49 protein-coding genes, 2 tRNA genes and 2 pseudogenes (1 of these 53 running past the window's edge) are annotated in these 57185 nt (G+C 61.2%); 37 read left to right on the top strand and 16 right to left on the bottom strand.

The features are described from left to right. Nucleotides 1-103 precede the first annotated feature (103 nt). The 3 genes from G7Y31_RS09130 to G7Y31_RS09120 are packed head-to-tail and all read left to right on the top strand — an operon-like array spanning nucleotide 104 to nucleotide 2136. Nucleotides 104-520 (top strand): hypothetical protein, encoded by a 417-nt coding sequence (locus G7Y31_RS09130; RefSeq protein WP_165009738.1) that lies wholly within the window; start codon nucleotides 104-106, stop codon nucleotides 518-520. A gap of 24 nt (nucleotides 521-544) precedes the next feature. Next, on the top strand, nucleotides 545-1051 hold the full coding sequence (locus G7Y31_RS09125) for an RNA polymerase sigma factor (RefSeq protein ID WP_165009736.1): 507 nt from the start codon (nucleotides 545-547) through the stop codon (nucleotides 1049-1051). Further along, a complete protein-coding gene (locus G7Y31_RS09120) occupies nucleotides 1048-2136 on the top strand; it encodes a hypothetical protein (protein WP_165009734.1) in 1089 nt (362 codons plus the stop codon). Before G7Y31_RS09125 ends, G7Y31_RS09120 begins: the two co-directional genes overlap by 4 nt. Nucleotides 2137-2168: 32 nt before the next feature. Here the strand turns inward: G7Y31_RS09120 and G7Y31_RS09115 are convergent, their stop codons facing one another. After that, a complete protein-coding gene (locus G7Y31_RS09115; protein ID WP_165009731.1) occupies nucleotides 2169-3233 on the bottom strand; it encodes a ribonuclease HI in 1065 nt (354 codons plus the stop codon). Between the two features lie 194 nt (nucleotides 3234-3427). Here G7Y31_RS09115 and G7Y31_RS09110 point away from each other — a divergent pair, with 194 nt between their 5' ends. Together G7Y31_RS09110 and G7Y31_RS09105 are read left to right on the top strand one after the other, a co-directional pair. After that, complete coding sequence (locus G7Y31_RS09110; protein ID WP_165009839.1) at nucleotides 3428-4591, top strand: NRAMP family divalent metal transporter; 1164 nt, start codon at nucleotides 3428-3430, stop codon at nucleotides 4589-4591. A 9-nt stretch (nucleotides 4592-4600) separates the two neighbouring features. Beyond that, on the top strand, nucleotides 4601-5383 hold the full coding sequence (locus G7Y31_RS09105; protein WP_165009729.1) for a putative hydro-lyase: 783 nt from the start codon (nucleotides 4601-4603) through the stop codon (nucleotides 5381-5383). Between the two features lie 53 nt (nucleotides 5384-5436). Here G7Y31_RS09105 and G7Y31_RS09100 read toward each other — a convergent pair whose 3' ends face one another. From G7Y31_RS09100 to G7Y31_RS09080, 5 genes are all read right to left on the bottom strand, one after another. Continuing rightward, nucleotides 5437-6057 carry a GntR family transcriptional regulator gene (locus G7Y31_RS09100; RefSeq protein ID WP_165009727.1) on the bottom strand — a complete coding sequence of 207 codons (621 nt, stop codon included), beginning with the start codon at nucleotides 6055-6057 and terminating at the stop codon, nucleotides 5437-5439. A gap of 21 nt (nucleotides 6058-6078) precedes the next feature. After that, on the bottom strand, nucleotides 6079-7818 hold the full coding sequence (locus tag G7Y31_RS09095; RefSeq protein ID WP_165009725.1) for an acetyl/propionyl/methylcrotonyl-CoA carboxylase subunit alpha: 1740 nt from the start codon (nucleotides 7816-7818) through the stop codon (nucleotides 6079-6081). Continuing rightward, nucleotides 7808-9370, bottom strand: a complete 1563-nt coding sequence (locus G7Y31_RS09090; RefSeq protein WP_165009723.1) for a 5-oxoprolinase subunit B/C family protein — start codon at nucleotides 9368-9370, stop codon at nucleotides 7808-7810. Before G7Y31_RS09090 ends, G7Y31_RS09095 begins: the two co-directional genes overlap by 11 nt. Beyond that, on the bottom strand, nucleotides 9370-10131 hold the full coding sequence (locus tag G7Y31_RS09085; protein ID WP_165009836.1) for a LamB/YcsF family protein: 762 nt from the start codon (nucleotides 10129-10131) through the stop codon (nucleotides 9370-9372). Before G7Y31_RS09085 ends, G7Y31_RS09090 begins: the two co-directional genes overlap by 1 nt. A 195-nt stretch (nucleotides 10132-10326) precedes the next feature. Next, nucleotides 10327-12273, bottom strand: a complete 1947-nt coding sequence (locus G7Y31_RS09080) for an FAD/NAD(P)-binding protein (RefSeq protein WP_165009721.1) — start codon at nucleotides 12271-12273, stop codon at nucleotides 10327-10329. A 188-nt stretch (nucleotides 12274-12461) separates the two neighbouring features. Between G7Y31_RS09080 and G7Y31_RS09075 the strand changes: the two genes are divergently transcribed. The 7 genes from G7Y31_RS09075 to G7Y31_RS09045 all read left to right on the top strand — a co-directional run bounded on the left by G7Y31_RS09075 (nucleotide 12462) and on the right by G7Y31_RS09045 (nucleotide 20560). Further along, nucleotides 12462-14102, top strand: coding sequence for a TIGR04028 family ABC transporter substrate-binding protein (locus G7Y31_RS09075; RefSeq protein WP_165009719.1), 1641 nt, complete (start codon nucleotides 12462-12464; stop codon nucleotides 14100-14102). Then, a complete protein-coding gene (locus G7Y31_RS09070) occupies nucleotides 14102-15145 on the top strand; it encodes an ABC transporter permease (RefSeq protein WP_165009717.1) in 1044 nt (347 codons plus the stop codon). The genes G7Y31_RS09075 and G7Y31_RS09070 overlap by 1 nt, the downstream gene beginning before the upstream one ends. Continuing rightward, nucleotides 15145-15957, top strand: a complete 813-nt coding sequence (locus G7Y31_RS09065) for an ABC transporter permease (protein ID WP_165009715.1) — start codon at nucleotides 15145-15147, stop codon at nucleotides 15955-15957. The genes G7Y31_RS09070 and G7Y31_RS09065 overlap by 1 nt, the downstream gene beginning before the upstream one ends. A gap of 4 nt (nucleotides 15958-15961) precedes the next feature. Then, nucleotides 15962-17599 (top strand): dipeptide ABC transporter ATP-binding protein, encoded by a 1638-nt coding sequence (locus tag G7Y31_RS09060; RefSeq protein WP_165009713.1) that lies wholly within the window; start codon nucleotides 15962-15964, stop codon nucleotides 17597-17599. A 109-nt stretch (nucleotides 17600-17708) separates the two neighbouring features. Then, nucleotides 17709-18947, top strand: coding sequence for an alkylhydroperoxidase domain protein (locus G7Y31_RS09055; protein ID WP_165009711.1), 1239 nt, complete (start codon nucleotides 17709-17711; stop codon nucleotides 18945-18947). 11 nt (nucleotides 18948-18958) lie between these two features. Further along, nucleotides 18959-19699: an SDR family oxidoreductase gene (locus G7Y31_RS09050; RefSeq protein ID WP_165009709.1), complete on the top strand. Its 741-nt coding sequence runs from the start codon at nucleotides 18959-18961 to the stop codon at nucleotides 19697-19699. Between the two features lie 129 nt (nucleotides 19700-19828). Beyond that, nucleotides 19829-20560, top strand: coding sequence for a GntR family transcriptional regulator (locus G7Y31_RS09045; RefSeq protein WP_165009707.1), 732 nt, complete (start codon nucleotides 19829-19831; stop codon nucleotides 20558-20560). 24 nt (nucleotides 20561-20584) lie between these two features. On the opposite strand, the gene pepN is transcribed toward G7Y31_RS09045, so the two are convergent. Next, nucleotides 20585-23089, bottom strand: coding sequence for an aminopeptidase N (pepN, locus tag G7Y31_RS09040; protein ID WP_165009705.1), 2505 nt, complete (start codon nucleotides 23087-23089; stop codon nucleotides 20585-20587). A 174-nt stretch (nucleotides 23090-23263) separates the two neighbouring features. Between pepN and G7Y31_RS09035 the strand changes: the two genes are divergently transcribed. Further along, entirely contained in the window at nucleotides 23264-23902 is a 639-nt protein-coding gene (locus tag G7Y31_RS09035; protein WP_165009703.1) for a mycothiol-dependent nitroreductase Rv2466c family protein, read from the top strand. A gap of 325 nt (nucleotides 23903-24227) precedes the next feature. Here the strand turns inward: G7Y31_RS09035 and G7Y31_RS12135 are convergent. From G7Y31_RS12135 to G7Y31_RS09025, 3 genes and pseudogenes are all read right to left on the bottom strand, one after another. Further along, nucleotides 24228-24455 (bottom strand): annotated as a pseudogene (locus tag G7Y31_RS12135) (ATP-binding protein); the annotation flags it as partial. Then, nucleotides 24456-24792, bottom strand: a pseudogene (locus tag G7Y31_RS11945) (IS3 family transposase); the annotation flags it as partial. A 233-nt stretch (nucleotides 24793-25025) separates the two neighbouring features. Continuing rightward, nucleotides 25026-25802, bottom strand: a complete 777-nt coding sequence (locus tag G7Y31_RS09025) for a DUF3800 domain-containing protein (protein WP_165009532.1) — start codon at nucleotides 25800-25802, stop codon at nucleotides 25026-25028. Between the two features lie 247 nt (nucleotides 25803-26049). Here G7Y31_RS09025 and G7Y31_RS09020 point away from each other — a divergent pair, with 247 nt between their 5' ends. After that, nucleotides 26050-26532, top strand: a complete 483-nt coding sequence (locus tag G7Y31_RS09020; protein ID WP_165009530.1) for a ribose-5-phosphate isomerase — start codon at nucleotides 26050-26052, stop codon at nucleotides 26530-26532. 10 nt (nucleotides 26533-26542) lie between these two features. Here G7Y31_RS09020 and G7Y31_RS09015 read toward each other — a convergent pair whose 3' ends face one another. From G7Y31_RS09015 to G7Y31_RS09005, 3 genes are all read right to left on the bottom strand, one after another. Continuing rightward, nucleotides 26543-27772, bottom strand: coding sequence for an MFS transporter (locus G7Y31_RS09015; RefSeq protein WP_165009528.1), 1230 nt, complete (start codon nucleotides 27770-27772; stop codon nucleotides 26543-26545). Between the two features lie 380 nt (nucleotides 27773-28152). Beyond that, nucleotides 28153-28644 (bottom strand): MarR family winged helix-turn-helix transcriptional regulator, encoded by a 492-nt coding sequence (locus G7Y31_RS09010; RefSeq protein WP_165009526.1) that lies wholly within the window; start codon nucleotides 28642-28644, stop codon nucleotides 28153-28155. Beyond that, complete coding sequence (locus G7Y31_RS09005; RefSeq protein ID WP_165009524.1) at nucleotides 28641-29051, bottom strand: SRPBCC family protein; 411 nt, start codon at nucleotides 29049-29051, stop codon at nucleotides 28641-28643. The genes G7Y31_RS09010 and G7Y31_RS09005 overlap by 4 nt, the downstream gene beginning before the upstream one ends. A gap of 321 nt (nucleotides 29052-29372) precedes the next feature. Here G7Y31_RS09005 and G7Y31_RS09000 point away from each other — a divergent pair, with 321 nt between their 5' ends. From G7Y31_RS09000 to G7Y31_RS08990, 3 genes are read left to right on the top strand one after another with little or no spacing between them, the layout of a single operon-like run. Continuing rightward, nucleotides 29373-30011 (top strand): N-6 DNA methylase, encoded by a 639-nt coding sequence (locus tag G7Y31_RS09000; RefSeq protein WP_196823558.1) that lies wholly within the window; start codon nucleotides 29373-29375, stop codon nucleotides 30009-30011. Continuing rightward, nucleotides 30008-31651 (top strand): Eco57I restriction-modification methylase domain-containing protein, encoded by a 1644-nt coding sequence (locus G7Y31_RS08995; RefSeq protein WP_165009520.1) that lies wholly within the window; start codon nucleotides 30008-30010, stop codon nucleotides 31649-31651. The genes G7Y31_RS09000 and G7Y31_RS08995 overlap by 4 nt, the downstream gene beginning before the upstream one ends. Beyond that, nucleotides 31651-34230: a DEAD/DEAH box helicase family protein gene (locus G7Y31_RS08990; RefSeq protein ID WP_165009518.1), complete on the top strand. Its 2580-nt coding sequence runs from the start codon at nucleotides 31651-31653 to the stop codon at nucleotides 34228-34230. The genes G7Y31_RS08995 and G7Y31_RS08990 overlap by 1 nt, the downstream gene beginning before the upstream one ends. Before the next feature lie 125 nt (nucleotides 34231-34355). On the opposite strand, the gene G7Y31_RS08985 is transcribed toward G7Y31_RS08990, so the two are convergent. After that, nucleotides 34356-34430 (bottom strand) — tRNA-Gly (locus tag G7Y31_RS08985). A gap of 241 nt (nucleotides 34431-34671) precedes the next feature. On the opposite strand from G7Y31_RS08985, the gene G7Y31_RS08980 reads away from it, so the two are divergent. From G7Y31_RS08980 to clpX, 9 genes are all read left to right on the top strand, one after another. After that, a complete protein-coding gene (locus G7Y31_RS08980) occupies nucleotides 34672-35493 on the top strand; it encodes a DUF1542 domain-containing protein (protein ID WP_165009516.1) in 822 nt (273 codons plus the stop codon). A gap of 47 nt (nucleotides 35494-35540) precedes the next feature. Continuing rightward, a complete protein-coding gene (locus tag G7Y31_RS08975; protein ID WP_165009514.1) occupies nucleotides 35541-36368 on the top strand; it encodes an aldo/keto reductase in 828 nt (275 codons plus the stop codon). A 59-nt stretch (nucleotides 36369-36427) separates the two neighbouring features. Next, nucleotides 36428-36501: transfer RNA gene (locus tag G7Y31_RS08970), tRNA-Pro, on the top strand. Between the two features lie 97 nt (nucleotides 36502-36598). Next, nucleotides 36599-37951 (top strand): trigger factor, encoded by a 1353-nt coding sequence (gene tig / locus G7Y31_RS08965; protein WP_165009512.1) that lies wholly within the window; start codon nucleotides 36599-36601, stop codon nucleotides 37949-37951. 276 nt (nucleotides 37952-38227) lie between these two features. Further along, on the top strand, nucleotides 38228-38824 hold the full coding sequence (locus tag G7Y31_RS08960) for an ATP-dependent Clp protease proteolytic subunit (protein ID WP_165009510.1): 597 nt from the start codon (nucleotides 38228-38230) through the stop codon (nucleotides 38822-38824). Between the two features lie 26 nt (nucleotides 38825-38850). Beyond that, nucleotides 38851-39477 (top strand): ATP-dependent Clp protease proteolytic subunit, encoded by a 627-nt coding sequence (locus tag G7Y31_RS08955; RefSeq protein ID WP_165009508.1) that lies wholly within the window; start codon nucleotides 38851-38853, stop codon nucleotides 39475-39477. Nucleotides 39478-39603: 126 nt separating this feature from the next. Further along, nucleotides 39604-40023 carry a hypothetical protein gene (locus G7Y31_RS08950; protein WP_165009506.1) on the top strand — a complete coding sequence of 140 codons (420 nt, stop codon included), beginning with the start codon at nucleotides 39604-39606 and terminating at the stop codon, nucleotides 40021-40023. Nucleotides 40024-40082: 59 nt separating this feature from the next. Next, a complete protein-coding gene (locus G7Y31_RS08945; RefSeq protein ID WP_165009504.1) occupies nucleotides 40083-40250 on the top strand; it encodes a hypothetical protein in 168 nt (55 codons plus the stop codon). Nucleotides 40251-40378: 128 nt separating this feature from the next. Beyond that, nucleotides 40379-41677, top strand: coding sequence for an ATP-dependent Clp protease ATP-binding subunit ClpX (gene clpX / locus G7Y31_RS08940; RefSeq protein WP_165009502.1), 1299 nt, complete (start codon nucleotides 40379-40381; stop codon nucleotides 41675-41677). A gap of 12 nt (nucleotides 41678-41689) precedes the next feature. Here clpX and G7Y31_RS08935 read toward each other — a convergent pair whose 3' ends face one another. After that, nucleotides 41690-42448: a TetR/AcrR family transcriptional regulator gene (locus G7Y31_RS08935; protein ID WP_165009500.1), complete on the bottom strand. Its 759-nt coding sequence runs from the start codon at nucleotides 42446-42448 to the stop codon at nucleotides 41690-41692. Between the two features lie 220 nt (nucleotides 42449-42668). On the opposite strand from G7Y31_RS08935, the gene G7Y31_RS08930 reads away from it, so the two are divergent. The 6 genes from G7Y31_RS08930 (at nucleotide 42669) to ndk (ending at nucleotide 49803) form a co-directional block, all read left to right on the top strand. After that, nucleotides 42669-43646, top strand: a complete 978-nt coding sequence (locus G7Y31_RS08930) for a malate dehydrogenase (protein WP_165009498.1) — start codon at nucleotides 42669-42671, stop codon at nucleotides 43644-43646. A 29-nt stretch (nucleotides 43647-43675) separates the two neighbouring features. Next, nucleotides 43676-46420 carry a valine--tRNA ligase gene (locus tag G7Y31_RS08925; protein WP_196823557.1) on the top strand — a complete coding sequence of 915 codons (2745 nt, stop codon included), beginning with the start codon at nucleotides 43676-43678 and terminating at the stop codon, nucleotides 46418-46420. Further along, nucleotides 46420-47955, top strand: a complete 1536-nt coding sequence (locus G7Y31_RS08920; RefSeq protein WP_165009497.1) for a bifunctional folylpolyglutamate synthase/dihydrofolate synthase — start codon at nucleotides 46420-46422, stop codon at nucleotides 47953-47955. The genes G7Y31_RS08925 and G7Y31_RS08920 overlap by 1 nt, the downstream gene beginning before the upstream one ends. A gap of 4 nt (nucleotides 47956-47959) precedes the next feature. Next, complete coding sequence (locus tag G7Y31_RS08915) at nucleotides 47960-48832, top strand: ATP-grasp domain-containing protein (protein WP_165009495.1); 873 nt, start codon at nucleotides 47960-47962, stop codon at nucleotides 48830-48832. 82 nt (nucleotides 48833-48914) lie between these two features. Then, nucleotides 48915-49367 (top strand): DUF4233 domain-containing protein, encoded by a 453-nt coding sequence (locus tag G7Y31_RS08910; RefSeq protein ID WP_235922976.1) that lies wholly within the window; start codon nucleotides 48915-48917, stop codon nucleotides 49365-49367. Nucleotides 49368-49392: 25 nt separating this feature from the next. Next, nucleotides 49393-49803: a nucleoside-diphosphate kinase gene (gene ndk / locus G7Y31_RS08905; protein ID WP_165009493.1), complete on the top strand. Its 411-nt coding sequence runs from the start codon at nucleotides 49393-49395 to the stop codon at nucleotides 49801-49803. A gap of 26 nt (nucleotides 49804-49829) precedes the next feature. Here ndk and G7Y31_RS08900 read toward each other — a convergent pair whose 3' ends face one another. Next, nucleotides 49830-50573 (bottom strand): hypothetical protein, encoded by a 744-nt coding sequence (locus G7Y31_RS08900; RefSeq protein ID WP_165009491.1) that lies wholly within the window; start codon nucleotides 50571-50573, stop codon nucleotides 49830-49832. Nucleotides 50574-50778: 205 nt separating this feature from the next. Between G7Y31_RS08900 and G7Y31_RS08895 the strand changes: the two genes are divergently transcribed. The 5 genes from G7Y31_RS08895 to G7Y31_RS08875 all read left to right on the top strand — a co-directional run. Then, on the top strand, nucleotides 50779-53310 hold the full coding sequence (locus G7Y31_RS08895) for a translation initiation factor IF-2 N-terminal domain-containing protein (protein WP_244977368.1): 2532 nt from the start codon (nucleotides 50779-50781) through the stop codon (nucleotides 53308-53310). Between the two features lie 164 nt (nucleotides 53311-53474). Then, the gene (gene rplU, locus G7Y31_RS08890) at nucleotides 53475-53780 is read left to right on the top strand and encodes a 50S ribosomal protein L21 (protein WP_165009487.1); all 306 of its coding nucleotides are present in this window, start codon (nucleotides 53475-53477) and stop codon (nucleotides 53778-53780) included. A gap of 40 nt (nucleotides 53781-53820) precedes the next feature. Next, nucleotides 53821-54099: a 50S ribosomal protein L27 gene (gene rpmA / locus G7Y31_RS08885; protein WP_165009485.1), complete on the top strand. Its 279-nt coding sequence runs from the start codon at nucleotides 53821-53823 to the stop codon at nucleotides 54097-54099. Between the two features lie 310 nt (nucleotides 54100-54409). Beyond that, complete coding sequence (locus tag G7Y31_RS08880; protein WP_165009483.1) at nucleotides 54410-55900, top strand: SpaH/EbpB family LPXTG-anchored major pilin; 1491 nt, start codon at nucleotides 54410-54412, stop codon at nucleotides 55898-55900. 67 nt (nucleotides 55901-55967) lie between these two features. Further along, on the top strand, nucleotides 55968-57185 hold the 5' portion of the coding sequence (locus G7Y31_RS08875; RefSeq protein WP_165009481.1) for a class C sortase. It continues 573 nt past the right edge of the window; 1218 of the gene's 1791 nt are visible here — the first part of the coding sequence; it begins with the start codon at nucleotides 55968-55970; its stop codon lies off the right edge, out of view.

The raw sequence follows: 57185 nt of genomic DNA, 5'->3' as shown, positions 1-57185 counted from the left end.
AATTGCCCAGAGTGTGAAAAAATCTGAGGCAGCTGTGTAACGATTGCCCCGCTGCCGTCACAAACTAAGTGACATCAACCTCAACCGTGAAGGAGTTGCCATCATGAAGGCATCACAGTCGAAGTCCACCCGCGCAGGCATCATCGCAGCTTCGGTGGCTGTCACCGCCATCGCTATCGGCGGCGGGGTGGCGATTGCCACCGGCGCTCACCTGGACAAGCTCACCGCAGAAAACCACGACTTGTTCAAGCCGGGCGCGGAGATGATGTTTACCGCCAATTGCCCGGACGGCAGCGACCGCGCGGACCTGAGCACCTCCTTCGGTGAGCAGACCGTCATGTCCCCAGCGGCAGACGCGGGTTCGCTGATTGGCTACATTAACGCCCCGGAGAGCATTGGCCCCGGCCCGGACGATGGCTACCATACCTTCACGGTGACCTGCGGTGATGGCCAGTCCCTGACGCAGCGTTTCGCTGATGACGGCAACGGCACCAACGCTGAAGCTGAGGGCGAGAAGTAGCCCACCGGGAATTACAGTAGAAACGTGTCCTTATCCTTTCTGCCCAACGCCCGCCGGAAAGAGTTCGCGGCTATCTTCCGCGCGCACTACCCGGCGGTGTTGGCGTACTTTCGCCGCCGCAGCCCTGGCGATGTAAGCGAGGAGCTGTGCGCCGAGGTCTTCGAACGGGCGTGGACCGGCTTCGACAACCTGCAGGGTGCGCCGCTGCCGTGGCTGTATGGCATTGCCCGCAATGTGTTGCTGGAGTCCTACCGCTGCAGGCAGCGCCAGGCTGACAGTGCAGACCCGGCAGAGCTTGCCGATGCCCCCGCCCCTTCCGCCTCCTTTGCCGAGCATGTGGACTTAAGCCTGGATGTCAACCGCGCCCTGGTGGCTTTGCGCCCGGCTGAGCGCGAGATTTTGTTACTGAGCGCGTGGGAGGGCTTGAGCCCCACTGAGGTGGCGGAGGTCCTTGACATTACCCCCGCGAATGCGCGTGTGCGCTTGCACAGGGCGCGCGCGGCACTGACTGAACTTCTGGAGCAATCATGACTGATGACATCATGGCCCGTGTGGCCGCTGCGAATCCGGTTCCTGAGCTGGAGTTGACGGCGGAAGAATCGGCGCGGGCGCAGCGTAGTTTGGAACGCATCACGGGTACTGAGCGCAAGCCTGGGCGTTGGTTGGCTGCCGCGGCGGCTGCGGTGCTTGCGGTGGCGGTGGTGGTGCCGGTGATAGGCCACCAGGCCCCCGTGGCCACGGCGGTGGATGTGCTGCAGGCGGCAGGGGAGGCATCGGCAAACCAGCCTAATGCGACGGATACGGGCGTGACCAACCAGGAGTATCTCAAGCGGGTGGATACCGACGGCACGGCCACGGTGACCACGGAATATGAGGTCGCTGGTGGGCAACTGCGTCAGGATACTGCCAGCACTGGCACGTTGAGCCCGCAGTTGGCTGCGCTTGCCGATGGCCCCGCTATCGCCCTGGAGTCCCTGGCTGCGGCGACTACTGCCGATGCCCTGGCACGCCTGGCCACCGGCACGTACGGTTCGCTGGGCGTGGGGTCCCTGCACTTGTTGCTGCACCCGGGGCTGAGCTCCCAGCAGCAGCGTTTGGTCTACGAGAATCTGGCTGGTGCTGGCGGCAATGAGCTAGCGCACGCGGACCGCACGGGCGCCCCGGATGAGGCGGTGACGGTGATTCGCGATGAGGATCAGCTCAGCTTCACGGTGTTGCCTAGTACGGGCCAGCTGATTCACGCCCACGGGCTGGTGGGCCCGGGCGTGACCACCACGGTGGAGGCTACGGCCATTTTGGGTTGCGTGGCAGTGACCGGGCTAGAGGGGCCAGAGGATATTTCCCTGGCGTGTGCGGACAATAATTACCTGGTCACGGACCTGAAGTGGTCCAGGTGGGGTGCGGAGACGGCCACGGCGACGGGTAAGGCGTTTATCAATGACTGCGATCCCTTCTGCGCGCAGGGCACCATGGAGGAGTTTCCGGTGACGGTCACTGTGCGGGATTTGCGCACCTGTGGCTACAATGCCCGGCTGTATTCTGCGGTGGACGTGGCCTTCGCGGACCCGGCGCGCAATGAGACCTTTGAGGTTGGCTGCGCCCCGGAGGTGAGCTAGCGGGCCCTGGACTAGCCGCTTGGGCCGTCAGGCTAGCGGCTGAGCCTGCCGGGCAGTTGGGCGATGATTTTATCAATCTCGCGCCAGGCCGTTGGCTGGGATTGCGCCTGGGGTAGGTTGGAGGCTCGCAAGCCTAGGTAGGCTATGCGGTCCGCCGCCTGATTGAGGGGGTCGCCTGCGTGTCCCAGCACGCGGCCGATGGTGGCCTTGCCAAAGGTGTGGTAGTCCTTCCACGCGGTGCGGAAGCGGGAGCGGGCGGTGGGGGAGACCCCGCGCCAGCGCTTGTGGTCCTGGCCGCCGCCAAGGATGTGGTCCACGGCTTCGAGGGCGGCGACGGAGTCGGACTCGATGATCACGCGTGGGAAGCGATTGCGATGGGCGTATTTTAGGGCCATGGTGATGGTCTCGAGTTCGAGTTCATCGGTGCCGGCGGTGGTCATGCGGGTGCGTAGCTGGTAGTCGCCGTTGGAGGCCACGAAGCACATGCAGCCTTTGGTGAGGGTGTCTGAGGAGGCATCGGTGGCAATGCGCACCTCCTGGCCGCGGCGGCGCATGCTGGAGCGGTTGGGCAGCCAGTGGGTGGGTGGGGCTTCGACGGCAGCGGTGGCTTTTTCGGGGGCCTCGCCGGCTTTACGGGAGCGTTTAAGGGCCTGGGCTTCGTGTTGCTTGCGCAGGTTGCGGGCGCGGTCCCCGGCGCGGTTTTCTTCGGCGAAGGAGCCGGTGACGGCGAAGCCTTCTTTGCGCAGAAGTCCCGCCAGGCCAGTTTGGCGGCGTCCGACCACTATCCAGCGCCGCTGCGGGGTGTGGCGCAGGGCCTTGTGGACTTCTGCTAGGACTCGCGGGTTGGGGTCAGCGTCCATGGTTTTGCCGGTGCGCACGAAGCGGCGGGCGGGGCGTTTGGCGTGGGCGGCGACGTCGACGGAGATGACCCAGCCGTGGAGTTTGCCGTGCGGGGCAGATTTGTAGGGGATGTCCCACAAGGCGATGGCCACGTGGGTGCGGGAGTTCACCATATCCGTGGTCACCTTGCGTGTTGAGTAGGTCCGGGAGGCCTTGCCAATGAGCGTGGTGAGGTCGACGGGGGTGGGTTTGGACATGCCTCTAACCTAGTGCACCGGGTGTAGCGAGTGCCCCCGTGGGCACGCTCATTTTCCAGATTGTTGAACAACCTTTTAGAATCTGTGCATCGCAACCGTGCGACTTACATCACGAAAGGCTAATTACCGTGAGTGCAGAAACAACGACGGTCCAAAATCCGTCCGCGCAGAATCCACCCAAGGGCATCGGCGCCATGGTCGGCGCCATGTTCCTCATGGCAACCTCCGCCATCGGTCCGGGCTTTTTGACCCAGACCTCCGTCTTTACCGTCCAGATGGGCGCGGCTTTTGCCTTCGCCATCTTCTTGTCCATCATCGTGGACATCGCTATTCAGCTCAACGTGTGGCGCGTGCTGGCCGTGTCCGGCATGCGGGCCAATACCCTGGGCAACACCGTGTTGCCGGGCCTGGGTTGGGTCATCGCCGTCTTTGTGTTTATCGGCGGCCTGGTCTTTAACATCGGCAACATTGCAGGCGCGGGCCTGGGCATTAATGCCATGCTGGGCCTGGATGCACGCTGGGGCGGCGTTATCGCCTCGGCTATCGCTATCTTTATCTTCGTCTCCCGCAAGGCCGGCATTGCTCTTGACCGCCTGGTGGCGGCGCTGGGCGCGATCATGATTTTGCTCATGCTCTACGTGGCTATTGTTTCCCAGCCGCCGGTGGGCCAGGCCCTGAAGAACGCCGTGCTGCCGGAGGAAGTGGACTTCTTCGTCATTACCACGTTGATCGGCGGCACGGTGGGCGGCTACATCACCTTCGCCGGTGCACACCGTCTGATTGATAATGGCCTCACCGGCCCGGAGCACGTCAAGTCCATTACCCAAACTTCCGTGTGGGGCATTCTGATTACCGGCATTATGCGCGTGCTGCTCTTCCTGGCCATCCTAGGTGTGGTGGCCGGCGGTGTAGTGCTGTCGAAGGACAATACCGCCGCGGACGCCTTCTACCACGCTGCTGGGGAAATTGGCCTGCGTGCCTTCGGTATGGTGCTCTTTGCTGCTGGTTTGTCTTCGGTGATTGGTGCTTCCTATACCTCGATTTCCTTCGTCACCTCCCAGGACACCCCGCAGCGCACTCGTAACCTGGCCACCATCGTCTTCATCGTGGTGTGCACCGTGGCCTTTGTTATCCTGCGCACCGCCCCGCAGAAGCTCCTGATTTTCGCCGGCGCATTCAACGGTCTTATCCTGCCGCTGGGCTTTGCTGTGGTGATGTGGGTGGCGTGGCGCCGCCAGGACCTCCTGGGCGGCTACAAGTACCCCAAGTGGCTGCTGATTCTGGGCGCTGTGGCCTGGCTGTTGACCATCTTCATTGGTGTGCGTGCCTTCTCTGGCATCACTGCCTTGTGGGCATAGGAATCACTCATGCTTGGTGCTTCCTCTACCCCGGCGCAGGTGCGCGCCTATGTGCGCGAGCACCCGGTGCGCTCTACGGCGGGTCTGGCCCGCGGCTTCATGCAGGCTAATTTGTTGGCGGTGCCGCAGCGCCACGCCTTCGATTTTCTGCTTTTTGCCCAGCGCAACCCCAAGCCGTGCCCGATTGTGGGTGTGCTGGAGGCCGGGCAGTATTCCTCCCCGCTGCTGCCAGGGGGCGACATCCGTACCGATGTCCCCGGCTACCGCGTCTTTGCTGAAGGCCAGTTGGTAGCAGAGCCTGCCGATGCCCTGGCCCACTGGCGCGAGGACCTGGTGGGGTTCCTGATCGGGTGTTCCTTTACTTTTGAGACCGCCTTGGCAGATAACGGCATCGCGTTGGCCCATATCGAGCAAGGGCGCAATGTGCCCATGTACCGCACCAACATTGCCACTGAACGCGCAGGAATCTTTGGCGGGCCGATGGTGGTCTCCATGCGCCCCATTCCCGCCGCTCAGGTGGCGGATGCCGTGCGGGTGACCTCCCGTTACCCCCAAGTTCACGGTGCCCCGGTTCACGTGGGCAATCCGGAGGAGATTGGTATTGGGGATGTGTCCCAGCCGGATTTTGGGGAGGCCGTGGACATTCCTGCCGGACACATTCCGGTGTTTTGGGCCTGCGGGGTTACCCCACAGGCGGTGGTTATGGACTCGTGTCCGGAGCTGGCCATTACGCACCAGCCGGGCAAGATGCTAGTCACCGATGCCCGGGATGTGGACTACCAGGTGCCCTAGGGGCTGCTGAGCCCGGCTCTGGGCTGACCAAGATTGGACTCAGGGTAGTGCGCTTAGCCTTCTAGCAGGCCGGTGATTTTTTCCAAGGTCTGCAGGAGGCAGGCGCGGCAGTAATCGGCGGCATCGGCACGCTTGTCCTGCGCAATCAGCTGTGCCAAGCGCACGTTGGACTCAATGTGATCGGTGTGGATGTCGGGGTAGCGGGGGATGAGCAACAAAAAGGTCAGCCGCATGCGCGCTAACAGGTGGGACATTTCGCGGTCCAGGGACGCAGAACCGGCCGCGGCCACCAACGCGCGATGGAAGCGCTGATTGATATTTGAGACCTGCTGCGGTTGCCCGGCAGCAGCAAAGGCGCGCGCGGATTGGGCCAGTTCCACTAGCGCCTGGGGGTTAGCAAACGTCCCCCACGCCACCCCGGCGGGCTCTAGCGCGGCGCGGGCCAGGTAGAGGTCGCGGACATAGGCGGCATCGGGAGTGGCAATAAAGACCCCGCGGTAGGGCTCGCGGTGGATCAGCTGCTGGGCGCTAAGCATGGCAAAGGACTCCCGCAGGGTATTGCGGGAGCAGGAAAAACGCTGCGCAGCCCGGACCTCGCTGAGCTGCTGGCCGGGCTGGAATTCGCCGTCGGATATGGCTTCCCGGATGGCGGAAGCAACGGTGTCTGCTAGCACGCAGTACACCTTAACCGACGGCTAGTTGATGGTTGCCATCACCGTGGTCGGGGTCAGGCGATCGCCCTCCTTGGCTGCTAAGGAAATGGTGCCGGACTTCGGGGCCTTAATGGTAGATTCCATCTTCATGGCTTCCACGGTGGCAATGGCATCGCCAGCTTCTACTGTGTCGCCATCAGCGACTTCCCAAGCCACCAGGTTGGCCTCGAAGGGGGCGGTAACAGCACCCTCGTCGCCAGCTTGCGCGCCACCGGCGGCCGGGGCAGCAGAGCCCGCTGCCGGGTTAGCGGAGGCCTGGAAGAGCTCCACCGGCAAGCCTACGGACACCAGCTTGCCGTCAATTTCCACCGCCACATTGCGGCGCTGGGTGTAGATGGCCTCCACCTTATCTACCTGCAGCGCGGCAGAAGGCCGGTAGTTGTTATCCACCCAGTCGGTGTACACGCCGCTGCCTTCGGCCAGGGAGTGCAGGGCCGGCTCGTCTACCATGTCACGGTGGAAGGGCACCACAGTGCGCACGCCCGCCACGGTGAATTCGCGCAGCGCCGCCCGCGCGCGGGCCAAGGCCGTATCGCGGTCCGGGCCCCAGACGATCAGCTTGGCAATGAGCGAGTCATAGTAGGGCGGGACAATTGAGCCGGAGCGCACGGCGGCATCGACACGAATGCCCGGGCCCGTCGGCGGCTCGAAGTGGGTAATGGTGCCAGGGCAGGGGGCGAAACCATTGAGGATGTCCTCGGCATTGATACGGAACTCAAAGGCATGGCCGTGCGACTGCGGGTCCTCGCTAAAGGACAGGGGCTCCCCGGCGGCAATGCGGAACTGCTCGGCGATAATGTCCACGCCAGTCACTGCCTCCGTAACCGGGTGTTCCACCTGCACGCGGGTGTTGACCTCCAGGAAGGAGATGGTGCCATCGGCGGAGACGATGTATTCCACCGTGCCAGCGCCGGTGTAGCCAACCTTGGAGCAAATGGCGCGAGCACCTTCGATGATGCCCTCGCGCTGGGCATCGGTCAGCCCGGGGGCGGGGGCTTCCTCAATGAGCTTCTGGAAGCGACGCTGCGTAGAGCAATCCCGGGTGCCCAGCACGCGGACGTTGCCGTGGGCATCGGCAAGCACTTGGGCCTCCACGTGGCGGGGCTGGGTGAGGAACTTCTCCACGTAGCACTCCGCGCGGCCAAAAGCCTCCATGGCCTCGCGGCCGGCGGAGTTGAAGGCGCCCTCGATGTCCTCTATGGAATCAACCACCTTCAGCCCGCGCCCGCCACCGCCATAGGCAGCCTTGATGGCAATGGGCAGCCCGTGCTCTTCAGCAAAAGCGCGCGCCTCCTGCCAGTCATCAATGGGATCAGAAGTACCCGGAGCCAGTGGTGCACCAACTTCTTCTGCCACCCGGCGGGCGGCAATCTTATCCCCCAGCAAGTCAATGGCATCCGGGTCTGGGCCGATCCATAGCAACCCGGCTTCGCGCACCGTGCGGGCAAACTCGGAGTTCTCAGACAAAAAGCCATAGCCGGGGTGGATGGCGTCTGCACCCGCGCGCACCGCGATGTCTAGTAGCGCGGGGACATTCATGTACGTATCTGCCGCGGTGTTGCCGGGGAGGGCATAGGCCTCATCGGCGACCTGGGTGTGCAGGGCCCCGGCGTCGGCCTCGGAGTAAATGGCCACGGACTTGATGCCCAAGTCGCGGGCAACGCGGGCAACGCGCACGGCGATTTCGCCGCGGTTAGCAATCAGGACGGTCTTAATCTTCACGGTTTTCTCCCACTAAATCGAAGTGCACGCGGGCTCCCGGGGGGAGCTGAGCGGCGATGTCTATGTCTTCTTCCAAAACGGTGGCAATAACGGGGTAGCCGCCGGTCACTGCGTGGTCCCGCAGGAAGATCACCGGCTGGCCAGACGGGGGAATCTGGATGCTGCCCGCCACCATGCCCTCACTGGGCAACTCCCCGGTGCGGGTGCGCTCGATGGTCATCTGCCCGTCGGGGCCCAGCAGGCGCACGCCCACCCGGTTACTGTCTGGGCTTACCGTCCACTCCGTGGAGGTGAACGCGGCTAGGGACTGCTGGCTAAACCAGTCATCCCGCGGCCCCAGTACGCAGCGCAGCCGGCCCACGGTGGTACCACCCTGGACAGTCACCCGCAGGGGGTTGGTCAGCTGCGCATCCGTCATGGCCGCTGAGCGCGGCAGCACCCCAATGATGTCCCCGGCCTGCACCGGAGCCGGCCCCAGCCCGGAGAGTACGTCCGTGGCGGAAGAACCCAGCTCGCTATCAGCCACAATTCCACCGCGGATAGCCAAGTAAGAACGCATGCCCACGGTGGGCGGTTCAATGGTGATCGTGTGCCCGGCGGTAACCAGCACTGGCCGGGCCAGGTGCACGGGCATATCTCCCAGCCGCACGCGGGCCTGCGCCCCGGTAACCGCAATCACGGTGTCCGTTAGCGCCTTGAGGCAGAGTCCACCAATGTTTTCGAGCACCGTGGCCCCGCGCGGATTGCCCACGGCAATGTTGGCAGTGGCTGCCGATGCCCTATCGCCCGCACCTGAAGGCGTGACCCCCAGGTCCCCGCGTCCCGGGCGCCCCAAGTCTTGGTATACGGTCAACAGTCCGGCGTCGAGGACTTCCATGCGCGGCAGGCGTGCCGGGGCGCGCTTAGCGGTGGTGTCATCCGCAATGAACTCCGGCAGGGAGTTCACGGCGCGGTAACGCACCCGGTCGCCTGGTTGGACCAGGGCTGGGGGTTGGGCGTGGGATTGCCACATGGGGGTGGTGGTGCGCCCGAGTAGCTGCCAGCCGCCGGGGGAGACGCGCGGGTAGACCGCAGAGAATTCGCCCGCGATGGCCACCGCGCCAGCCGGGACGGCCTTGCGGGGGGTATCGCGGCGGGGGATGCTTAGCGCGCGCTCTGGGTTGGCGGGGGTGCAATAGCTAAAGCCGGGGGCAAAACCGCCAAAGGCCGCGGACCACTCGGTGGAGGTGTGCCAGTCGATCAGGGCCTCGGTGGACATGCCGGCGTGGGCGGCGGCTTCCTCAAGGTCTTCGCCGTCATAGAGGACGTCGATGTCTACGGTGCGCGGCTCTGCTGCGCGCTGGGCCTGGGGGCGAAACTCCGGTAGTGCCTCTGCGGCGGCGCGGGCGCTATTGGGGGTCTCGAAGGTTAGCAGCAGGGTGGTGGCTGCGGCAATGCAGTCCACTTGGTCCTTGAGCGGTTGGGCGCTGAGTGCTGCGTGCCAATCCATGACTGCGGTCAGGCCGGGCAGGTCAATGAGCAGGGCGCGGGTGCCCACGGGATGAATTTGCATTAGGCAAAACTCCGGACGTCGATGCCGCGCTGGGCCAGCTGCGCTACCACGCCGCGTAGCATCTCTACCGCACCCGCGGAGTCCCCGTGGGTGCACACGGACTGCGCGTCCACGCTCAAGCGGGTGCCGTCATAGGCGGTAATGGAGCCGGACTCGGCAACTTGGAGGACCCGGGCCACTACGTCGGCGGGGTCGTGGAGCACCGCGTGGTCTTGGGTGCGTGAGACCAGGGTGCCGTCGGCGTTGTAGTTACGGTCCGCGAAGGCCTCGCGGATGACGGTCAGCCCGGCCTTTTCAGCCATGTCCACGGCCACACCGCCAGGGAGCAGCAAAAGGGGCAGGTCACCGAAGGCTTTGACACCGTCGATGACGGCTTGGGCCTGGTCCCGGTGGTGGACGATGGCGTTGTAGAGCGCCCCGTGGGGTTTGACGTAGCGTACTGCAGTGCCGTTGGCCCGTGCCAGGGCGTCGAGGGCGCCGATCTGATAGGTGACTTCATCGGCCAGCTCGGCGGGGGAGTAGTCGATGAAGCGACGGCCAAATGCGGCCTTGTCATTGTAGGCAGGGTGCGCGCCCACGGTGACGCCGTGGGCGGCGCAGTCGCGCAGGGTGGCGGCGATGGAGTGGGGCTCGCCGGCGTGGAAGCCGCAGGCCACGTTGGCGGAAGACACCATCTCCAGCATGGCGGCGTCATCGGCAACCGGATTGCCGGCGGTGGTTTCTCCCAGGTCGGCGTTGAGGTCTATGTGCAGGCTGGCCAAGGCTGACACGTCCTTCCCATGAGTTGCTCACGCCCACAGCGGGCGTGATTGTTGAACAATATGGGGTTTAGTGTAGCCCGCGTCACCCGCCGGTGGGGAATGCTACCCCCGCAACCCGGCCTGCCAGCCCAAACGCCGGGCCCTGCTGCCCCGGGGAGCAAGCTCGCGCGTAAGCGATGGAGTTGGCCCCAAGTGCTAATCCGCAGCTGTCGGGATGCCCGCGCAGCGCAACAGCGATGCCGCCGTGCGGTCCGTCTCTTGTAGCATGAGCGGATCCGTGCCCGGCATGGGGGAGATGGTGGTATCCGGCCACTGCGCGTAGGTGGGAATACCCACAATGTGCAGCCGCGTATCCACGCTGCCATCCGGGTGGACGACCAGGCGCTCCCAGGTGGTTTCCGGGGAGCCGGTGGGGTGGCCGTGGTCCACGAACGGGCGCACGCGCTGGGCCAGAGAAACCGCGAGAGGATCAGCGGGCTGACGCACATCCGGCGAGTGCATCCAGGCATCGATCAGCCACGGGCTGCGCACTTCTCCGACCGCGCTGTGCATAGCAAACTCGCCGTCTTCCGGGTGTGCCCGCAGCTGCGGGTGTGCCCCTAGGAAGCTGACCAGCCCGGCGTCAACCAAGGCCAGCAACTGGCGGGTGCGAAACAGTGGGGGCCCGGAGCCCACCATCTGGCCGAAGGCCATAAACTCCCGGTAGGCGCCGTTACGCGACTCCCAGGTCATCCGCCCTTCGGACCCGGCAATAGAGACCGGCTTGCGGGCCGCCGAGATCTCCCACAACGCGGCCTTGAGTGCAGAGTCCGCCGCCGCTACCGCAGCGTCAATGTCACGGGCCAAGCCTTGGGCAATAAACTCCGTGAGCTGCGCAGCGCTGCCCCCGGCAAAAGTGGCCAGCGGATCCATCCACGCGCCCAAATCCAAGGGCTCGGCGCTTACTCCATCGAGTGCATCCCGCAGCTGCTCACCCAGGCCAGCAAAGGAGGAATGGTGCAGCTGTGCGGCGTCAATACGCCGTTCAATCTCCTCCAGATCCACGCGCAGCATCTCCCCAGCAACCCGTGCCTGGGTGCGGTAGTACTGCGCATAGGCATCCCGCACCAACGCAGGGGCAAGGTCGGCGCTAAAGTCCACCTCTCCGCCAGCAGGCAGCGCGGCTATGGCCGCGCGCAGACGTGAGAGGTTCGCCGCCGGTGGCAATGCGTGGTACTCCGACTTAGGGATGTAGGGGTAGCCGCGCCCGGAGGCCACCACTAAGTGTGGCTCGCGCCCGGATGGCTCGTAGCGCAACCCAGAGCGCGCTTGCGGGTCCGGGTGGAAGCTCCCACCGCGGTCACTACTTAGCAGGGCCATGACGTCGAAGAAGCCCATGCCCAAACCGCGCACCAGTACCTTCTGTCCGGCCGGGACTGCGCAGAGTGGTTGTTCTACAGGATTGTCCGGGCGCACCCAGTGCAGCGGGGTTTGCGCCGTTGCGGACTGCTCCACTGCCTGCGCCAGGACCTGCTCGGAGTCCGTGAGGCCCGGGACCTGCCACCCTGCGGCAAGGACGGTGGCGTGGGCGGTGACCGAGGAGGAATCGGCAAGCTCAATGCAATCGGAGTCCTTACCGGGGTGGATGGCCACGGCGCGGCAGTGGTGGGAGGTCACGCGCACGCTGGCAGGCAGCTGCGCCACGGACACCGCAAAAGCCCACTCCAGGTAGGCGCCGTAGAGCGCGCGGGAGGGGTTGGACTCCGGGACGGTGGCAGCAATTTCTGCGGCGAAGTTCTGGGTGATCTCTGGGGCTACCGGGTGGGAATCGAACAGCGCCACCTTGGCTGGGGCAATGCCCGCGCGCTCACCACGCAGCAACTGGATCCACTCGAACTGGGTGGGGCCTTCCAGCACGGGCGCGCTCATGGTGGATCCGGGCTCGGTAAACAGGGTGACGGCCCCGGCCAGAGTGTTCATGCACAGGGTGTGGGTCTGGGTGGTCTCCCAGATGCGCCCGGCGCCATGCTGGGCGTCGTCGATGAGGTGCAGGTTAATAGCGGGGGCATCGGCCGGAATGGCGCGCAGGTGGGCGGCCAGGCGCTCGATGAGGGAGATGCCGCGCGGGCCCATGCCGATGATGGCGATGGAGGCAGTGGTCATTTTATTCATCCTTCGTGCGGGCGTGGTGCGGGCGTAGTGCGGGCCTATCAGCTCGCGGAATACGAAATTAATTAGACTGTGCGGTCTACTCGAATAATACAACTAAGTCTAGACTGTGTTAAATTCACACCTTAAAAATCAACACTCTTCGCACACGCAAGGGAAAGACATCAGGGAAAGACACCACAGTGAAACCATTACGGAAATCTCTCCGCCTCGCCGCGGGGCTGCTCGCTGCTGGCCTGACCGCGGGGCTACTCACCGGCTGCACGCCCGCGTCGGAGTCAGACGACCAGCAGATTCTGACCTACCTGGAGCCGCAATTCTTCCGCACGCTCTACCCGCCAGCAGCCGGGTTCTACCCCAACGGTGGGGTGGTCAATCAGCTCACCGATCGCCTGCTCTACCAGGATCCGGAGACTCTGGAGCTCTCGCCCTGGATCGCCACGGAGATGCCCAAGGTTAACGCGGACGCCACCGAGTACACCTTCACCATCCGCACGGATGTGACCTACTCCGACGGCTCCAAGCTCACCGCCCAGAACGTGGTAGACAACTTCGACCTCTACGCCCTGGGGGATAAGTCGCGCACCCTGACCACCTCCGAGCAGATTGCCAACTATGAGCGCGGCGAGGTCCTGGCGCCAAACAAGGTGAAGTTCTACTTCTCCAAGCCCTCCCCGGGCTTTTTGCAGGCGACTTCCTCCTATAATGCTGGCCTGCTCTCAGACGCCACCCTAGCGCTGGACAACGAGGGCTTTGGCCCCGGCAACGCCGTCAACATCATTGGCTCCGGGCCCTTTGTGGTCGACAGCGAAGAGATTGGCACGGACCTAGTACTCAAGGCCCGCGAGGACTACGACTGGGCGCCCCCAGCCGTGGCCCACCAGGGCCGCGCCCAGATTGATGGCATCCACTATGTGCTCGCGGCGGAGGAGTCCGTGCGCACCGGCGCGATCGTCTCCGGCCAAGCAGACATCGCGCGCCAGATTTCCGCCCCTCAGGAGCCGCTGCTTAAGGACAAGGGCATTGACATCATCTCCCGCGGCACGAACTCCATGAATAACCAGCTGACCTTCCGCTTCAACCACCCTATTTTGCAGGATAAGCGGGTGCGCGAAGCTCTGATTCATGGCATTAACCGCGAGGAGATCCTGCGCGTGCTCTTCTCTGAGTCCTACCCGCTGGCCACGTCCTCGGTGGCCAAGACCGGCCTGGGGTATAAGGACCAGTCCGCGGCCTATACCTATGACCCGGAAGAGTCCAAGCGCTTGCTTGATGCAGCAGGCTGGACCCCGGGCGCCGATGGTATCCGGGTGAAGGATGGCCAGCGTTTGGTGCTGCGCTCTAACACGGCGCTGCCCCAGCCGCGCTCGAAGGAAGTGATGACTATGGTCCAAGACCAGCTGCGCAGGCTGGGCATTGAACTGCAGATTAATGCCGGGGACCAGGCCACACAGAACGCGGACGCCAAGGACATCAACAAGGTGCAGATTTATCACACCATGGTGGGGCGCGCGGACTATGACGTGATTACCTCGCACTATGGCATTGCTAGCCGCGACAGCTTCCTTAATCAAGATGCAGATGGCAACCCCATTGACGCCCATTTGCAGGAGCTTCTTGATGCCGTCACCTCCACCCCCGATGAACCCGGCCGCCGGGCAGCCGTGGAGGTCGTGCAGGATTACGTCACCCAACAGGCCTACACCTTGCCGTTGTTTGAAGAGCCGGTGGTCTATGCCGTCAGCAGCCGGGTGAAGGGCTTTAGCCCGGAATCCGTGGCCCGCCCGTGGTTCTACCAGGTCACGCTGGAGGAGGAGAACTAATGACTCGCAATCAAATTCTGGCCCGCATTGGCCAGGCGGTGCTGGTGTTGTTTATCACCTACACCGTTGCCTTCTTCCTGCTGTCTGCCTTGCCTTCCGATGCCGTCCAGTCCCGCTTCGGCGACCCCGCCCTGGGCTTATCCCAGGCTGAAATTGACGCCATCCGGGAGGAAATGGGCGTAGACAAGCCGCTGCTGGTGCAGTACTTTACCTCTTTGCTGGGGTTCTTGACCGGCCAGTTTGGTAACTCCACCCAGACCGGCGCCCCCGTGGCCACGCTTATTGCTGATGCCTTCCCGCACACGCTCGCCCTAGCAGCCAGCGCCATTGGGCTAGCCGCCGTGGTGGCGCTAGTGGTGGCCTTCCTGGCCACCTTGCCGGGCTTGGGCGCGCTGTCCACCTTCTTCCGTGGTTTGCCCTCCTTCATGGTCTCCCTGCCCGGCTTTTGGATCGGCATCCTGCTTATCCAGCTGTTTTCTTTCCAGCTGGGTTGGGCGCCGGTGATTAACGCCGATGGCTGGCGCGGTTTGGTGCTGCCCACGCTGACTCTGGCGGTGCCCATGGCGGCGCCGCTAATCCAGGTGCTCATTCGCTCCATTGAGGAAACCCAAGGCAGGCCGTTTGTGCAGGCGGTGCGCGCGCGAGGGGCATCGGAAAGCTGGATCTTCTGGCGCAATATCCTGCGCAATTCGCTGTTGCCTGCCTTGACCATGGTGGGCCTGCTCTTTGGTGAGCTCGTGGGCGGCGCTGTGGTCACGGAGACTGTTTTTGGTCGCACCGGTTTGGGGCAGATGACCGCCCAGGCCGTGGCCAACCGGGATACCCCAGTGCTGCTGGCCGTTGTCCTCATTGCCGCGACTGCCTATGTGGTGATCAACTTGGTGGTTGACCTCATCTACCCCGTGGTTGACGTGCGTCTGCGCACCCCGCGCGCGGGCGCTAGCTCTGTCACGTCTGTCACGTCTGCCGATGCCCCCGCCGCTGTAGCTGCCCACAGCGCGACACCCCAGGCCGCAACCGATCAGGAAGGAGTGGTGCGCTGATGAACACCACGCACAAGCGCAACCCGTGGTTGGCCCCGGGTTCTGTCATCTCACTCATCATCCTGGCCGTGGCGTTTACGGCGGCACTGTTCCCAGGACTGTTTACCCCGGCGGACCCCTACGCCGGAACCGACGTCGCGTTGTTGCCGCCAGGGGAGGGCCACCTGCTGGGCACCGACGCCGTGGGCCGCGATTTGTATGCCCGCATTGTCTATGGCGCCCGCCAATCGCTGCTCGGCGCACTCATCGCCGTGGCAGTCGGCCTGGTGCTGGGCACCCTCATTGGCCTGGTGGCCGGCGCTACCCGCGGGTGGGTAGACGCGGTGCTCATGCGCATTGTTGATGTGGCCTTGTCTATCCCGGGCATTTTGCTCTCACTGTCCATCATCATTGTGCTGGGCTTTGGCTCCATCCAGGCTGCAGTGGCCGTGGGTGCGACCTCTGTGGCTACCTTCGCCCGCCTGGCCCGCTCCCAGGTGATGTCGGTGGTGCAGGCTGATTTTGTCGAGGCCGCCTATGGGGCCGGCGCCACCCGGTCCCAGGTGCTCTTTGGACACATTCTGCCCAACTCACTCACCCCGGTTATTGCTCTGGCCACCCTGCAGTTCGGTACGGCGATTTTGCAGCTATCCATCTTGGGCTTCCTGGGATATGGTGCGCCGCCACCCACCCCGGAGTGGGGCCTTATCATCGCTGAGGGCCGCGACTTCATGGCCACCGCCTGGTGGCTCATCATCTTGCCCGGCCTGGCCATCGTGGCCGTGGTGATGTCCGCCAACCGCTTGTCCCAGAACTTCTCCGTGGAGGACTAGAAATATGACTACTTCACAGCAGCCCCTGCTGTCCATCCGCGATCTCAATGTCAGCTACCGCACCAAGGCTGGGACTACCCCGGCGGTCCAGGGGGTGAACCTGGACGTGTACCCGGGGCAGATGACTGCGATTGTGGGAGAGTCCGGTTCCGGCAAGACTACCTCCGCCATGGCGGCTATTGGCCTGTTGCCGTCCAACGCCCATGTTGATGCCGGAAGCATTCACTTCTGCGGCACCGAGCTTGCGGGTCTGCGCCCGAAGCAATGGCGTAGCCTGCGCGGCAAGCGCATTGGGCTGATTCCGCAGGATCCCAATAACTCGCTCAACCCCTTAAAAACCATCGGGGCTTCCGTGGAGGAGGGCCTGGCCATTCACGGCGAGGGCACCGCGCAGTCCCGCCGCCAGCGCGCGTTGGAGTTGCTGGAGCGCGTAGGCATTGATGATCCGCAGCGCCGTTATGCCCAGTACCCGCATGAGCTCTCCGGCGGTATGAAGCAGCGCGTGCTTATCGCTGCGGCGGTGGCCTTGCGCCCGGAGCTCATCATCGCAGATGAGCCCACCTCCGCGCTGGATGTCACCGTGCAAAAGGTCATCTTGGACTTGTTGGATGAGTTGCGCGCGGAGACCGGCACGGGCATCTTGTTCATTACCCATGATCTGGCGGTGGCTGGTGACCGCGCGGACCGCATTGTGGTCATGGAGTCCGGCCACGTCCGCGAGGAGGGGTGGGCGGCCACGGTGCTCACCGAGCCTGCCCACGCTTATACGCGCCGTTTGCTTGCCGATGCCCCCTCCCTCAACCTCGCCACCGTCCCCACCGTTGGTGCTTCCGCGAAGCAGCGTACGGCGCGCACGGGGCAGCCGCTGGTGGAAGTCAGTGGCCTGACCCAGCGCTTTGGGGACTTTACTGCGGTAGACGATGTCTCCTTTATGGTGGGTAAGGGCACCACGCACGCGCTGGTGGGGGAGTCTGGCTCCGGAAAGACCACCACCGGTAGGGCCATAGCCATGTTCAATCAGCCGACATCGGGAAGCATCCGCGTGGGTGGGGTAGAGGTTACTGCCCTGCGCGGTGCAGAGCAGCGCGAGGCCCGCAAGCGTATCCAGCTGGTCTACCAGAACCCCTTTGGTTCTTTGGATCCCCGCCAGTCGATTGGGCAGACGATCGCCGCGCCCCTGCGTAACCTGACGGGGGCATCTAAGGCTAAAGCCACCGAGCGGGCGCGGGAGTTTATGCGGCTCGTGGCGTTGAACCCGGATTTCTTTGACCGCCGCCCGAAGGAGCTTTCCGGGGGCCAGCGCCAGCGCGTGGCTATTGCACGCGCCATGATTGTCGAACCCGAGCTGGTTATCTTGGATGAGGCCGTCTCTGCCTTGGACGTGACGGTTCAAGCGCAGATCCTTGACCTGCTGGAGCAGCTGCAGCAGGAACTTGACCTGACCTACATATTCATCTCCCACGATCTGGCAGTGGTTAATCACATTTCCGATACGGTCTCTGTGTTTAGCCATGGCAAGCAGGTAGAGACCGGTCGCACCGGCGAGGTCTTTGCCCAACCGCAGGCTGCGGTAACTCGCAAGCTCATCGAGGCTATTCCAGGCTCGCGCTATCGTGCGGGAGACCTCAACATGGGGCTGTAGGGCTTAGTGTGGGGTGTTATAGCCCCCCCCCAATGTCGCACAGCGTCCACCAGTACTGACTAGCAGAACTGACCAGCAGAACCGACTAACAGAAAGGCACGGCGCAACCATGGCGCACACTGAACAACCGGACATCATCGACCAACTCTCCGGAGCATCTGCGCAGGTCGCCGCCCTCCGGCGGCGCCGCCCGGACGCGGTGGACAACGCGCAGGAGTCCTTCCGCGCGCTGCTAGAACCGGAGCAGCCGGGTGATTTCACCTACGCGCAGCGCTACGCAGTCGCAGCCTTTGTGGCTGGCATTTACCAGGCGGTCAATGCCCGCACCTTCTACGCGGACTTGCTCGCCGATGAAGCCGAGCCCAGCCTGGTGGAGGCTGTCGATACCGCCATTGCGCGCGGGCAGGCCCACGGCCCGCACATCGGCGGTGGGTACACCACCTTCGCGGACCTGGCTGATGAATCTGCCCTGGGGCCCCGCCTGGCCGCCGCCTTCGACTTCGCCCACCTACTGGCCTTCCACCCCAAAGACGCCACCCCGGCAGCCATTGGCCACCTGCAACAAGCCGGCTGGAGCGATGATGACCTGGTCAGCCTGGCCCAGCTGATTTCCTTCCTCTCCTTCCAGCTGCGGGTCATCCACGGCCTGGCTGTGCTGGGCGGCCAGGACCCGCAGTCCGCCCACCAGCAGGCTCCCGCGCCGGACGAGCCGCAGCCGCAGTGGCAACCCGGCCCACGCACCTTGGAGCCAGACGTCGTGGCACCACAGGGCTTTGTCAACCACTCCTTGGGGTGGCGTCCCTGGGTGGCGCCGCTGCCCAAGGAGGAATTTACCCCGGCGCACACGGCGGCGCTTATTCGCCCGGAGCGTATTGGCTCCGAGTATTTCCGCCTCCTGGCACGCGACCCTAACGCCCTGGCGGCACGCACCCGCACTGACCTGGACATCTTCTATAACACCGACGGTGGCTTGGGCCGGGCGGAGCGCGAACTAGCCGCTACGGTAGTCTCCAGGCTCAACGGCTGTGAGTTCTGCGCCTCGGTGCACCAGGCACGCTCAAAGGAAGAAGGCGGGGATGCTGCGGCAATCGATCGCCTGTTAGATCAGGGAGTGGATGCCGATCTGGGTTCGCCGCTGTGGGGCGTGCTGCGTGACGCCTCCCGGGAGCTGACCAAGTCCCCCTTTGCCTTCAATTCCGGCTGCGTGGCCAAGCTGCGCGCGGTGGGGTGCGAGGACTTGGACATAATTGATCTGATCAACTCTGCCGCCTTCTTCAACTGGGCTAATCGGCTGATGCTCACCCTCGGCGCGCCAGATGTCCCCAAGCGTTTCCGTGAATCCCGGTAGTCTGGGTGCCCATGACTGATTCGACTGCACCACAGGTTTCCAGTGCCCCTACGTCTTACTCGACCGCCAAGGTCGCCGTTGTCACCGGCGCCACGGGCGGGATGGGGCGCCATATTATCGCAGACCTAGCCCGCGATCACCTGGTTTACGCCGTGGGCCGGCGGGACGTGGCCCAGCTGCCCAATGTGGTGGGCGTCCACCTGGACTTGGTGGAGGCCCTGGACGCTCTCGCCGCAGGTGAGGATCTACCTGCGGGCTGGCGTCAACTGGCCAGCTTGGAGCGGGTGGATGTGCTCGTTCATGCTGCCGCGCGTGCGGAGAAGTTGTCTGTGGCGCAGGCCAGTGTTGGCCAGTGGCGCGAGCAGATGGATCTCAATGTACATGCCCCCGCAATGCTCACTCAGGCCCTATTGCCGGGCTTACGCAAGGCGGAGGGGACTGTGATCTTTATCAATTCCGGGGCCGGGCGGCACTCTTATGCTGACAATACGGTCTATGCCGCGACCAAGCATGCTCTGTATGCGGTGGCGGACGGGCTGCGGCTGGCGGAGTTAGGAATTCGGGTGGCCACGGTAGCCCCCGGGCCCACGGATACTCCGATGCTTGCTGGTTTGCAAGACTACGATTCTGCGCACGTCATCGCCCCAATTGAGGTGGCTCGAGCGGTGCGCGCGGTGGTTGATGCCGGTCCCACCGTCCAGCTAACCGAGGTGCAGGTGCGCCCGCGGGTGGAGCTGCACTTGCGTTCTTAGGGCGGCGCTAGGGTGGGGTTGGCGGCTAAAATGTTTGCTTAGCCGCACTCACCGTTTGGGGCAACCTTAAGGGACGCTAAGGCGAATCTAGGAAGAATTTCTATTAGTTATTCGCTATTATTGTACCTCGTGACTGGAAACTTTCGCCGTAAGCCCACCTACTTGGTTATCTCGGATAACTTGCGATCCAAGATAGAGAGCAAGGAGCTGCGCCCCGGGGACCGATTTCCCACCGAACGTGAATTGGTCGACGAGTATGGCGTAGCTCGCATGACGGTTCGTCATGCCCTGGAAATCTTGCAACTCGAAGGCCTCATTGACCGCCGTCGGGGACGCACCGGCGGCACTTTCGTTCGCGCCATCCCGCCGGTGGTTGAGCTCACCGACTTGGAGGGCATCTACGCCCAGCTCGCGGCCAAGGGTGCGCCCATCCAGGCCCGCGTACTTTCCTTGGAAAAGCGCGCCGCCCCGCGCCACATTGCGGCGTCTATGGAGCTAGAAGAAGGCGAGCAAATCTGGGAGCTGCAGCGCATCCGCCTCAATGATCAGACCCCCATTAGTGTGTCCACCCACTACATGCCGGTGGACATCTTCCCGGATCTGGACTCGTGGACGCTGAACAGCGTGATGAGCAGCAACGGCGTCTACAAGCGGGAGGTTATTAGCCCCCAGTTGCCCACGGACGCGGAGCAGACCCACCTACTGGTGGGAAGGCTGACCCCGCTGCTGCGCTTGCAGCGCACGGTGTGGGATACGAGTGGCCGCGTCACGGAATACTCCCTGGAGACCCTGCGGCCCGATGCCGTGACCCTTACCGCCGTAGTCGGCGAGCCGGTGGCCCTCCCGCCGACCATTGACTAGGGCGCACCGGCTGGCAGGCGGCGATTAGGCCGCATCAACCTTCCGGTTGCGCAGCGCGCGGGCCACGCGGTCACGCTGTTCGAGGATAATGCGTCGCAGACCTCCAGCCAGTTCGCGGCCCAAGAACTCATCGGCGCGGGCGATGCCCTCTTCGCTAATGTCGCGGTAGGGGAAGAGCCCGCCCACCGCCATCTGGGCGATCTCTGAAGACTGCAACTTCCACATTCCTTCTGCGACCTCGAAGAACTCTGCAGTAGGCACCAGATCCTCGCTGCCACGGGCAGTAAGCCCCGCCAGCTTGGACTCAAGCTCGCGGTTGCCCAGGCTGCCCGCAACAATCTCCTCCCACACGGCCCGCTTATTCTCCGCAGTAGGAATGGCGGCCAGCGCGCGCAGTGAACCCTGGTAGCCGGTGGCGGTATTATCACGCTTCAGCTCGGCAGCAATGGCTTGCTCCGGGTTGTCCACAGCCTCTGCAGCGCACAACGCGGCCAGTGCCTTCCACCGCAGCGCAGCGTTATCGGAAGTCTCCAACACGGACTCCAGGAACTCCCGCGTCGCGCCGGTGGCCTGCAAGCGAGTGAGCGCCTGGGCATAGATCAGGGCACGCTGCGGTGAGGGGTCCTGGGTGCCGGCCAAGAGGGCATCGGCAAGCTGTGTGTCCTGGGCAGCCCACTGGGGATCGGCGTAAGAATCCTGCGCCGCGATAGCCTGGGAAATAATGCGCTCCAGCACTGCTGTCTCGGTTTCAGCGCCCGCACCGCGCGCCACCAGCGCCACGAAGTCGCGGGCGCGCATCTGGCCAGCCCGCGTCATCTCCCACGCCGCGGACCAACACAGCGTGCGTGCCATCGGATCTGCAAACTTATCAATGTTGCCCAGCGCAAATGCCAGCGAGTCCGCGTCGAACTCAATTAGTGCATACGTCAGGTCATCATCATTAACCAGCACAAAATCCGCTGCCGGGGTGCCGATGAGCTGGGCAACCTCCGTGGCCGCACCATCGACATCCAGCTCCACCCGGTGTACGCGCTGGACCTGGCCATCCACCAGGTTGTACAGGCCCACGGCCAAGCGGTGGGTGCGCAGTACCTCGCCGTCTTGTTCCACGCGGAAGGCCGTGTAGGCGCCATCGTGGACCTCAAAGACCGGGCGCAGGGTGTTGACCCCAGAGGTTTTGAGCCATTGCTGCGCCCAGAAGCTCAAGTCGCGGCCAGATGCCTGCTCCAAATGGCCTAGCAGATCATCGAAGGTGGCGTTGCCCCAGGCATGGGTGGTGAAGTGGCGGCGAACCCCCGCCAGGAACTCCTCGCGGCCCACATAAGCCTGCAGCTGCTTCAACGTAGAGGCGCCCTTTGCGTAGGTGATGCCGTCAAAATTCTGCTCCACCGTCTCTATATCGGAGGCATCCGTGGAAATCGGGTGCGTGGTAGGCAGCTGATCCTGCTCATAAGCCCAGGCTTTTTCCACATTGGCAAAAGTCACCCACGCGGTGTCATACTCGGTCTCTTCTGCTTGCGAAATTGCCGCCGACCAGGTGGCAAAGGACTCATTGAGCCACAGATCATCCCACCACTGCATGGTGACCAAGTCTCCGAACCACATATGCGCCAGCTCGTGGAGGACTGTATCTGCGCGGCGCTCGTACATGTACGGGGTGGCCTCGGAGGTAAAGACGTACTCGTCGCGCAGCGTCACACAGCCGGCGTTTTCCATTGCGCCCGCGTTGAACTCTGGAACAAAAATCTGGTCATACTTGCCAAAGGGGTAGGCAAAGCCAAAGTTGCGGTGGTACCAGTCAAAGCCCTGTTTGGTCTCGGTAAATAGGCGCTGGGCATCCAGGGCGTGCAGCATGGACTTGCGGCAGTAGATTCCTAGCGGGACTTCCAGCTCTTGGGCGGGCTTGCCTTCTGGGTGGGCTTGGAGCTGGCCCGTCCAGGTGTCATGGACGCCCACATACGGCCCGGCGCACAGCGCCACCAGGTAGGTCGACAGCGGGTAGTCCACGTGGGAGGTCCAGGTGTTGTCCTGGCGAGTAGTGTCCGCGTTGGTGATCACGGTCCAGTGCTGCGGGGTGATAAAGCTCAGCTGGTAGGTGGCCTTGAGGTCTGGCTGATCAAAGCAGGCGAAGACGCGCTTGGCGTCTGCGGTCTCAAATTGCGTGTACAGATAGGCCTCGCCGTCGGCGGGATCTGTGAAGCGGTGCAGGCCCTCACCGGTGCGTGAGTACTCAATGTCTGCCTCGACCTCTAGCTGGTGGCGGCCAACGTGCAGGCCGGAGAGCGCAATGCCGTATTCCGGGTTATAGGAATCCACCGGCAGCGGCGCGCCATTGAAGCGCACCGAATTAAGCCGGGTGGCGCGCAAATCGATAAAGGTACTGCCGGGTGTGGTTACTTCGAAGTCCACCACGGTGCGGGAGACAAACTCTTCTTCTCCCCGCAGATCCAGGGTGACGTCGTAGTGGTGCACACGCAGCATGCCAGAGCGGGCGGCCGCCTCTGCGCGGGTGAGATTAATTGAGGTCAAAGGTCAAACTCCTTGTGAGTCGAATCCGGCGCAGACGTGCTGCCTGCGCCGCAGAACCGGTAGTCGGCAACTGTGCTGAAAACTAGCCGCGTTTCAGATTAGTCTGGGTAGACATGCGCGCGGCAACTTCCGCGCCGTTGGATGCAAACCGCGAGTCCAAAGGAGAAAGAGCCTATGTCCACGCCCACCGCAGATAACACCGTGAAGTTCTGGTTTGATTGCACCTGCCCGTTCGCCTGGGCTACCTCCCGCTGGATCAAGGAAGTAGAAAAGGTCCGTAGCATTCGTGTGGAGTTCATTCCGATGTCGCTGTCGGTGCTCAACGATGGCCGCGACCTGGACCCCGGCTACATGGAGATGATGAAGGCCGCCTGGGGCCCGGCACGCGTGGCCGCCAAGGTGGCCACCGACGCCCCGGAGAAGGTGGACGCCTACTACACCGCCATGGGGGAGCTGATTCACGGTGCAGGCGAAGGCGGCAAAAAGGGCTTTGGTGCCTACGATGCCCTCATTGCCCAAGCCCTGGCCCAAGCTGATCTGCCTGCCGAGTTCGCCGCAGTGGCCAATACCGAAGACGTTGATGCCCAGCTGCGTGCCTTCCACGGCCAGGCCATGGATGCTGTGGGCGATGAGGTTGGCACCCCCGTGGTCCAGCTGGGGGACACCGCCTTCTTCGGCCCCGTTATTACCCGCATTCCTACCGGCGAGGAAGCAGGCGAGATTTTCGATGCCGCCTTCCGCCTGGCCCAGTACCCCTACTTCTTCGAAATCAAGCGCACCCGCACGGAAGCCCCGCAGGTACAAACTGGCTAACTATCGGGATAAGTGCTAGTGACTCGGTTTCGAAAATCACTATTCGCAGCTAGATCGATAAGTTCGTGAAGCATTGAACTTTGCCTTCAATGCTTCAAAATCAGTATTGCTTAAGGGGACTTCATCTGTGGAATAGCAGACTCGAGAGCTACCTAGGTGATTCGCGTAAAGATCTCTGCCCTTGCTTGCTGCACGGATTTTACTGTGGGGGCTGCCAAGTGCGCGTATTTGGTAGGGGTGTTCCGGGAAGTTGGTCGGGGTGGTGTTCCGGGTTGTTGGTAGGGCTGCCAGCCCCGGCGTTGCATGGCCGGGCTGGTGTTTGGGGTTAGGTGTTCGTGTTGTCGCGGATGGTTGCAAGATGCTTGCGCATGTCAAAGTCCCCAATTTCTATATGGCGCTCGCTGCTGATCCTGCTGACGAGTGAGTCTGCTCCGACTCGGTTGGGTAGGGCCTTGAGCCAGTAGCCTGCACTCGATTGCGATCAATTGATGGGCGGGAGTCGGCCGTCTCTTTCAACAAAGATTTTGGTTAGGTCGTCTTGACCACGGGAGTCAGTGTGCATGTGGTCAGCAATAGAAAACCCGACGGACCTGCGGGAATAAGAGTCGATGACGGTCGCGAGATACAGATTTGTTCCTCCTTGGATAGGCAGGTAAGTGATATCGCCAACGTGCAAATGGTTGGTCTCATCGGCACGGAAACTCCTTTTGACCAGGTCTGGGAATATCCGGCGGGAAGAAGCGGACACCGTGGTTTTCGCACGGCGCTTCTTGCTGAAGCCGTGCAGGCCTCATTTCTTCATCACTCGCGCCACACGCTTGTGGTTGGCTCGGCCAACTGTCGTCGCGCTCGGAAAGTTCAGCTGGAATTCGTTTGGCTCCGTAGAGGCCTTTTGCCAGTGCCGTGCCTGTCGACCCAGCTCGATAGGGGATTTCGCGATTGGAGCACCCCAAGGCAGAAGCAATCGCGTCATAGCTTTTGCCTTCCAGCCACATCGCCATGATCTCTTTGAATTCAGCCATGAACATGGCCTCCTTAGCCATGAAAACGTGTCACGATGCCGCAGAATTGACGACCACACCACCACCCAGATCATGACCCGACCACCTAGCCAGAAACACCCCTACCACCTATGCAGACTACCCCGACCAAATACCCGAAATCGGCAGGGGCTACTAGCGCGGGCTAGTCGATCTCCGAAGTACTTGATGGCCCACTCAAATTCTTTGAATTCGGGATCGTATTTGTATGAAGAGATCCGCCCTATTAGTGCGCAAACCCAATCGGCGCATTGAACAGTCTGGTAAAGATGACTTTCCACCTCAAGTGGAGGCTCTAACAGTTTGTCCGCGTCTTGATGTGAAAACATGAATTTTGCGCTCGATACGAAGACTTCCAGTCGCTCTGTGGGACCTTGTTTATCGAGTATCATGAGGTGATGTTGGTCGTCTGGGAGGGACCAATTTACGCGTTTAATGAGTTCATTCATTGCGTGGTCGTATCGCGAGCGTTCGTCTTCGCCTGTCTCGTCATTGGTGCCGCGTGGTTTTTCTTGTCCGTAGAAGATTACTTGGGCGTTGAGTCGTTCTAGTATGTTCAGAACGCGGTTTATCATGTTGCGGACTTCGCGGTACTTTTTGACGTTCTGGGTGGTCAGCAGTGCTGCGCCCTTCTTCTCCCAGTGTTCGACTGGTTCACCTTTTGAGATAACCTTCGCCTCTATTTCCTCTTTGAGGCCTTGCTCTTTGATTCTGCGGAACGCACCTGAGAGCTGCCGAATGTTGTCTGCAGGGATGATGAAACCACCGATTCCAAAGACTGGATGGGTTTTAAATCTGCGGTCTGCGCGGGATATATAGGCCCCGTTATGTCCGAACTCGTCGAAGTATCCGATATACATGTTTCCCCTTGAATACGCGAAAGCTCGTGTTGTGTACACGAGCCTCGGAAGTGGAGCACCGCAGTGCGTCCGCAACTCACTGTAGCGTGTCCCGTGGGTCTGGTCAAGGGGTAGGTTCCGTGGAGAACCCCCAAGTGCGAGACTAGTCTGGCGCAACATGAGGACAGGAGCATGAGTTTTAGTCGGAAGCCGAAACACTTGGGGCAGAAGCCTCGAGTGGCAATGGGGTGGGGTTAGAATGGTGCACATGCGCGTATATCTTGGAGCAGACCATGCAGGGTTCGAGATGAAGAACCTCATCGCTGAGCATCTGAAGAAGCAAGGCCACGACGTTATTGATTGTGGTGCACACGTTTATGACGCTGAGGATGACTACCCGGCGTTTTGTATTGAAGCGGCGCAGCGCACGGTTAATGATCCGGGCTCTTTGGGCATTGTGCTGGGTGGATCCGGTAACGGCGAGCAGATTGCGGCCAACAAGGTCAAGGGGGCGCGCTGCGCCCTGGCCTGGTCCCCGGAGACTGCCCGCCTGGCGCGCGAACACAATAACGCTCAGCTCATCGGATTGGGTGGGCGCATGCACTCGGAGGAAGAGGCCCTGGCTATTGTGGACGCCTTCCTGGACCAGGAATGGTCCCGTGCGGAGCGCCACCAGCGTCGCATTGACATCCTGGCTGACTACGAGCGCACCGGCATTGCCCCGGAGGTCCCGGGACACACCGAGGCTTAACTGTTGGGACTTAGCTGCCGGAACTGTTGAGTGCGGTCAAGAGGGGGATGCGCTGCAAGGGCCGCACAAACGTCAGCGCTGTGGACACCAGGGCAAGGGTGGAAATGACTGCCAAACTGGCGGTGGTTCCCCAGTGCTCAAATCCGAAGCCAGCCAGGATTGCGCCGGCAGGCATGAGGAAAATTCCCGGCACGGTGGAGGCGGTGGTCACTGAGCCCATCCGCCCCTCGGGAGTCACGGCTGCGGTAAAGGCACCGATGGCGGAGTTGAAGGAAGCCAACGGTAGCCCGGCGGCGAACAACGTGACAATCGTCGCCGCCGTATTGTCATGAACTAGCGTGAGCATAAAGAGTCCGGCTGTGAACGCCGCCAGTGCCATAGTCCCTAGCTTTCCCAGCGGGACCCGTTTGGTCAGCGGGCCCGCGAAGAAGGAACCCGCGATAACGCCTGCGGAGAACGCGGCCGAAATGAGACCGACCACAAAGGCGGAGGCTCCGGCGTCGCGGTAGGAGAAAATTAGCAGAAGGATAAACGCGGACATCGGCACGTTTGCTATCGCCGCCACCACGGTTATCCACCGCGGGCCGGGGTGGTTGAACACAAACCGAAAGCCTTCAGCGGCGGTGCCCGCCAGGGACGGGGAGGATTCGTCTGAGCTTGGGGCGGGGGCATCGGCAAGCTTCCGGTTGGGCACTAGAACGCTAGCCAGGCCATGTAAGCAACTTTGCACCGCCAGGCACACTGCTGGGGCCAAGGAGTAGAGGAAGCCAGCCACCGGCCCGCCGATAACTGCAGCGGCAGATTCGCGGCCGTGCGCGATGGCATTGGCGGTGCCGAAGTCATCGGGAGCAACTATTTGCTGAATGAGACTTTGCTCACTGGGGGCATCAAAAGCTGACAAAGCGGTGGCAACGATGGCGCACCCCGCAATGACCAGTAAGGAAGTCGCACCAAAGCCAACCATAGCCGTGATGCCCAGCCAGAGGATGGCCTGAGTCAACGTGACCAGGCGCAAAACAGTGGAGGCGTGGAACGTGTCAGTCAATGCACCGGCGGGCAGGCTGAGCACCACCAAAGCTGCGGTGCTCAATCCGGAGATGGTGCCGGTGAGCGTGGCGTTGCCGCTGACATCAAAGACCAGTAGGGGAATGGCCACTGCGGCCATGGCATAGGCGGACTGATTAAGTGCCATGGTGCCCACAAGGCGCTGGTAACCAGGAGTATTTTTCAGATTGGACATGTCTGAAGGTTCCTTCTCAAGAACAGAGCGGAGGAATACGGTCAGGCAGCAATGGGCATGCCTGCCCGGGACCGGGCCCAGCCAGCATCAACCAAACAGGGGAAGCCTGGTCCTTGATGGCCCCTGCTGGTTATTGCTGGTGGCAACGCGAAGCGCGGTGCCGGGCTATGGGCGTCCGAGGCGGAAGGAGAACACCTGGCCGTGGTTGGCGATGGTGACAAATTCGAATCGCATGTTTCTCCTGCTTCCGGTTAAGCGCTGACTGTGTCAACTTTGGCAGCGCAATCTTTATGTGATTTCCGTCATCTTACCTGTGGCGCGGGGCGCACGCAACCTCGTGGCGCGTGTAGCGCTGTGGCCGGTGCGTGCCGCGGGGGCCGCTAGCTAAACAACTCTGGAAAGCGATTGCTGAGCGATTGCCGCAGGTCCCGCTCCTGTACAAGTTCCGTCAGCTGTCGCAGGAAGTCGTTCGGGTGGGAGGATTCCATGTGGTGTACGTCAAGGGAAAGCTGGCGGTGGAAATCTTGCTGGATGGAAAGAATCTCCCGCGCAGCTTTCTTGCCAGCGGGGGACAACGAGTGCATGGTGGTGCGTTTGTCATTGTCGGAATTCGAACGCACGGTAAGTCCCTTGCTTGCCAGCGTTGCTAGCAAGCGGCTGGGGCTGCCTGGCTCGCACACCAGATAGGCGCCGACTTCCTTGGTGCTCAGTGGGCCATATGTGTGGATGATCTCTAAGGCCTCGGCCTGCGCGGCAGTCAAGCCTAAGTGGGCAAAAGCGGCGTTGAGCTGGCGGTTGCCCTGGCGTTGCAGTGCGAGGATGAGGTAGCGCAGCTGTTGGGGATGGTCTGATAGCTGTGAGGTCCGGGTCATGCGAGGCTTCCCGTCGTTACTACTTGCTCAAGTCGGCTCAATCGCTTGCCGGGGACCAGGCTGGCCTCATGCTGGCCGATGAGAGCTACCAGCGGGCCCTGCTGGAAGATCTCGTGGCGCACCCGCGTGCGTGCGCCTTGGCTGCTGAGGTGCCAGGAGCTTTCTTCCCGCAGGCCGGGCAGTGTGATGGTCATGCGAACTGTATCAGCCTGCTGGTAGAGCTCGAGTGTTCCGCGAAGCAGGCCCAAGGCCTGGATGGAGAATTTCCCTGGGGTAGAGGTGGCTTTTGCTGAGGTGAAGGCCGGGTTCCAGGAGGGGGTGTTTTCGATGTCGCACAATGTTGAGTAAATGGCCGTTAGTGGGGCTGCGATGGTGTGCTCTGCAGCAAAGTTAGATGTAGATGACATGTCACGTATATTAGCAGAAAGTCGGGACGGGGGCTGAGGGTAATGTCTGAACTGGCCGAATAATGCCCACGTTGCGCAGGAAGCATCAAGACAAGGAGCGGGGCGACGAGCAGCTCACGTTCAGCTTCGACGAGTTTTTACTGAGCAAACCGCATGATTCTGAGGCACATACGGCCCTGCCTCGCCCCTCAGATAGGGCAGCGAAGCGATAATGGGAGGCAACGTCTCGCCTCGCCGTCGCCTTGAGTATCGAGCTGAGACGACCAAGGCAGTCGCGACGCTCCACGCTGGAGCAGGTGAGGAGGAGATGTGGGCGAGCAGATGCAACTAGTAAAGTCGAAGCAACGCGTGGCCGACCACGGCGAGGTCTTTACCCCGGAGTGGATGGTCAACGACATGCTTGACCTGGTTAAAGACGAGTCGGAGCGTATCGATGCTCGTGTCCTCGAACCTGCCTGCGGTGAGGGCGCCTTCCTCCAAGAGATCCTGCGCCGCAAGCTCTCGACCGTCCAAGCCCGATACGGCAAGAACGACTTCGAGCGTCGCCACTACGCACTCCTTGCCCTCATGAGCACCTACGGCATCGAGCTGCTTACCGACAACGCCGAGATTTGCCGCGCCAACCTCCTCTCCATCTTCACGGACTTCATCGGCGAGGATCCGGACGGCACGTGGGCGGCGGCTGCTCGCGCAGTTCTCACGATCAACATCGTGCAGGCCGACGCCCTGACCATGACGATCCCCAGCGGGGAGCCCCTGACCTTCGCCGAGTGGGGCTACCTCGGGGCGGGCAAGTTCCAACGGAGAGACTTCCAGTATCAGGACCTGACAAAACGCGCAGCATTCGGAGAGGACACCTTGTTCGGCTCCATGGACGTGGCCGAAATCTTCACCCCCGATACCTCATTCCCTCCAATGACTGTTGGCGAGATTGCCGCTCGAGGAGCGCAGTCAGCATGAGCATGTCGAACCTCCTGCTGAACAAGCACAACCCTGACGTGCTCACCTGCATCGCGAACCTCTCGAACGATGAAGTGTTCACGCCTCCAGAGATGGCTGCTGCCATGCTTGACCTCGCCACCGAAGCGTGGGCGCGTGATCATGACGGGGAGAACCTGTGGGCGAACCCGAACGCCCGGGTGCTGGATCCGTTCGTAAAAACCGGGGTCTTTCTCCGGGAGGCGACCCGCCGTTTCAACGAAGGGCTCATTACCGCTATTCCTGATGCTCAGGAGCGGGTCAACCACATCCTCACCAAGCAGATTTACGGGATTGCTATCACTGAGCTCACTGCCCTCATGGCTCGCCGCAGTGTGTACTGCTCGAAGTACGCCAACAGTGAACACTCAATCTGCACCGCCTTCGACACCCCAGAAGGCAACATCTGGTTCGAGCGCACCGAACACACATGGGATGACAAAACCGGCACACGCGAGAGACGAGTTGACCCACTCTCCGGCGAGGAAATCTTTATCCGCACTGGTCGGCGCTGCTCGTACTGTGGGGCCGGGGAAGAGGACTATGGGCGCGGCGAGGACCTCGAGACCCACGCCTATGCCTTCATCCACACTAATGACATCAAGAAACGCATTAACGAAATCTTTGGAGACGACATGCACTTTGACCTTATCGTCGGCAACCCTCCTTACCAGCTCTCCGATGGAGGTTTTGGCAAATCGGCAGCTCCCATCTACCAGAACTTTGTAGAACAAGCCAAAGCCCTCGATCCCAGGTACCTGACGATGATCGTTCCCTCACGATGGTTCACCGGCGGTAAAGGCCTGGATGATTTTCGGGTTTCAATGCTCAACGATCGACGGCTCCGCACAATCACGGACTATGTCAATGCCTCCGACGTCTTCTCGGGGATTGGCCTCAAGGGTGGAGTGTGTTACTTCCTTTGGAACCGGGACAGCGAAGGTGACTGTACGGTAACCACGCATTTCAAAGATCAAGAACCGTCAGTCGCAACACGTCCACTACTTGAAGCAGGAGCCGAAACTTTTATCCGCTTCAATCAAGGCGTCAGCATCCTCAAGAAGGTCCTTGAACAGGAAGCGTCTGGATCTTTCGCGGACTTAGTGAGCGCCCGTAAACCGTTTGGTCTCGACACCACTTTCAAGGGCAGCGCCAGACGAAGGAACGAGACGGATTACGTCATATACCAAAACGGAGGGACAGCATATGCCCCTGCGGAAAGGATCCGGGCCGGGCACGAGCTCGTTGACTGCTGGAAACTGTTTGTCGGGTATGCGGCTCCAGGTACAGGCAACAAGGATACTTATCCGCATAGGATTATTAGTACGCCATTTATTGGCCGACCCGGTGAGATTTCGTCGGAAACGTATTTATGTATCGGACCTTTTGATACTAAGGTCGAGGCCATCAGTGCATTGTCTTACCTTAAGTGCCGTTTCACTCGTTTCCTGATTCTCTTGCGTAAGGCTTCGCAACATGTGACGTCGAAGGTCTACACATTCGTTCCTCAGCAGTCCTGGGACCGAACGTGGACCGACGAGGAGTTGTACGCCAAGTATGGGCTGACCGAGGAGGAGATCGCGTTCATTGAGTCGATAGTGCGCCCGATGGAGGATGAGTGATGGCCAGGCGCGATGAGGAGCTCCTTCCCTCTAAGTCTTTGGCTCGGCTGCGGATTTATGCCTGGTCACCAAAGAACCCTCCGGCCGGCTACGAGGGGCTCATCAAGATCGGTCAGACGACCAAGGAGGATGTGCGCGACCGGATCCGTGAGTCTCAGGGGCAGATGCAGCAGGAGTTCACCCTGCACGCCGATGTCATCGCTGAGCGCGAGGATGGCAGCCTCTTCCGTGACAAGGACGTCATTCAGCGACTGAAAGCAAAGGGGTTTGAGAACCCACACTTTGGTTCCGCAACTGAGTGGGTGCGCTGCAAGTCGGCTGATGTCCTCACTGCCATTGCTGAACTGCGCACCGGCATGGAGTATACCGGCGAGCGCTACCAAACCTTCGCCATGCGCCCCGAGCAAGAACGTGCCGTTGAGCACACCCTTGCCTATTACAACTCCATCTGGGAAGAAGATCCGGGTGCGGTTCCGCGCTTCTTGTGGAACGCCAAGATGCGGTTCGGCAAGACCTTTACCACCTACCAGCTCGCCAAGCGTATGAGTGCCAAGCGCGTGCTGGTCGTGACCTTTAAGCCTGCCGTGCAGGACGCCTGGCGTGAAGACCTGGCAAGCCATGTGGACTTCGAGGGCTGGCAGTATCTGAGCGTGAAAACCCTCGATGAGGGTATCGAGGTCAAGACAGATCAGCCTTTGGTGTACTTCGGTTCCTTCCAGGACCTCCTCGGACGCGACAAGAAGACCGGCCTGATCAAGTCGAAGAACGAGTGGATTCACACCGTCAACTGGGACCTGGTGGTCTTCGACGAGTACCACTTCGGAGCATGGCGGGACAATGCCAAGGCCCTCTTCGAAGGCGAGGACGAGAAAGAGGCCGCCAAGGAGCTCAAAGTTGAGTACCACGAGGGGCTGGCTGCCTTCGATGAAGAGCTTGACGAGCTTGGCAGTGATGAGGATGACTTTCTTCCCATCACGACCCGCTCTTACCTCTACCTCTCGGGCACGCCCTTCAAGGCTTTGGCCACGGGCGAGTTCATCGAAGAACAGATCTTCAACTGGACCTACACCGATGAGCAGCGTGCTAAAGGCCAATGGACTATTGAGCATCCCGGTGAGTGGAACCCATATGCGGCGCTACCTGAGATGCGCCTCCTGACCTACCGGATGCCTGATGATTTGGTTGCTATCGCCCACCAGGGTGAGTTCGACGAGTTCGACCTCAACACCTTCTTCGAAGCCACAGGTAGCGACAAGACAGCCCGGTTCATCCACGAATCTGACGTACAGAAGTGGCTGGACCTGATCCGTGGCGAGCATGCACCCACGCAGGTGGACATGCTCAAAGCCGGTGGCCGCCCGCCTTTCCCTTACGCGGATGCCCGTCTGCTTCCTTACCTCCAGCATTCGTTCTGGTACCTGCCAAACGTTGCTGCCTGCCAGGCAATGGCGAACCTGCTCACCGCCCGCCACAACACCTTCTGGCATCAATACCAGGTGATAGTTGCCGCTGGAGCTGGCGCTGGTGTTGGGGTCGAAGCACTCCCGCCCGTACGTGAGGCAATCGGGGACGGACACGACACCAAAACCATCACGCTCTCGTGCGGCAAGCTCACCACTGGGGTGACAGTCAAGCAGTGGTCATCGATCCTGATGCTGCGCAACCTCACCAGCCCAGAGTCCTACTTCCAGGCTGCATTCCGGGTGCAGTCCCCGTGGGCGATCAAGAACCCCGATGGGGATGATCCAAATCGGGCGGAGATCCTCAAACCCGTCGGATTCGTCTTCGACTTCGCCCCCACCCGCGCTCTGCGTCAGATTGCCGACTACGGCACCGGACTGCATCCAGAGGCGGACAGCCCCGAGCATGCCGTCGCCGAGCTCGTCAACTATCTCCCGGTACTGGCCTATGACGGTGCCTCGATGAAGGAGATCGACGCGGGCGAGGTGCTCGACATCGCTATGTCTGGCACCTCAGCCACCCTGCTGGCGAAAAAGTGGGAGTCAGCAATCCTCGTTAACGTCGACAACATGACGCTCAAGAAGATCATGAACGACGAGCGAGCCATGCAAGCCATCCTCAACATCGAAGGCTTCCGAGCCCTGGGTGCAGACATCTTCGAAACCGTGGTCAACAAGAGTGAAGCTGTGTCCAAGACCAAGAAGGAGAAAGGCGAGTCGCTGACCAAGACGGAGAAGGAGGATCTCTCAGCCGAGGAGAAGGAGTACAGGTCCAAGCGCAAACAGATTCAGGAAAAGCTCATCAAGTTCGCTACCCGGATCCCTGCATTCATGTACCTGACTGACTTTAGGGAGAACACGCTCTACGACGTCATCACCAAGATTGAACCGGACTTGTTCAAGCGGGTGACCGGCTTGTCCGTGGAGGACTTCAACCTCTTGGTGAACCTGGGTGTCTTCAACTCCATCCATATGAACCAAGCTGTCTTCGCCTTCCGCCGCTACGAGGACGCCTCACTGTCATACGTCGGCTACGCCTCCCAGGCAGAGAAGAAACGCCGTGAATACCTCCGTAAAGTCGGCCTCTACAACACCGTCATCACCCTTGAAACGGGTTAGCACAGCTTATAACGCTCGCGCGATAATAATCCCCACCCAAATCCGAAGAGCCGGAAAACCGCTCCAGAACAGCGAAAAAGTCACCTCGGACACCTCCCGAATTTGTGTCCGCAGTGACGTTATATTGGAGGGAATGACGGGAATCGAACCCGCGTCTTCAGCTTGGAAGGCTGAGGTATTAGCCACTATACGACATTCCCACATTATCGTCTCGGTTTGCAGCGTCATGCCCAAAAGCCATGCCCCAAACACGAAACAACAGTGTGCAAGCCATGCTAGCGCAAAGCGAGGCTGGGGAAAACTTGGGGCCGCTATCAGCGCCGGAACTTTTGGGGTACCTGAGGCGTTGTAGTGGTAGTTTCCCGGCCTGGGGCATAGGCTGGGGCCGGAGAATTAGCGGATGGCTGTGAAGAGAACCGTGGAGAGAAAGGTGGCTGCACAATGACGTTGTTGCTTATAGCTGTGGTGGTAGGGGGCGCTGTGTGGTTGATTTCCAGTCGCGGCAAGAAGAACGCGGCGCAGCTAGAGGCGCAGTCTTTTGAGGACGCCATGGCGGAGGCCCGCCGGTGGACAGAGCGCTTGGGTGGGCAGGTGATGAACCTGGCTGGCACGGATACGGCGTCTTCTCAGGCGCTTGCCGATGCCGCCGAGCGTTTCACCGCCGCAAATTCCGCCCTGGCCCGGGCTACAACTGCCACCCAGGCCAATCTGGCGCGCGAGTCCGCGCTGGAGGGGTTGCACTACGTTAATGCTGCGCGCGAGATTATGGGGCTGCCGGCTGGGCCGGAGTTGCCGCCGTTAGAAGGACAGCGCAAGGCTGGCAAGGTGACCGAAAAGCGCACGGTGGAGGTTGGCGACGGGCAGTCGCTAACGGCATCGCCGCATGCCTCGGAGGAAACCCCCAACTACTACCCGGGTGGCATGGTGGCCGGGCGGCCGGTACCAGCCGGCTGGTATTCCCGGCCGTGGTGGGCCGATGCCTTGAGTACAGGCGTGTGGATGATGGGCTATTCGATGATGTTTAACGCCATGTTCGCTGGTATGGCGGGCGTGGGATATACCGCTGCGGCAGCAGAATCCGGTGATTGGGCCGGGGGTGGCCTCGACGGTGACCTGGGTGTTGACGGTGCTGGGGAGGGCATCGGCGAGCTAGGCGAAGGCGGTGACATTGCAGCCGACGGTGACGGGGAAGGCTTCTTTGGTGGTCTGTTCGGCGGCGACGGCGACGGTGGCGGAATGTTTGATTTCGACTTCGACTTCTAGGGCTAGCCGCAGGACGCCACCGGCCCCGCGCGCGTATTGTGGGGCCCATGTCTGTACCAAGTATCAAACTGCGCGACGGAAATGTCATCCCTCAACTGGGCTTCGGGGTGTTCAAGGTGGACCCGGAGGCCACGGCGGAATTGGTGGCGGAGGCCCTGCGCGTGGGCTACCGCCACATCGACACCGCTGCCATTTATGGCAATGAGGAAGGGGTGGGGCGCGCCATTGCACAGTCCGGCATTCCGCGCGAAGAGCTGTTTATCACCACCAAGCTGTGGAATGACCGCCAAACAGATGCGGCGGCGGCGCTAGATGAATCGCTGCAGAAGTTGGGCCTGGACTACGTGGACCTCTACCTCATCCACTGGCCCACCCCGGAAAAGGACACCTATGTGGAGGCCTGGAAGTCCCTCATCGAACTGAAGAAAGCTGGCAAGACCAAGTCCATCGGCGTGTCCAATTTTGAGTTGGAACACCTGGAGAAGCTGGAGACCCACACCGAGGAAACCCCCGTGGTCAACCAGGTGGAGCTGCACCCCTACCTGCAGCGCTGGCGGGATCTGGATGCCTTCCGCGCCCACGGGGTAGAGATTGAGGCTTGGGGTCCGCTGGGGCAGGGCAAGTCCGATATTTTGGAGGCGCCAGAGCTTGCCGATGCCGCCGCGGCGCACGGCGTGTCCCCCGCGCAGGTCCTCATCCGCTGGCACCTGCAAAATGGGGTCATTGTGTTCCCGAAGTCGGCTAATAAGGGCCGGATTGCGGAGAACTTTGATGTCTTTGGTTTTGAGCTTTCGGAGGCTGAGATGGCCGCGATTACTGACCTGGACCGGGGTGAAGAAGGCCGCGGTGGCCCGCACCCGAATGAGTTCAATTAACCCCTTGGCACTGGCCGTTTAGGGATTTTTGCGCGCAACAAGTAGACTCGTCCGACGTACGGGGCGTGGCGCAGCTTGGTAGCGCACCTGCTTTGGGAGCAGGGGGTCGCAGGTTCAAATCCTGTCGCCCCGACGTTTAGGGGCCTTAGGCTAGATGCCTTGGGCCCCTTTAGTACACTTTGAGGCCGTAGGAAATTGACCCTCTAAATTAAGACCCAGGAGACTTATCCGTGAAGACTACCGTGGACAAGCTGAGCGATACCCGCGTCAAGCTGACCGTCAACGTTCCGTTCTCGGAGCTGGACAAGGAAATCGACCAGGCATACGCGGCAATCGCGCAGCAGATTTCCATCCCTGGCTTCCGTAAGGGCAAGGCGCCTCGCCAGCTGATCGATGCCCGCGTTGGCCGCGGCCCGATCCTGGAGCAGGTTGTCAACGATATGCTGCCGGCTCGCTACGAGCAGGCAGTGGTGGAAAACGACATCAAGGCTATTGGCCAGCCTGAGGTTGACATCACCAAGCTGGAAGACAACGAGGTGGTCGAGTTCACCGCTGAGGTGGACGTCCGCCCGGAAATTGAGGTCCCGGACTTCTCCAAGATCTCCGTGACCGTTCCTTCCCTGGAGGTAGAGGACAAGGACGTTGATGAGGCCCTGGAGCAGCTGGCAGAGCGCTTCGGTGAGCTCAAGGACACCAAGCGCAAGATGAAGACTGGTGACTACGCCATCATCGACATCGTTGCAGAGATTGACGGTGAGAAGATTGAGGACGCTTCCACCGAGGGCCTGTCCTACCGCATTGGTGATGATGACCTGATCAAGGGTCTAGACACCGCGCTGCGTGGTCTGAAGACCGGTGAGGACGCTGAGTTCACCACGGAAATGCAAACCGGTGAGCACAAGGGCGAAGAGGCCACGGTCAAGGTGCACGTGGTGCAGTCCAAGGAGCGCAAGCTGCCGGATCTGGATGATGAGTTTGCTCAGCTGGCTTCCGAGTTCGACACTATCGAGGAACTGCGCGAGTCCACTAAGACCCGCGTTGAGGAAGACAAGAAGTCCGAGCAGGCTGCCGCTATCCGTGACGAGGTCCTCAAGGCCGCTCTGGAGCAGGTCTCCTTCGAGCTGCCGACCTCCATTGTGGACGAGCAGGTTCACGCTCAGCTGCACCAGGCTCTGGGCCAGCTGGCTCACGATGAGAAGGTCCTGGCTCGCCTGCTGGAGGCTCAGGGTACTTCCCGCGAGGAGTTCGACAAGCAGACCCGCGAGCAGGCAGAAGAGTCTGTGCGTACGCAGCTCTTCCTGGACGCTGTCGCTGAGCAGGAAGACGTGGAGGTCTCCCAGCAGGAGGTCATGGACCACATCCTGTTTACCGCCCAGTCTTATGGCATGGACCCCAACGAGTTCATCCAGCAGATCCAATCCAACGGACAGATTGGCAACCTGTTTGCAGACGTGCGCCGCGGCAAGGCTCTGGCTGCTGCCATCTGCCGCGTTGAGGCTAAGGATGACAAAGGGGAAGTCGTTGACGTGGACCAGTACTTTGGGGAGATCGACGAGAACGAAGAGGCTTCCGAAGACGCCTAATTTCACCCATCTCACCTAAGGTGAAGCAGGGGCCTGGCTGTGTGCCGGGCCCTTTTTGCGTGTTCTGCGGTGTGCGTGGAAGCGGGCTGCACGCTATCAGCGAACAAGGCCCTCTGGGGCGGAAATCCTGCCGGGGGACGCGGTAGGGTGGTGCCATTGGCCTTGCCGCCGGTGCGGTGGCGGGCGGGAATGAAATTGTGTGAGCGGCACTTGAGTAGGGAAGAACTGCACAAGGACCCTCATCGGGATTTTTATACAGCAAGGAGAAAGTTGGACATGTCGAACCTGCAGATGACCACCCCCGCGGCGGGGATGAGCTTGGGTGATAGCGTGTATGAGCGCTTGTTGCATGAGCGCATTATCTTCCTGGGCACCCAGGTTGATGATGAAATTGCTAATAAGCTCTGCGCGCAGATCCTGTTGCTGTCTGCGGAGGACCCCACTCGCGATATTTCGCTCTACATCAATTCCCCTGGTGGTTCCGTGACTGCGGGCATGGCTATCTACGACACCATGAAGTATTCTCCGTGCGACATCGCGACCTATGGCATGGGCTTGGCGGCGTCGATGGGACAGTTTCTGCTCTCCGGTGGCACGAAGGGTAAGCGCTTCGCTTTGCCGCATGCGCGCATTATGATGCACCAGCCTTCCGCAGGTGTAGGCGGTACCGCTGCGGACATCGCCATTCAGGCGGAGCAGTTCGCAGCCACCAAGCGGGAGATGGCGGAGCTGATTGCTGAGCACACTGGTCAGACCTTCGAGCAGATCACCAAGGACTCTGACCGTGACCGCTGGTTTACTGCACAGCAGGCTAAGGACTATGGCTTGGTTGACCACGTCATTGAGTCCGTCAACGGTCCGATCAACAACTAAGCACCGTAGAAGGAGAAATTTTTACCATGTCACAGTTCCAAATGCCGAACTCCCGCTACGTGCTGCCTTCCTTCATTGAGCAGTCCGCGCAGGGAACCAAGGAAACTAACCCTTACTCCAAGCTCTTTGAAGAACGCATTATCTTCCTGGGGACCCAGGTAGATGACACCTCGGCTAATGACATCATGGCGCAGCTGCTGGTCCTGGAGTCCCAGGATCCAGACCGCGACATCACCATGTACATCAACTCCCCGGGTGGTTCCTTTACTGCCCTGATGGCCATTTATGACACCATGCAGTACGTGCGGCCGGACGTGCAGACTGTGTGCCTGGGGCAGGCGGCATCGGCAGCCGCAGTGTTGTTGGCTGCGGGCGCACCAGGCAAGCGTGCAGCGCTGCCTAACTCCCGCATTCTTATCCACCAGCCGCGCACCCAGGGCACCCAGGGGCAGGTTTCGGACCTGGAGATCGAGGCCAATGAGATTGAGCGCATGCGCCGCTTGATGGAAGACACGCTGGCCCACCACTCCGGCCGGACCTCCGAGCAGATTCGCCAGGACACTGACCGCGATAAGATCCTTACTGCCCAAGAGGCCGTGGATTATGGGCTTATTGATGCGGTCTTCGATTACCGCAAGCTCAACCGGGCCTAACACGCTCCCACTTCACGCCACCCCCAACCTCACGCGCTGGCATAGGCCAATGTTCTGTGCGGGCGCAGTCCACGCTGAGGTTGGGGCTTCGTGCGCTAGGGGCGGGTGTTGAGTATTATCGGCCCCATGAACGGGGGAACACAACGCACTCGGACCTACTCCTACAACGCCGTCTTGCTAGTCGGCGGCATTTTGTTCATCTTCGCTGCTATTTTCTTTATCGCACTGCTGGCACAGGGGGAGGAAACTCAGCGGGCACTGCTGGACCTCTCGGGACAGGTGCTCGGACCAGCTCTGGCGGCCACCATTGCGTGGAGCGGGGTGTCAAGGACCATCCGCAACCACCGGCGGCAAGAGATTCTCAAGGACTGGCATGCAAATGTTAGGTGGGCCTGCGAGGCCTACCAGAATGCGAAGGATGACGTCGGGCAGGAATTGGCCGTGGCAATCCTGGGGACCCTGGATTCGCACCCAGAGCTCGAGGAACCTGAGCAGGCTCTTATTGATGCAGTTCTCAATTCAATCATGTTGAACAGGCAGTCGTGACAAACACCGTGCACTGCCCTAAGATCTACTCATAAGAATGAAAGCGAGGTTTAAGAGGCATGAGCGTCCACCTTCGGCCAGAGGACGAAGTCGACTACACGGAGCGTCCAACGCGTGCTCAAGTACTTGCTGCGCAACACATCATTCGTCGCTACGAAGAGGGGATCGGTAAGCTGCCGATTACCCCGCGCATTCGCTACATTGCAAACTATAAGCACACCCGCTAGTGGGGGAACCTCACTGGGCGGGCGCACGAAGTTTCGGGGCGCGCGCACTGCCTGCGGGGTGGTGTCGCGTTGATTGACTAGAGTAGAGTCGTTCTTTTCTGTACACCTAGCGAGACGGAAGGCCAACATTGGCACGTATGCAAGAAAGCGCTGATCTGCTGAAATGTTCATTCTGTGGGAAGAGCCAAAAGCAGGTAAAGAAGCTGATTGCCGGCGGCGGCGTGTACATCTGTGATGAGTGCATTGAGCTGTGCAATGAGATTATTGAAGAAGAGCTCAGCAAGTCCCAGGGGGAGGAGTCGGCGGCAGAGGAAACTCGCCTGCCGCGGCCTTCGGAAATCTCAGCCTTTTTGGATAAGTATGTCATCGGCCAAGACCGCGCCAAGCGCGTGCTGTCAGTAGCGGTATACAACCACTACAAGCGCATTCGCGTGGAGGAGGCCGCCTCGGCAGGCCGTGGTGCGCTCGCTGACGAAGACGCGGTAGAGATCGCGAAGTCCAATATCTTGCTGCTGGGCCCAACAGGATCGGGTAAGACCTACCTGGCGCAGACCTTGGCGCGCATGTTGGATGTTCCGTTTGCTATAGCGGACGCCACCAGCCTGACGGAAGCGGGCTACGTGGGCGAGGATGTAGAAAACATTTTGCTCAAATTGCTGCAGGCTGCCGATTTTGATGTGGAGCGCGCACAGCGCGGCATCATTTATGTCGATGAGGTAGATAAGATTTCGCGTAAGTCTGATAATCCTTCGATTACGCGGGATGTTTCCGGCGAGGGCGTGCAGCAAGCACTGCTGAAGATTCTGGAGGGCACCGTGGCGGCCATTCCGCCGCAGGGCGGGCGTAAGCACCCCAACCAGGAATTTATTCAACTGGATACGTCCAACATCCTCTTCATTGTCGCCGGAGCCTTTGCGGGCCTGGAGAAGGTGATTTCAGAGCGCGTGGGGAAGAAGGGCGTGGGCTTTGGCTCCACGTTGGACACTGCGGAAGAGCGCGAGAAGGTAGACATCTTTGACCAAGTGCGGCCAGAGGACTTGGTGAAGTTTGGCCTTATCCCAGAGTTCATTGGCCGCCTACCCGTGGTGGCCACCGTGGACAACCTGGATACTGAATCGCTTATTCGAGTGCTCACGGAACCGAAAAACTCACTGGTACGCCAGTACCAGGCCCTGTTTGAGATGGACGGGGCGCAGCTGGAATTCACGCAGAAGGCCCTGGAGGAGATCGCGGAGCTGGCCATGGAGCGTAAAACCGGTGCGCGTGGCCTGCGCGCCATTATGGAAGAGCTCCTGGTGCCCATCATGTTTGATCTGCCGGACCGCGAAGACGTCAGCGTAGTCAAGATTGACGCGGATACTGTGCGCGGCGAGGCGGAACCGGAGTTTGTCCCGCGCGAGGAGCTCTCCCAGGAGCAATCCGCCTAGGGGAGCGCAGGGCTAGGCGTAGATATCGTGCTCGGAGCCATAGATGGTATCCGAGCTATCGGCATGTTCTTCTAGCTGATTGACGCTCAGATAGGAGTCCTGGCCGGTGGCGGGGATATTGGAGGTCAAAAAGGCCAACACGGTGTCTACCACCAGGCGGTGGAGGCCTGCGGTGTTGGCCTCGCTGCTCATATCCACCCCCAGTATGGAATCCATGACCAGGGCATTGGTGGTGCCATACATGGCCAGGGACGCGATGAGGGTGAAGACGTCCTGCGCAGAAATTCCGGGGCGGAAGGCCCCCGCGTCTTGGCCAGTGAGCAGCAGTCGGTTCATGTGCAAAGTCAGCTCAGACAAGTCGGTACCCAGGCTCGGGGCCGTGGGCTGCGGGCCGTCTACCACGGAGGCTTGCGTGAGCAAACGCACGGCCTCCGGGTGGGTAACGTATTGGTGGAAGACAATATCAACGAGTTTGCGCACGCCTTCTACAGGCACTGCGGAATCGATTTCCATGTGGGCTACGTCCGGAGTTAGCTTGCGGGCTGCCTGCGTCAAGGCCTCGTGGTAGAGACCTTCCTTGTCCGCGAAGTAATAATGCACCATGCGCTTGGAGATTCCTGCCTCAATGGCAATGGCTTCGAGCTTGGTGGACGTGTATCCGCGCTGTGCGAAGTGCTTAAGCGCAATGTCAGCGATGCGCTGAGCAGTGACGTCGGCTGGAGGAGTCCCTCCCTGCGTGGCACCGTTTGCGGCTGTGTCTTCTGCTGCCATTGCGCTCGTTCCTTTCTATGAAAATTCCTGCCTATCCATGGTGCCCGAAAATTCGCGACATAGGTACTACAATTCCGAAATTAGGGGGTAGATCGGGGGCAAAATGTTCCGTTTGGGGGTATTTTGCTGTGATTTGTGCCGGATCTGGCTCCAAGAATGCTCGCAGGGGACCACACTGGGCACTGAAGAACTCTGCCCCCACATCCTAGGAGGAACATTTATGGTCGACACTCAGTCTACGCAACGCGTTACCGTCACCGGTGCGGCGGGAAACATTGGATACGCGCTGCTGTTTCGCATCGCCTCGGGGGACGTCTTCGGTGCGGACGTCCCGGTGGACCTGGTGCTGTTAGAAATTGAGCCAGCGCTTCCAGCAGCCCGTGGTGTGGCCATGGAGCTGGCAGACTCGGCATTCCCCCTGGTGCGCTCAATCACCGTGACCGCAGATTTGGAGGAGGCCTTCACCGGCACCACGGCGGCATTCTTGGTGGGATCGCGCCCGCGCACCAAGGGGATGGAGCGCGCGGACTTGCTCAATGCCAACGCAGAAATTTTTAGCGCCCAAGGAAAAGCGCTCAACCAATTCGCCGCCCGTGACGTTAAGGTGCTGGTGGTGGGCAACCCCGCTAACACCAATGCCCTCATTGCTTCCCGCAATGCCCCGGATTTGGATCCGCAGCAGTTCACGGCGTTGATGCGCCTAGACCACAACCGGGCACTGAGCCAGCTAGCCCAGCACCAGGGCGCCCAAAGTGTGGAGTATTCGCAGGTGGCCGTGTGGGGTAATCACTCGGCTTCCCAGTTCCCGGACCTCACCTTTGCACAGAGGGGTGGCGCCCCAGTGGAGGTAGAGACCTCCTGGTATACGGAGGAATTCATCCCCCGGGTGGCCAAGCGTGGAGCAGAGATCATTGAGGTGCGCGGGGCATCCTCGGCGGCATCGGCAGCCTCGGCGGCAGTGGACCACATGCATGATTGGGTACACGGTACGCAAGACTGGCGCACGGCAGCGGTGGTCTCCGACGGCTCCTACGGGGTCGAGGAGGGCCTGGTGTGCGGCTTCCCCACGGTGGCGCGTGACGGCCGCTGGCACATTGTGCAAGGATTGGAGCTCAGCGAATTCCAGCAGGAGCGGATTGCGGCATCGGTAGCAGAACTGCAAGCCGAGCGCGACGCTGTAGCCCACCTGCTGCCCTAAGGAATTAACGGCAGGGTAGAATCGGCCGGGTGACTGAGCATCCTAACGAGCAATCTACTGCCCAACCTAAAGAGCAACTCATCGGCACCAACCGGGCGCAGGCCCTGCCTAAGTCTTGGGAGCCCCAGACGGTAGAGCAGGACCTGTACCAGGGTTGGGTAGACGCCGGGTATTTCCAGGCGGATCCGGACTCGGATAAGCCAGCGTATTCCATTGTGTTGCCGCCGCCTAATGTCACCGGCCAGCTGCACATGGGCCATGCCTTGGACCACACGCTCATGGATTCGTTGATTCGCCGCAAGCGCATGCAGGGCTTTGCCACGCTGTGGCTGCCTGGTGCGGACCACGCGGGCATTGCTACCCAGAGCAAGGTGGAGGCCAAGCTCAAGGAGACCGAGGGGAAGTCCCGCTGGGATTATGACCGCGAGGACTTCATCGCTAAGGTCTGGGAGTGGAAAGAGCAATATGGCGGCACCATTCAAACGCAGATGCGCGCTATTGGTGACTCCGTGGATTGGTCCCGGGAGCGCTTTACCTTAGATGAGGGCCTCTCGCGCGCAGTGCAGACCATTTTTAAGATGCTCTACGATGAGGGCCTGATTTACCGCGCCAATCGCCTGGTGAACTGGTCACCGGTGCTAGAGACTGCGGTCTCTGATATTGAGGTCGTCTACAAGGATGTCGAAGGCGAGCTTGTCTCTATCCGCTATGGTTCTTTGGATGATTCCCAGCCGCACCTGGTGGTGGCCACGACCCGTGTGGAGACCATGCTGGGCGACGTTGCCATCGCAGTTCACCCGGAGGACGAGCGTTATCAGCACCTGATCGGCACCGAGTTTGCGCACCCGTTCCGCGAGGATCTCACACTCAAGGTCATTGCAGACGATTATGTGGACCGCGAGTTTGGCACCGGTGCGGTCAAAATTACCCCGGCGCATGATCCCAATGACTACGCGATGGGCCAGCGCCATAATCTAGATATGCCCAACATCATGGATGACACCGGGCATATTGCGAACACAGGCACCCAGTTTGATGGCCTGACGCGTGAAGAAGCCCGGGTGCAGATCCGGGAAGCGCTGCGGGAGCAGGGGCGCATTGTCAAAGAGATCCGCCCCTATGTCCACTCGGTGGGCCACTCGGAGCGCTCCGGGGAGGCCATTGAGCCGCGCCTGTCGCTGCAGTGGTTTGTTAAGGTAGAGCAGCTAGCGCAAATGTCTGGCGATGCCGTCCGCGCCGGCGACGTGCGCATCCACCCGGCCTCCCAGGAGCCGCGCTACTTTGAGTGGGTCGATGACATGCATGACTGGTGCATCTCCCGCCAACTGTGGTGGGGTCACCGCATCCCCATTTGGTACGGCCCGGAGCAGGCTGATGGCAGCCGCGACATTGTGTGCGTGGGCCCGGATGAGCAGGCCCCGGAGGGCTACGTCCAGGACCCGGATGTGCTAGACACCTGGTTCTCCTCTGCGCTGTGGCCATTTTCGACCATGGGCTGGCCGGAGGCCACCCCGGAGTTGGAGAAGTTCTATCCCACTAACGTGCTGGTCACCGGCTATGACATTTTGTTCTTCTGGGTGGCGCGCATGATGATGTTTGGCACTTTTGCTGCTAAGCACACCCCGGAGCTCCTGGGCCAGGGCGCCGATGGTCGCCCGCAGATCCCCTTCCAGGACGTCTACTTGCACGGCCTGGTGCGTGACGAGCAAGGCCGCAAGATGTCTAAGTCCCTGGGCAATGGCATTGATCCTATGGATTGGGTGCGCGACTACGGCGCGGACGCCTTGCGCTTTACCTTGGCACGCGGGGCCAATCCGGGCGTGGACTTGCCGCTGGGGGCTGATGCTGCGGCATCGGCACGCAATTTTGCCACCAAGCTATTCAACGCCACCAAGTTTGCCCTGATGAATGGTGCTGGCGTGGGCACGCTGCCGGACAGGGAACAACTCACCGACGCTGACCGCTGGATCCTTGACCGCGCCGAGCAGGTGCGCCAGCAGGTGGATGAGTACCTGGATAACTACCAGTTCGCCAAGGCCAGCGAGCTGCTGTACCACTTCGCGTGGGACGAGCTGTGTGACTGGTACGTTGAGATTGCAAAGACGCAGATTCCTCGCGATGGCCAGTCCACGCAGGGGCGCAACACCCAGATTGTGTTGGGCCGCGTCCTCGACGTGGTGCTGCGTTTGCTGCACCCGACCATGCCCTTTGTCACGGAGGTGCTGTGGAAGGCGCTTACGGGTAAAGACACCGTGGTTACCGCGCCGTGGCCCACTGCGGCGGACACCAATGGTGGGGCCAGCACGGATGAGGTAGCAGCCCGGCGTATAGCGGATGCCGATAAGCTCATTACCGAGCTGCGCCGCTTCCGCTCCGACCAGGGGGTCAAGCCCTCCCAAAAGGTCCCTGGACGCCTGGACTTTAGCGCCGTGGATCTGGCCGGCCAAGAAGAGCTGGTGCGCAACCTGGCTAATACCACTGTGCCCGGAGAGGATTTTGCAGTCTCTGCCACTATTGAGGTGCGCTTGAGCCAGGGCACCGTGGAGGTTGCTTTGGATACCTCCGGGGCCGTCGATGTAGCTGCAGAGCGTAAGCGTTTGGAAAAGGACCTGGCCAAGGCCAATAAGGAGCTGGAGCAGACCGCAAAGAAGCTGGGGAACGAGGCTTTCTTGGCTAAGGCCCCGGATGAGGTCGTGGCCAAGATTCGCACCCGCCAGCAGATTGCCCAGGAAGAAGTTGCGCGTATCGGTGCTCGCTTGGAGGCTTTGCAGTAGTGGTACGCCGCGAGGAGGACATTGAGGTCGTCGATGCGTTGGCCCTGGGTACTGAGGACTCGCCGGTAGAGATTACGGAGTCCGGCCTGACTCTCAACCTGGGTGAGCCCGCGCAGGTGGACGAAGAGGGCACAGTCAGAGAAGTCACGGCGCAGGACCTGGCGGCTTTGGCGGCGCTAGAAGCCCAGTGGGCTGCCCGCCCTCAAGACGACGCCCCCAATCCCAGTCTGGACCGCGTGCAGGCGCTGTTGGACCTGCTAGGCCACCCGGAGCAGGTCTTCGACGTTATCCACATCGCGGGTACCAATGGCAAGACCTCCACCGCGCGCATGGCGGACTCGCTGTTGCGTGCATTCCACCGTCGGGTGGGTCTGTTTACCAGCCCGAAGCTGACCTCGGTGACGGATTGCATAGTCATCGACGGCCAGAATATTCATCCCGCGGATGTGGTGGCTGCGTGGGAGGATATTGCCCCTTATGTTGCGATGGTGGACCAGCAGTATGCGGGCCAAGGCCAAGCGCCGTTGAGCACATTTGAGTTGCAGGTGGCGCTGGCTTTTGCATGCTTTGCCGATGCCCCCGTAGACGTCGCCGTGGTGGAAGTGGGCATGGGGGGCACCTGGGATGCCACCAACGTGGTCAATGCTGATGTGGCAGTCATTACCCCGGTGAGCCTGGAGCACCAGTCTTGGCTAGGGCAAACGTTGGGCGAGGTCGCGGCGCATAAGGCGGGCATAATCAAACCGCGCGTGGTGGCGGCTGATGACTTTGCTGGTCCGGCAGAAGACCTGGCTATCTTGGCGCCGCAGGAGCCTGAGGCCCAGCGGGTGCTGCTGGAGGCTGCCGTGTCTGCCGATGCCATGGTGGCGCGCGCTGGCAGTGAGTTCCACGTGGTGGAGCGCGCCGTGGCTGTGGGCGGGCAAGTGCTTACCCTGCGCGGTTTGGGAGGGGTCTATGACCAGGTTTTCTTGCCGTTGTCTGGGGCGCATCAGGCACTCAATGCCTCGGTGGCGCTGGCTGCGGTGGAGGGCTTCTTTGGCGCGCGGGCAGACCGCGGCCTGGATGTCGAGCTGGTGCGCCACGGCTTTGCCCAGGTGAGTGTGCCCGGGCGCATGGAACGGGTGCGCACAGACCCGGTGACGTTTGTGGATTCTGCACACAACCCGCACGGCGCAGCTTCACTGGCGGCGACGCTGCGGGAAGACTTCCACTTCCAGGGCGTGGTGGGCATAGTGAGCATTCTGCGCGATAAGGACGCCGCGGAGATCCTCACCCGCCTGGAGCCGGTGTTTGAGCAGCTGATTGTCTCACAATCCTCCTCGCCACGCGCGGTGCCGGCCCAGGAGCTAGCGGAGCTGGCTTATGACATTTTTGGCGACGAGCGCGTCCTGGTTACCCACTCACTGATTGAGGCCATGGATACTGCCATTAGCGTCATTGTCGAGGAGGTAGAGGAGGACGGCTGGGGTATTGTGGCCACTGGTTCTATCACCACGGCTGCGGAAATCCGCGCCATGTCCCAGCAGGGGAGCTGACAGCGTGGAAACTGTATGGTTGCTGACTAACCAGTGGCTGCGCTGGGAGCGCTTTGAGCAGCAGTTTGCTGCCCTTGGTGCTGCTGCGGCGGCCACCGGGAGGTTGCGCCTGCAGCGGGTGAGCAATGATTGGGTCGCGGCGCATGCGACTCAGCTTTCCAGGTCCGCCCTGCCCGCTGCAGTGCTGGTGATGGACAAGGATTTACCTGTGCTGCGCTTGCTAGAGGCCCGCGGCGTGCGGCTGATTAACAGTGCGCAGGCGGTGGCTGATTGTGATGACAAGCTCTACACTTTTGCCTCGCTAGCAGGCGCAGGCGTGGCGCAGCCGGATACGCTGGCGGTGCCACTGCATTATCAGCCACTCACGCGCGAGCAGTGGCGGAGCTCGGAATTCTCCCGGCAGGTGCGGGAGTTCTTGGGGTTTCCACTGGTGCTAAAGCACGCGGTCGGCTCGTGGGGTCAGGGCGTGTTTTTGTTGCACAGCGAGGAAGAACTTTTAGATCACTTGGCAGCTGCGCAGGGGCAGCGGTTGTTGGTGCAGCGCTATACTGCTAGCTCCCATGGGCAAGATACCCGGCTGTATATGGTGGGGCGGCGGTGCGTGGCGGCGATGGAGCGCAGGGGTGTGGGAGGAGATTTTCGCACTAATGTTACCGGTGGTGGCACGGCGGTGTCGGCCACGCCGAGTGACGGGCAGCTGCAGGCCGCGCGCACAGCTATGAAGGCATTGGGTTTGGAGATAGGTTCGGTGGATTTCCTAGGGGAGTTGGTGTGCGAAGTAAACTCCAACGCGCAGTTTATGACGCTGATGGAGGTCACCGGTTGCGATGTTGCCGCGCAGGTTATTGACTACGTAGCCAGGCAGGTAGCGCGGTAGACTTTGCAGCTGCTGCCAGCGCTGCGTGAGAGACTCTGACTGCGAGGAAGACCCAGGAAGACCCAGGAAGACGAGGAAGACTTTGAGCACATCACCACAACCCCAAGACCCTGCTGAACTTAGCCCCCTGGGCCTGGGCAGTGAGCCGGTGAAGGACCCGCTGAGGCAGTTCAACGGCATGGTGCTGGCTAATGGGCTGACCATGGAGGTCATCACCTTAGTGCTCGCGCTACCGGCACTGCGTATGGTCAATCAGGGCACGCTGTGGAACGGGCCCACCTTCATTGTGTTGGGTGCATTGTTGGCCTTTCACCTGGTGATGTTCGCCTTTATCCGCAGGCCGTGGGCGTTGGCGGCAATTTTGGGAGCCCAGATTGTCGGGGCGTTCGCCGGATTGTTTATTCACTGGTCAATTACCGCCATTATGGTGGTCTTCGCGCTGTTGTGGTTGCTGGCGGTATATCTGCGCTCAGTGTTGGTGGAGCGCATGCGTCGGGGTTATTTGACCACCCAGCACCTCAACACTGAAGGTTAGCGGCAGCTGCGGTAGGATGTGCCACATGACTGAACGTACTCTCATCCTGATCAAGCCGGACGGCGTTGCCAACGGCCACGTTGGTGAAATCATTGCTCGTATTGAGCGTAAGGGCCTGAAGCTGGCCGCTATGGATCTGCGCGTTGCAGACCGCGAGACCGCAGAAAAGCACTACGCGGAGCACGCAGACAAGCCCTTCTTCGGTGAGCTGGTGGACTTCATTACGTCTGCTCCGCTGGTGGCTGGCATTGTTGAGGGCGAGCGCGCCATTGAGGCCTGGCGTCAGTTGGCTGGCGGCACGGATCCGGTCTCCAAGGCCACTCCGGGTACCATCCGCGGTGACTTCGCTTTGACTGTGGGGGAGAACGTGGTGCACGGCTCTGATTCCCCGGAGTCTGCACAGCGGGAAATCGCCATCTGGTTCCCGAACCTCTAAAAACATGGCCCGCTGTGGCGCCCGGGTTAACGCGCCTGGGCGCTGAGGCAGTTGACCCCCAACGGGGTCAGCGTTGTGTGCCACTTGGGGGCGGCGGCATAGAGACCAATGCGCTCAGTGGCCAGAATGTCTAATTCCGTTAGCTCTTCGATGGCACCGGTGACCTCTTCAAGCGGAACGTCCAACAAGCGCGTGATCGCTTGGGCGGGGACCGTTCCGCCGTCCACTGCCCCCACCGCGCACAGCGCTGCTAACAACGGTCGGTGGCGCTGCGCGGCCTCTATGCGCGTGGCGGTGACTCCTTCGAGGCTGGGGTGGGCCAGGACTTGCCGCAGGCGCCGCTTGCCGATGCGCCGCTGCGACGTCAGCTGTAAGTGCAGGCCCCAGGGTGCCACCGTCGCAACGTAGAGCCCGCTGGCTGCGGCCTGCACGGCTAGTGGCAGCGACTCCCCGCTGGGGATGATGTCTTGCACGACATCGTGTAACACCGGGCCTGCGGCTAATGTGGCGATGAGCGCGACGAAGCTGTAGCGATACCACAGGCTATGGTCGCTGTCGCGGTATTCCTCGAATCTGGGGGCCACAAACTTTGGTGGGGCCGTGCGGTAAATCCACACCCCGGATGCGATAAAAGCAACTATTGCCAGCCCGATGGTGGCCACCGACTCCAGCACGCCACCTGCTATACCCACACCGATAGGCAGGCCCAGGGCGAACAGTTGCTGGGGGCTGAGCTCATTGCGGTGTTGGAATCGGGTGATTTCTGACATAGGGTGGCGTTCTTCTTTCAGCTCGCAGGCCACGTTGTGTGTAACACCATGCGGTATTGCAAGCGGTTGTGTGCAAAGATGGGAAACAGAGTCTGTGCCTAGATTATAGGTACTGCTCACAAGATTGTGCAGAATTTAACAAATTATCGCCTCGTGCGGCAGCTGCAGGAGAGCCCTGTATGCGCCCGGGGTGTGAGTGGACATGATGAGTGAAGCTATAAAGAAAAATATCTCCAACGTAGATCGGGCAGCGTTGCCGGAAAAAATCCGCGTCTATACCCTGGCCAAGCAGCTCAAAGTTGCCTCCAGTGAGCTGGTGGCAGAGCTGGAGCGCCTGGGCATCGGCAAGAAAGCTCCCCAGTCCGCGCTAACGGCAGCCGAGGTCAATGCCTTCCTGGATGCAGTGGAGGCCCAGGACGCCACCGGTGCGGACGACGTTGCTGAGGATAAGTTGCGCGAGCGTGTGCGCAAGAATGTGGACAATGAGATCTCCCAGATTGAGGAGAAGGTAGAAGCGCAACTGGGCACGGAGCTAGAGGCGGCAGATACGCAAGCCGAGCCCGCTGTGGACCTAGTGCCGGTCTTTCAGCCGCCGCAGCCGGTGGCTACCGCCGGCCGCACCCGCCGCAGGGCCCAGCGCAAAACCGTTTCCGTACCTCAGGCTGCCCCGGAGCCGCAGGCCGCGCCCGAGGTCAAGCCTGCTGTTGAGGTTATCGAGGAACCCAAGGCCATCCGCGGCTCTACGCGCATTGAGGCGCAGCGTCGGCGCCGTGTGGAAATGCGGGAGAAGGGCCGCGAGCGCCAGCACATTGTCAGCCAGGCGGAGTTCTTGGCCCGCCGCGAGTCGGTACAGCGCACCATGATTGTGCGCGAAAAGGCCCGCGCGGACGGCGCTGGTGTGGTCACCCAGGTGGGTGTGCTGGAGGATGACTTGCTGGTGGAGCACTTTGTTACCAGCGATTCCCAGGCGTCGATGATTGGAAACATTTATGTCGGCCGGGTCCAAAATGTGCTGCCGTCGATGGAGGCGGCCTTCGTGGATATCGGACAGGGACGCAACGGTGTGTTGTACTCCGGGGAAGTGGACTGGCGCGCCTCTGGCCTGGGTGGGCGCTCCCGCAAGATTGAGCACGCCCTGAAGTCGGGGGACATGGTGCTGGTACAGGTGACTAAGGATCCCGTGGGCACCAAGGGTGCGCGTTTGACCACTCAGATCTCCTTGCCGGGACGCTTTTTGGTCTACGTTCCCGGTGGGCACAACGCGGGGATTTCGCGCAAGCTGCCCGCTCCGGAGCGCAAGCGCCTGAAGGAGATTCTGGGCCGCGTGGTGCCCGCGCAGGGGGGTGCGATTATTCGCACCGCGGCAGAAAATGTGCCTGAGGAAGCCATCGCGGTAGACGTTAACCGTCTGCATAACTTGTGGCAGGACATCTATGAGCGCGGCGAGGAAGCTAAGCAGCGCAAGAATCCCCGGCCGGTTACTCTCTATGAGGAGCCGGACCTGCTGGTCAAGGTGGTCCGCGACTTGTTTAATGAGGACTTCCAGGACCTGATTGTCGACGGCAAGCGGTCGTTCAATGTGGTCAGCCACTATGTGCAGTCCATGGCCCCGGAGCTGGCAGATCGTGTGTCCAAGTTTGACCGCGACAGCCATGAGGGCAAGGACGCCTTCGAGCACTACCGCGTGGATGAGCAGCTGCATAAGGCACTAGCGCGCAAGGTATGGCTGCCTTCGGGCGGCACGCTGGTGATCGACCGCACGGAGGCCATGACGGTAGTCGATGTCAATACCGGTAAGTTCACCGGCTCCGGCGGCAACCTGGAGGAAACAGTCACCCGTAACAACCTTGAGGCCGCTGAAGAGATTGTGCGGCAGATGCGCCTGCGCGATCTGGGCGGGATGATTGTGGTGGACTTCGTGGACATGGTGCTGCCGGAAAACCAGGAGCTGGTGCTGCGCCGCCTCAAGGAGGCCCTGGGCCGGGACCGTACCCGCCACCAGGTATCCGAGGTCACGTCCCTGGGGTTGGTACAGATGACCCGCAAGCGTTTGGGTACCGGACTGGTAGAGACGTTCTCCACGGAGTGCGAGCACTGCCATGGCCGGGGGTTGATTATTCACGACTACCCGGTAGATGAAGCCGAGCAGGAGCGCACGAGTGGCCGCAGCAACACCCACCAGCAAGATCAGGAGCCGGAGCCCAAGGCCGATGAGGCAAAGCAGCAGCGCAAGCGCAGCCCACGTGAGGAGCGCTATGAAGAGCTGGCTTCTGCCGTGGTGGTTGTGGACGACGAGGAACAGCCTTCCCGGCGTCGCCGCCGGGGTGTGCGTGGTGCAGGCCGGGGCCGCAGCAGCGTGAGTGCTATCGAAGAGATCGCCTACGCCGCGGTGGACAACGCTGAGCGCAGCTATGAGCAGGCCGTAGAGGAATTTGAAAACTCCCCGCGGCGCAAGCGGCGCACTCGCGGCAATTCGCGTTCAGACCACCGCCCCCGCCCGGAGGATTTCGTCCAGGAAGCCCAGGAAGGCAAGTTCCAGGAAGGCAACGTCCAGGAATACAGGGGGCAGGACAGCCAGGAATCCCACGCGCGGCGTCGTCGGCGTGCGGTCCGGCGTGCCGATGCCCCCTCTAGTCGCCCTGCTGCCCCGGCCGCTAGCGAGCCTGCTAGCCGTGCCCCGGAGACGGTCAAGGCTACGCGGCCCCGGCGCCGCGCGGCGCGTCGCACCGCTAAATGATTCTGTGCTAGGGTCCGGTTTGGACAAAGTAGTCCTGACGGGGTAGTCTTTGACAGTCGCTGTTTAGGTGATAGAACTGCGCCTAAACGCTATGAATAGTCCAAGTCCATTCAGGGCCAGCTCCGGTTGGCCCTGAGCCGAGTTTAGATAAGGGGTAGCCCTCTATGTACGCGATCGTCAAGACCGGCGGCAAGCAGTACAAGGTTGCTGAAGGTGACCTCGTCAAGGTCGAGAAGATCGAGGGTGAGCCGGGTTCGTCCGTTGCTCTCACCCCGGTTCTGCTCGTCGATGGCGCCAACGTCAAGGCCAAGGCCGCTGACCTGGAGAAGGTTAGCGTTACTGCAGAGATCGTCGACCACGGCAAGGGTCCGAAGATTGACATCCTGAAGTACAAGAACAAGACCGGCTACAAGAAGCGTCAGGGCCACCGTCAGCCGCTGACCGTTTTGAAGATTACCGGTATTAAGTAAGCCCTAACCGGCTCGTATACCCCTAAAGGAGGGAAACCACATGGCACACAAGAAGGGTGCTTCCAGCTCCAGCAACGGTCGCGATTCTAACCCGAAGTACCTCGGCGTTAAGCGCTTCGGTGGTCAGCAGGTTAAGGCTGGCGAGATCATCGTGCGTCAGCGCGGCACCAAGTTCCACCCGGGTGAGAACGTTGGCCGTGGCGGCGATGACACGCTGTTCGCGCTCGAGGCTGGCTCTGTGCAGTTCGGCATCAAGCGTAACCGTCGCATCGTTAACATCGTTCCGGCTGAGCAGGTTGCTGCTGAGGCTTCCGCTTAAGAGCTTTTCCGGACTGTAGCCCCGCACCCTGGTGTGTGGGGCTACATGCGTTTTCCTAGCACCATCTAGCACCATCTAGATAATTTATATTCACTTTTCGGCCTGTAGTTTATGGCGGGCTGGGCTGTGTTTATCCTGGTTTATCCATCGCGCGCGCGGACAAAGGCTTCGCTTTAGCTGTGCGGAGCTTGTAAATGCGCTGGCAGGCGTTTTATTATGGCACTGTCAACTCGATTGCTGTGCGCTCGCACCTCCTTGGGGGCGGGTGTGGGTGCACCTCGTCCCAGGATTCCTGGGGGATAGGTAGACCATGTCTAAGTTCTCTATGCGCATTGCTGGCGCGGTAGCCGCCAGCGCCCTGACCATCGCCTGCACCGGATTTGCTGGGGCTCAAGAAATTGGCGGGGAGACCATTCCCCAACCCGCCACGCTGGAGCAAGCCAACCTGGTAAATAACGACGCCAACGTGAGCCTGACTATCCAGAAGTACCTGGGTGATCCAGGCCAGACGGACACCCCGCTGGGCGGTGTCCAGTTCAGGATTGAGAGGATCAACGGCGTTAATCTGAGCACCCAGGAAGGTTGGAAGAAGGCTGCGGAGCTCAAGGCGGAAACAGCCAACGACTTCACCGAAGTAGCCACGGTCACCACGGGAAATGACGGTACCGTCACCCTGCGCACCGAGGATAATGAAGACTTTACGGTGGGTCTGTACAAGATCACTGAATTGCAAAAGGAAGGCTATACCGCTGCTGCGCCCTTCCTGGTCGCCTTGCCGCACTCGGAAAACGGGCAGTGGTCCTATTCGCAAACGGTGAAGCCAAAGAACCAGAAGATCACCCCCACCAAGCAGGTCAAGGACACCGGCGTGACGGTAGGCGATAACCTGACTTACACCGTCAACGCCCCAGTGCCAGCTGGCGCCCTGACGCGGTTTAATGTGGAAGACCCACTGGTGGTCGGCCTGACCTATGTGGCTGATTCCGCCAAGATCTCCCTGGCCGGAGATACCACCAGCACGGCGCTCGCGGCCGAAGATTACACCATTAGCAATGAGGGAAACACGCTACGGGTGAACTTCACCGACGCTGGCCGCGCCAAGCTGGAAACTGCCCGTAAGTCCAGTCCGGCGCTTAAGGTCCTGGTGGAGTTCCAGGCCACGGTCTCTGAGCAGGCCATTAACGCCCAGGGCCAAATCACCAACACAGCTACCATTGAGCTACCCAACGACGCTATGGTAGACACCAACGGCGATGATCCGGCAACGGAGCAGGTCGAAAACAACCCGACGGCCACCACCTTCGGCACCTTGACCATTACTAAGACCACCACCAATGGGGATAAGAGCCTCAACGGAGCGGAGTTTGAGCTCTACCAGTGCACGGTCAATGAGGGCAAGGGCACCCTGGTGGGGCAAGCACTCAACGTTAAGCCAGCTGGGCAGGACAAACGCACCATCGCCACCACCGCAGGTGGTGACGCCCAAGGCGGTAACGCGACTGCGACCATTTCGAATATCCCACTGAGCTCTTTTGCCGCTGGCACCGGTGTGGAGGCCATTCAGTACTGCGTGCTCGAAACCAAGGCGCCGGAGGGCTATGTGCGCAACCCGGAGCCGCAGGTAGTTACTGCGGTGGAAGGACAGGCCCGGCAACTGGCAGTGTCTGTGGATAACCAGAAGAACTCCGTCCTGGGACAGCTGCCGGCTACCGGTGCGTGGGGCATTGTGTTGGTGTTCTTGCTCGGTCTGCTCCTGCTGGCCCGCGGTCTGTACACCTCGTACCAGGATTCGCGAGCTTAAGCCCGCACGTCTACCTAAAGCAACTGCTTATTGGCATCAGTGACCCAGATAGGAGGTAGCCGCACCGATGGGTGGCACGCGTCCTGCACGCTCTAAGCGCTCAGTGATCTACCTCCTGCTGGCGTTGCTGGTGTTTCTGACACCAGTGGTGCTCACCCTGGCGAAAAACTATGAGCAGCACCGCATTGCTCAGGAGTATTCGCGCACGGTGGCGCGGCTGCCAGAGCAGGTGCGCGCGGAAGAATTTGCCCGCGCCGCGCACTATAACGCCAACCTGCCGGAGGTAGGCGCGCCGGATCCGTGGATCAATGGAGTAGACGTTAATTCCCCGGCATACCAGGAGTACCAAAGCATTTTGTCTACCCTGGCGCCGATGGCCCGCCTGCGGGCCCCAGCGGTAGACCTGGATCTGCCGGTGTATCACGGTACCTCCACCAGCGTGCTTTCCCACGGGGTGGGCCACCTTTACGGCACGGCACTGCCGGTGGGAGGCGAAGGCACCCATGCGGTGCTCACCGGCCACACTGGCCTGGCCACGCTGACCATGTTCGATAATTTGACCCACCTGCGCGCTGGAGACGTATTTACTGTAGAGGTCATGGGCCAGGTGCTGGCCTATGAAGTCACGGGCACTGAGACAGTCTTGCCCCAAGACATTGACCGCATTGCCCCGGTGGCTGGACAAGACTTGCTTACCCTCGTTACCTGTACCCCTTATGGCATTAACTCCCACCGCTTATTGGTTCACGGCCAGCGCGTGGAGGCCCCTGGGCAGCTAGACCAGCGTTACTCCTCCCCGTGGCAATGGTGGATGACTATCGCTGTGGTGCTAGCAGTGTTGATTGTGCTCTACCTGCTGTGGTGGTCGCGCCGTCGCAAGCCTGCCCAACCCACAGCTGCAATTACCGCCGTGGGGGCTGTCCTGGCAGCAGGGCTAGCTACGGCCTCTCCTACCCCGGCCAGTGCCCAGGAGCTAGAGGTAGCCACGGAAGGCATCTCGGGGCAGTTTTCCGCAGCCCGGTTGGAAGGCTTTGCAGCAGACTCGGCCCAGCAGCTTGGGCAGGCCGTGCAGGCTAACCCCCGGTTGTTGACCTCAACACCTGGCTACACTTTGGGCCCAGAGCGCACCCAAAGCACCAATTCTCAGGGCGTGGCTACCTTCAGCAACCTAGAACCTGGGGTTTATGTGGTGCATGAACTCTCCGAAGCCACCGCACCCTTCCTAGCCTTGGTGCGGGCAGGCGAGCTCACCCGCGCTACCGCGAAGGCCACGCCCAATAGCATT

It is taken from the genome of Corynebacterium lizhenjunii (genome assembly GCF_011038655.2).
Taxonomy (GTDB): domain Bacteria; phylum Actinomycetota; class Actinomycetes; order Mycobacteriales; family Mycobacteriaceae; genus Corynebacterium; species Corynebacterium lizhenjunii.
Note: the sequence above shows the minus strand (reverse complement) of the source record. Positions and strands in the feature narration are given on the sequence as shown.

Excerpts from the sequence above, each read along its gene's own strand:
- G7Y31_RS09120 (WP_165009734.1), top strand. The coding sequence starts at position 1,048 with ATGACTGATGACATCATGGCCCGTGTGGCCGCTGCGAATCCGGTTCCT.
- G7Y31_RS08900 (WP_165009491.1), bottom strand. The coding sequence starts at position 50,573 with ATGTCAGAAATCACCCGATTCCAACACCGCAATGAGCTCAGCCCCCAG.
- G7Y31_RS08960 (WP_165009510.1), top strand. The coding sequence starts at position 38,228 with ATGTCGAACCTGCAGATGACCACCCCCGCGGCGGGGATGAGCTTGGGT.
- G7Y31_RS09035 (WP_165009703.1), top strand. The coding sequence starts at position 23,264 with ATGTCCACGCCCACCGCAGATAACACCGTGAAGTTCTGGTTTGATTGC.
- G7Y31_RS09080 (WP_165009721.1), bottom strand. The coding sequence starts at position 12,273 with ATGACCACTGCCTCCATCGCCATCATCGGCATGGGCCCGCGCGGCATC.
- ndk (WP_165009493.1), top strand. The coding sequence starts at position 49,393 with ATGACTGAACGTACTCTCATCCTGATCAAGCCGGACGGCGTTGCCAAC.
- G7Y31_RS09090 (WP_165009723.1), bottom strand. The coding sequence starts at position 9,370 with ATGCAAATTCATCCCGTGGGCACCCGCGCCCTGCTCATTGACCTGCCC.
- rpmA (WP_165009485.1), top strand. The coding sequence starts at position 53,821 with ATGGCACACAAGAAGGGTGCTTCCAGCTCCAGCAACGGTCGCGATTCT.
- G7Y31_RS09050 (WP_165009709.1), top strand. The coding sequence starts at position 18,959 with ATGACTGATTCGACTGCACCACAGGTTTCCAGTGCCCCTACGTCTTAC.
- G7Y31_RS08880 (WP_165009483.1), top strand. The coding sequence starts at position 54,410 with ATGTCTAAGTTCTCTATGCGCATTGCTGGCGCGGTAGCCGCCAGCGCC.
- G7Y31_RS09010 (WP_165009526.1), bottom strand. The coding sequence starts at position 28,644 with ATGACCCGGACCTCACAGCTATCAGACCATCCCCAACAGCTGCGCTAC.
- G7Y31_RS08895 (WP_244977368.1), top strand. The coding sequence starts at position 50,779 with ATGAGTGAAGCTATAAAGAAAAATATCTCCAACGTAGATCGGGCAGCG.
- G7Y31_RS09015 (WP_165009528.1), bottom strand. The coding sequence starts at position 27,772 with ATGTCCAATCTGAAAAATACTCCTGGTTACCAGCGCCTTGTGGGCACC.
- G7Y31_RS09115 (WP_165009731.1), bottom strand. The coding sequence starts at position 3,233 with ATGTCCAAACCCACCCCCGTCGACCTCACCACGCTCATTGGCAAGGCC.
- G7Y31_RS09005 (WP_165009524.1), bottom strand. The coding sequence starts at position 29,051 with ATGTCATCTACATCTAACTTTGCTGCAGAGCACACCATCGCAGCCCCA.
- G7Y31_RS09070 (WP_165009717.1), top strand. The coding sequence starts at position 14,102 with ATGACTCGCAATCAAATTCTGGCCCGCATTGGCCAGGCGGTGCTGGTG.
- G7Y31_RS09000 (WP_196823558.1), top strand. The coding sequence starts at position 29,373 with ATGCAACTAGTAAAGTCGAAGCAACGCGTGGCCGACCACGGCGAGGTC.
- G7Y31_RS09130 (WP_165009738.1), top strand. The coding sequence starts at position 104 with ATGAAGGCATCACAGTCGAAGTCCACCCGCGCAGGCATCATCGCAGCT.
- G7Y31_RS09020 (WP_165009530.1), top strand. The coding sequence starts at position 26,050 with ATGCGCGTATATCTTGGAGCAGACCATGCAGGGTTCGAGATGAAGAAC.
- G7Y31_RS08995 (WP_165009520.1), top strand. The coding sequence starts at position 30,008 with ATGAGCATGTCGAACCTCCTGCTGAACAAGCACAACCCTGACGTGCTC.
- G7Y31_RS09060 (WP_165009713.1), top strand. The coding sequence starts at position 15,962 with ATGACTACTTCACAGCAGCCCCTGCTGTCCATCCGCGATCTCAATGTC.
- G7Y31_RS09105 (WP_165009729.1), top strand. The coding sequence starts at position 4,601 with ATGCTTGGTGCTTCCTCTACCCCGGCGCAGGTGCGCGCCTATGTGCGC.
- G7Y31_RS08950 (WP_165009506.1), top strand. The coding sequence starts at position 39,604 with ATGAACGGGGGAACACAACGCACTCGGACCTACTCCTACAACGCCGTC.
- G7Y31_RS09065 (WP_165009715.1), top strand. The coding sequence starts at position 15,145 with ATGAACACCACGCACAAGCGCAACCCGTGGTTGGCCCCGGGTTCTGTC.
- G7Y31_RS09055 (WP_165009711.1), top strand. The coding sequence starts at position 17,709 with ATGGCGCACACTGAACAACCGGACATCATCGACCAACTCTCCGGAGCA.
- rplU (WP_165009487.1), top strand. The coding sequence starts at position 53,475 with ATGTACGCGATCGTCAAGACCGGCGGCAAGCAGTACAAGGTTGCTGAA.
- G7Y31_RS09110 (WP_165009839.1), top strand. The coding sequence starts at position 3,428 with ATGGTCGGCGCCATGTTCCTCATGGCAACCTCCGCCATCGGTCCGGGC.
- G7Y31_RS08955 (WP_165009508.1), top strand. The coding sequence starts at position 38,851 with ATGTCACAGTTCCAAATGCCGAACTCCCGCTACGTGCTGCCTTCCTTC.
- G7Y31_RS08930 (WP_165009498.1), top strand. The coding sequence starts at position 42,669 with ATGGTCGACACTCAGTCTACGCAACGCGTTACCGTCACCGGTGCGGCG.
- G7Y31_RS08980 (WP_165009516.1), top strand. The coding sequence starts at position 34,672 with ATGACGTTGTTGCTTATAGCTGTGGTGGTAGGGGGCGCTGTGTGGTTG.
- G7Y31_RS09025 (WP_165009532.1), bottom strand. The coding sequence starts at position 25,802 with ATGTATATCGGATACTTCGACGAGTTCGGACATAACGGGGCCTATATA.
- G7Y31_RS08990 (WP_165009518.1), top strand. The coding sequence starts at position 31,651 with ATGGCCAGGCGCGATGAGGAGCTCCTTCCCTCTAAGTCTTTGGCTCGG.
- G7Y31_RS08945 (WP_165009504.1), top strand. The coding sequence starts at position 40,083 with ATGAGCGTCCACCTTCGGCCAGAGGACGAAGTCGACTACACGGAGCGT.
- G7Y31_RS08975 (WP_165009514.1), top strand. The coding sequence starts at position 35,541 with ATGTCTGTACCAAGTATCAAACTGCGCGACGGAAATGTCATCCCTCAA.
- G7Y31_RS08935 (WP_165009500.1), bottom strand. The coding sequence starts at position 42,448 with ATGGCAGCAGAAGACACAGCCGCAAACGGTGCCACGCAGGGAGGGACT.